Origin of the sequence: Kitasatospora sp. NPDC057904, assembly GCF_042887925.1 — a bacterium.
Taxonomy (GTDB): Bacteria; Actinomycetota; Actinomycetes; order Streptomycetales; family Streptomycetaceae; genus Kitasatospora.
This window is the reverse complement of record NZ_JBHVOL010000028.1, coordinates 1-56,618: the sequence shown is the minus strand read 5'-3', so window position 1 is coordinate 56,618 and position 56,618 is coordinate 1. Positions and strand designations below refer to the sequence as shown.

The window sequence follows — 56,618 nt, the reverse complement described above, 5'->3', positions numbered from 1 at the left end:
TAGGCCCCGTTGACCGACCTGGCCGCCGCCACCTCCTGGGTGAACCTGCGCCGGAACTCGGCGTCGGCCGCGTACTCCTGCTGCACGGTCTTCACCGCGACGGGGCGCCCGCTGCCGGTGGTGGCCAGGTAGACGGCGCCCATGCCCCCCACGCCGAGCTTTCGCAGGATGCGGTAGGGACCGATGCTCTGCGCGCTCATGCGGCGCCGGCCCGGAAGGCGCGCAGCGTGGTGGAGGAGGCGCAGTAGAGCGTTCCGCCGACGGCCGCGGTGGTCCACTGGCCCTCGTCGGAGGCCGGGCGTGACACCCAGCGGACCGCGCCTGCGGCGGCGTCCAGGACGGCGGCCCCGGACGGCCCGCCCAGCAGGGGGACGCCGAAGAAGCCGTCGCCTGCCGACGGCACCCGGAAGTCCATCCCCGTGCCCGGCGAGGTCGCCGTCGCCACGGTGGAGTGCCACAGCCCTTTGCCGGTCGTGACGTCCAGGCAGTAGGCGGTGCCCAGGTTCCCGGACAGCAGCAGCCTGCCGGCACCCAGTGCACAGCCGAAGACCGCCTGCGGGACGGGGGGAGCCAACCAGCGCTGCCGCCCGGTCGCCGGTTCCAGGGCCACCACCGTCAGTCCGTTGACGACCACCAGCAGTTCGCTGGTGCGGATCAGCCGTGAGGGCAGCGCGGTGCCCCCGGCCCCAAGCCCGGTGGCCTGCCACTGGGACGCTCCGGTCCGCAGGTCCACGGCGTGCAGGACGTCACCGTCCTGGTAGTAGCACCTGCCGTCGGCGACCAGACCCATCGAGCTGCCGGAACCGCTGAACAAGACCTCATTGTCGTGGGCCGTGGACACCGCCATGTTCTGGGCGACGTCGTGCTGCCACAGCACCTCCCCGGTACCCAGATCGGCCCCGACGACGACTCCGCCGCCGGCGAAGGCCGTCTGCCGGGCCATCACCACGGTCCGGTCGTCCGCACCGAAAACCCCGATGCTCATCTCGGCGTCCATCTTCTGCTCGGCGGGCACGGTGAGCGGGATCCGGTGGTCCTCGGCGGTGGCGTTCAGCCACACCAGGCTCTTGAAGTCCATGGACGTCCCGTAGAGCAGCCCGTTCTGCGCCTGGAAGAACTGGACGTCCTCCCGGGCCCACGCCTGACGCCCCGTCGAGCCGTCGAGGCCGGTCGCGCCCAGCCCCTGGGACCACCACACCGGGGTGGGCCCGAGGACGGACAGCTGGTGGCCGATCGCCACACCGCTGAACGGCCGGCTCCACAGCGGGGCCGGGGCTTCGGTCGCGGGGCTCGCGCCTCCCGCATCGGCTCCCCATGCGTCCACGGGATTGCCGACCGTCGCCGTCCCGGCGGCCGCCCGTGCCCGACGCGTGAGCAGCAGCGGCACGCCGACGGCCGCCGCCACACCCGCGCCGAGCCCGGCACCGAGGCCGAACAGGCCGCGGCGGCTGAGCGACTGCCACGTCCGCACCGGCAGCGCGGGCGGATCGGCGGGCGGCGCGGCCAGGTCGGTCGCGGCCTGCCGCTCCCGGGCGTCGAGGTCGGCCAGCAGGCCCGGACTCAGCAGTGCCGCCGGATCGACCGGAGCCAGTGCGGCCAGCACGGCCGCCGCCGCGGGCCGCCGGGCCGGCTCCTTGTCCAGGCACGCGGCCACCAGCGGGCGCAACACGGCCGGCACACCGGCGAGTTCGGGCTCCTCGTAGACCGCCCGCCGGTTGATCTGCGCGGGCTCACCGGTGCCGAACGGGGTGCGGCCGGTGAGCGCGTACACCAGCAGGCAGCCGAGCGAGAACACGTCCGACGAGGCGAAGGTGACGGATGCGGAGACGATGCGCTCGGGAGCGATGTATCCGGGCGTGCCGCACACCATGCCGGTCCGGGTCAGGTGAACGGCGTCGAAGGCACGGCTGATCCCGAAGTCGATGACACGCGGACCGTCCCGCGCGATGAGCACATTGCCCGGCTTGAGGTCACGGTGCACCACGCCCACGGCGTGGATCGCGGCCAGCGCCTCCGCGAGGGCCGCCCCCAAGGCCCGCGCACCCGCCTCGCCGAGCGGGCCGAACCGCCTGACCACCTCGCCGAGCGACGGCGCCGGCAGGTACGCCGTGGCCATCCACGGCCGGGAACCGCGCGGCTGCGCGTCCACCACGGGCGGCGTGTGGAACCCCGTCACCCGCCGGGCGGCCTCCACCTCCTGCTGGAACCGGCGCTGGAACTGCGGGTCCTCCGCGTACTCGGGCCGGATGACCTTCACCGCGAGCAGCCTCAGTCCGGGCGAGCGGGCCAGGTACACCACCCCCATCCCGCCCTCGCCCAACGGCCGCAGCAACTGATGGGGGCCCACGAACACGGCCGGCTGTTCCGCTATTCCTTCGGTGTCACCATTGGCAGCCACCAAGCCTCCCCCGGTATGTCGCCGCCGTCACGGACAGGGTGACACGTACTGCTCATCCAGCGGTTCCCTTCCCCGCATTGGGGGATCCCATCTGCCGGCCGGGCAGGCTGGAGGCGTCCGACGCGTTGCTCGACAGGCCGGAGACGAAGGAGAGGCCTTCAAGCCCTTCGGCGCAGATCCCGGAGCTCCGGCAGTCGCCGGAGTCCGGCCGATCGGTAGGCGGCGATGGCGGCGGCGTTGGAACTCGGCGTACACACGCCGACGTTGGAGGAACCCAGCTCCTGGAGTGTCCGCGCCGCTGCGAGCACGATGGCGCGGCCGTAGCCGAGGCCGCGGTGGTCCGCGTGGACGCCCATCGGTTCGATCAGGCCGGGTCTGTCTTCTCCCGCGGACCACACCGTCGCGGCGGCCACCGGTTCGCCCCGGTCGTTACGGGCGAGCAGGCAGCGCGCGGCGGCGTACGGGGCGGCTGCCGCCATCGAGTGCCAGCGTTCGTCGGTGAAGGTGGAGTTGGCGAACGCCGAGCGCTGGACGGCAGTCCGCTCGGGTGCCTGCTCGGGCCCCACCACCTCGACGTGCACGCCTGGCTCCGGTACGGGCTCGCCGAGTTCGCGGCGCAGCGGCGTCCAGGCGTCACCGTCCTCCCAGTCGTGCCGCACCAGCAGGTCGCGGACGAGCGCGCCCGGCGGGGTGGCCACGTACGCCTCGCCCTCCGGGAGCACGCCGTGCCGGGGGGACGCTGCGTCCTCGGCCACCTGCCGCGCCAACTCCTCGTCGTGGAGTGCCTTCGGCGCGATCTGCAGCCGCAGCACGTCCGGTCCGTCCAGCAGGCCGACGGCCAGTACCTCCCCCGCCCGGTTCCACGTCCGCACGGCTGCGGCCGTTCGCTCCGCACCGAACCGCCGGAACCAGCCGATGTCTCCCGGGTGCAGCTGCGCGGGTCGGTCGTCGTGCTGCCAGTCGGTCAACACGCCGACAGTGGAATGGAGTTCGTCGACCGTCGGCGTGCTCATCGTGATCGCCATCCCTCGATTGCACACCAGCCCGCCGACGCTCCGCACCCGAATTCCCGCGGGCCCACGCCTGCTACCGCCTCACAGGCCCAACCGCCCCGTCGTCAGCCCGGCGTGGACGCGCAGCAGCAGCCCCTGGAGCACCTCCCGTTCCTGTGCGTCCAGCGGTGCGAGTACCTCGTCCTGCACCGACCGCGCCTCGGCGTCGAGTTCGGCGAGCAGCGCCCGACCCGCGTCCGTCACGGACACCGAAACGCGCCGCCGGTCGGCGCTGTCGCGGGCCCGTTCGACGTAGCCGCCGGCGGCGAGTTGGTCGGCGATCTTGGCGAGGTCGCTCGGGTCCAGGGCGAGCCGCTCGCAGAGTTCGCGCTGGGCGTGCGGCCCGAAGTCGGCGAGGGATGCCAGCACGGCCATGTCCCACAGCCGCAGCCCGCGCCCGGCCAGCCGCTCGCCGAGGCGGGCCCGCGCGGTGCGGCCGATCCGGGAGAGGAGGTAGGTGCCGAGGTCGAGCAGGGTCGGCGGCATGTCGCCCGAGGACGGGGGCGGGGACGGGGACGGGGCGGCGGGAGGGGTCATGGCTGGATTCTAGGGTTCTTCCTATAGTGGGTCTGCACCTACTAATATTCGAGTCATGCCCAGGAGCCCTGGTCATGGACGCCCTGTACCCCCGCCTGCTCGTCACGCGCTTCGCCGAGTGCTTCGGCTTCTACCGCGCGGTCCTCCCGCCCCTCACCGGCGCCGTCCTGGTCAAGGGCGCCCCCGAGGGCCCGTACGCCAACTGGGACGTCGACGACCAGGCCGTCCTCGTGCTCTACGACCGCGCCGCCATGGCCGCCACCCTCGGCACCACGGACCTGCCCGTCCGGGCCGCCGCCCAGGACTCCGCGATGCTCGCCTTCCGCGTCGACGACGTCGACGCGGCGCTCGCCCTCTGCCTCGCCCACGGCGGCGCCCTCGCCGTGCCCGCCACCGACCGCCCGGAGTGGGGCCCGAACCTGCGCAGCGCCCACCTGCGGGACCCGGACGGGCACCTGATCGAGCTCCAGTCCTACTGACGCGCGCCGGCGGCCCCGCCCGGGCGGGCAGGGCCGCCGGGACGGGCACTCAGCGGTGGAAGACCTGGAGTTCGCGGACGGCGTCGTTGAAGTTCGCCCCCAGGTAGGAGGCCGGCAGGTCCATCGTCTTCTCCACGCCGAGGGTGGACCACAGATGGACGGCGTTGCAGTTGTTGTAGCCCTTCATCGACGAGACGCTGAGCGCGACGTCGATGTAGTTCACGAGGTGGTAGCCGGTGCCGTCGCAACCGCCGGCGTCGCCATAGAAGGCGTAGATGACGCCGCCACCGTAGTCGGCGTCCTTGAACTCCTCCAGCAGCAACGTGCGGTCCATCGGCCGCTCGGCGGAGCGGTCCACGCCGTCGGCCTTGGCGAGGGCGTCCTCGCGGGAGTCCGTCGAACAGGCCCGCCCGAGCATCGGGGACCGGCCGTCCGCGCCGGGCACGTGGCCGAGGACGGCGGCGCAGTACTGGACCGCCGGGATCGGCAGCGGCCGGGACGGGAGCGGCGAGGCCGGGGCGGCGGGTGCGACGGCGGCCGAGCCGGCGAGGGCCAGGCACGCCGCGAGGGCGGGTCCGACGATCCTGCGCGGGATACGCATGGGTACCTCCGGAACGAGGGGGACGGCGGCCGGGGACTCGGCCGCCGCGCCCATTCGACGGGCGGCCGAGCCATCTTGACGATCCGACACACCGCTTGCCGCACTAGTCGTACGTATGCCCTCGGATCAGCGGGCCGACTCGTCCTCCCACAACTCGCCGCTGTACGCCGCCACCAGCGCGCCGATCCGCGCCAGCGCCTCCTCGGCCGGCATCGGGTCGAGCCGGCGCCCGTCCCGCAGGCGCAGCGCGACGCGCCCGTCCGCCGCCTCCCGCGCTCCGATCACCGCCTGGTACGGCACCAGACGAGCCTCCCGGATCCGCGCCCCGAGGCTCCCGTGCTCGGGGCCGGCGATCTCGGCGCGCAGCCCGAGGTCCAGGCAGCGCTCGCGCAGCCGCTCGGCCTGCGGGACCTCGGCCTCCGAGATCGGCACCAGCACGATCTGGGCCGGCGCGAGCCACGCGGGGAACGCGCCGCCGTAGAGCTCGATCAGGTGGGCGACCACCCGCTCGACGCTGCCGATCACGCTGCGGTGGACCATCACCGGGCGGTGCTTGGCGCCGTCCGGCCCGATGTAGTGCAGGTCGAACCGCTCGGGCTGGTGGAAGTCGATCTGGACGGTGGAGAGGGTGAACTCGCGCCCGGCGCCGTCGGCGATCTGGACGTCGATCTTGGGCCCGTAGAACGCGGCCTCGCCCTCCGCCGCCTCGAACGGCACGCCGGAGCGCTCCAGCACCTCGGTGAGCAGCGCGACCGCCCGCTCCCAAAGGGCCGGGTCGGCCACGTACTTGCCGCCCGCGCCGGGCAGCGAGAGGCGGTAGCGGACGGGCACGATGCCGAGCGCGCGGTGCGCCTCGCGGATCAGCTCCAGCGCGGCGACGGCCTCGTCGGCGGCCTGCTCGGGGGTGCAGAAGACGTGGGCGTCGTTCAGCTGGATCGCCCGGACGCGGGTGAGGCCGCCCAGCACACCGGACAGCTCGGAGCGGTACATGCCGCCCAACTCTGCCATGCGCAGCGGAAGTTCGCGGTAGCTGTGCGGGCGGGAGCGGTACATCAGCGCATGGTGGGGACAGAGGCTGGGGCGCAGCACCATCTCCTCCGAGCCGACCTGCATGGGCGGGTACATGTCGTCGCGGTAGTGCGCCCAGTGGCCGGAGATCTCGTACAGCTCGCGCTTGCCGAGGACGGGCGAGTAGACGTGGCGGTAGCCGGCGCGGCGCTCACGGCCGCGGATGTACTCCTCCAGGGCGTGGCGGACGGCGGCGCCGTCGGGCAGCCAGTAGGGAAGGCCGGAGCCCATCAAGGGGTCGGTGTCGAAGAGGTCCAGCTCGCGGCCGAGCTTGCGGTGGTCGTGCGCGGCGGGCACGTGCTCGTGCGCGGCGGCGCAGTCGGCGTGGACGTCGGCGGGGGCGTGAACGTTCATGGGGTGGTCTCCACTCGGAGGGCGGGACGAGTGGATCCGGAAACGGCGAAGCCCCGGGGCACTCGCCCCGGGGCTTCGGACTAGGTCAGCAGTCAGCGCACCGGGACTCTCTCCGGCGTCGTCGTGGCGAGTGCAGCGCGCTTCATGTGATCCACCGTAGCAGGTGGATGAAGCCGGTGGTGATCTTTTCTCGGACCCGCCGCTCGGCCCGCGGTCAGTCGGCCTCCGGCCGCAACCCCCTGCGCACGACGTCCAGCAGGCGCTCGCGGGCGCCTTCTTCGGGCTGCGTGAATTCCCGCGTGAGGCAGGCCAGCATGAGCGCCTTGACGTCCGCCACGGTCACGTCCGCCCGCACCACGCCCGCCCGCTGCGCACCGACGAGCAGGTCACGCAGGGCCGCACCCACGTCGTAGCCGGCCTCGATCGCGGCGCCCTCCATGTCGAACCCCGCGCCGGCCAGGGCCTCTCCCAGCCCCCGGTTGATCGCGCCCTCCGCGACCATGTAGGCGAAGAACCCGAAGAAGGCCTCGCCCGGCTCCGCCTCCTCGGCGAGGGCCCGGGCCCGCTCGACAAGCCGCTCGACGCGGCTGAGCACGATCGCCCGGAACAGGTCGTCCTTGGTGGGGAAGTGCCTGCTCACCGTGCCCGTGCCCACGCCGGCCCGCCGGGCGATCCGTTGGACGCTCACCGCGAGGCCCTCCTCCGCGAAGGCCGCCGAGGCGGCTTCGAGCACCTTCACGCGGTTGCGCTGCGCATCGGCCCGCACGCCCCGTCTCCCTCCGCCCGTTCGGGCCCCGATCGCCGTTGACAACCGGGACGGGCGTCCCGGATAGTGAAAGCGGGACGCTCATCCCGATTATACTCTCCGTCACCAGGAGGATCGGATGGCACAGCACCGCTGGACCGCCGAGCGCATCGCCGACCAGACCGGCCGCACCGCACTGATCACCGGGGCCAACACCGGCGTCGGCTTCCACACCGCCGAGTCGCTGGCCCGGCGCGGCGCCACGGTGGTGCTCGCCTGCCGCGACGCCGAACGCGCCGAACAGGCCGCCGCACGGATCCGCGGCACCGCACCGCGATCCCGCGTCGTCACCCTGCCGCTGGACCTTGCCGCGCTGTCGTCCGTTCGGGCCGCGGCCGACCAACTCCACACGATGTGCAGTGAATTGGACCTCCTGATCAACAACGCGGGCGTCATGTGGGCCCCGCCCGGCCGCACCCGGGACGGCTTCGAGACACACCTCGGGATCAACCACCTCGGCCACTTCGCGTTCACCGGACTCGTGCTCGACCTGCTCCGCGACACCCCGGGCGCCCGGATCGTGACGGTCACCAGCCCCGCCCACCGGTCGGCGCAACTCGACTTCGACGACCTCCGGTTCACGCGCAGGTACCGCCCGGCCGCCGCCTACGCCCGGTCCAAACTGGCCAACCTGCTCCACGCCCACGAGCTGCAGCGCCGCCTCGTCGCCTCGGGCTCCGCCCTGCTCTCGGTGGCCGCTCACCCCGGCGCCGCCCGCACCGAGCTGAACCGTTCGATGCCCGCCCTCTTCCGGGGACCGTCCTGGGGACTGTGGCGCCCGTTCACCCACACCGCCCAGCACGGCGCCCTGCCGATCCTGCGCGCCGCCACCGACCCGGAGGCCAGGGGAGGCGAGTACTACGCCCCCAGCGGCCCGGGCGAGTTCAGCGGCCACCCGGTCGTGAGGAGTTCGAGTTCCGGCTCGCACGACACCGGCGCGCAGCGGACGTTGTGGGAGGCATCGGAGCAACTGACCGGCGTGCCCTACGACTTCGGCCCGTCCGATGAGTGAGCGCGGACGGGCGGCGTGGCTGGGGCTCGCGGCCGGCTTCGTACAGTCGCTCGCCTTCCTCCGTGAACGGACGGGAGCGTTCGACGCCGTCCCCGGCTCCGTTGCGGCACCGGTCGTCATCGCGGCCACCCTGTCGTTGTGGACGCTCGCGGGCCTCCGCGCCGCACACCCGATGTCCGGAGCCCGTGCCGGACTGCTCAGTGCCGCGGTGACGACGCTGGCGCTCTGGAGCACCATGCTGCTGAGCGGCAACGTCCGCATCGGGTATGCCTGTTGGCACGCGGCCGCCTTCCTTCCCTTCGGCGCCCTCTGTGCCGCCCTCCCGCCCCGGTGCCGCAAAGGGCCGCGGGCCGACGAACGCCCGGCCGCCGGGGCCGGATAGGTTGTCGGTATGACCTTGTCGACACGTACAGCAGTCGCCGCCGACCATGCCAAAGTGCTCGCCCTGATCGACGGCGCCCGGGGCGACGGGCTGTCCCCGGAGGAGCGCGCGGAGCGGGGTTTCGTGCAAGGCCGCTTCGACGAGGACAAGCTCGCCGCGATGGAAGCCACCACCGGCATCTACATCGTCGAGGAGGACGGGCGGATCGCGGGCGCCGCCCTCACCGCTCCCGCCTCCCCGGCACTCGACGCAGGGCCGCCGCGCCGGACCTGCGAGGCCGCCCTGCGTGCCGGGCTCGCGCCGGACCGCTTCTACCTGTACGGGCCGGTGGTCGTGGATCCGGAGTTCCGCGGGCGCGGGGTCGTGCGGCGCCTGTTGCGGGCCGTCGACGCGAACCTGCGCGACCGCTTCGACCACGGCGTCCTGTTCGTCGAGCAGTCCAACCGCAAGTCGCTCGCGGTCCACCGGCACCTGGGCATGCGCGAGGCGGCGGAGTTCACCGTGGCGGACCGCGCGTACACCGTGTTCAGCTTCGCGTCCGGCACCTTCTGCGACCAGCCGGCCACGACCCCGGCGGGCTGAGCGCGCTACCGCACCACGGCCGCACCGGCGGCGGCCACGTCGGCCGCCGCCCGGACGAACTCGCGGACCCGCTCCGTCGTGTTGCCCGGCAGCCAGACCGGGCCGCGCTCGATCGGCGGGGCGTCGTGGATCGGGACGTAGGCCAGGTCGGGGCGCGGGTAGTACTGGCGGCAGTGCTCGCCGACCGGCAGGACGCCCCGGCCCAGCGCGACCAGGCTGAGCATCTCGGAGAACGTCCCGCCGCACGGCCCCTTGGGCACCGGGCGGCCGGACGGGGTGCGGTCGGGGGTGCGGTCGCGCTTGAACCCGACCGACGTCACCGCCGGGTACTGCACCACCGGGTGGTCCGCGAGCACGTCGAGCGACACCGACTCCTCCGCCGCCAGCGGGTGCCCGGCCGGCACCGCCAGGACCCGGCGCTCGGTCAGCAGGACCGGCCCGGTGGCCATGCCGTCGAAGGGGAAGGAGGCCACCAGGACGTCGACCGAGCCGTCCGCCAGGCCGGACCGCGAATTCGAGAGCTGCGCCTCCCGGACGTCCACCCGGCAGTCGGGGTGCCGCTCGCCGAACAGCGCGACCGCCCTCAGCAGCACCGGCGCCGTCCACTCCCCCATGAACGCGACCCGCAGCTCGCCCGTCACTCCCCGGCCGGCGTCCACCGCGCGGCGCAGTGCCTCCTCCATCGCGGCCACCACCGGGACGAGGTCATCGGCCAGCTGCCGCCCGACCGGGGTGAGCCGGACGGACCGGCTGGTGCGCTCGAACAGCGGCGCGCCGATCCGGCGCTCCAGCTTCCTGACCACCTGGCTGACCCGCCCGGTGGTGAGGTTCAGCAGCTCGGCGGTCCGGCCGAAGTGCAGTTCCCCGGCGAGCGCGAGGAAGACCTCGGTCTCCAGCCGCTCCAGCATGCCGCCCCCTCGCCCGCCGCTCCCGGCATCGTTCGATCCGGCATCGCCCACTCCGGCATCGGCCGCTCCGGCACCGTTCGGCATCGTTTAATTCAGCTCAACGATCATACGACGATCCGGCATTGATGATCACTTCCGGGCGGAGGATCGTGGAACCCGTCACCAGCGAAACCCCACCCCCGGAGCCGGCCACCATGCGCGTCATCGCCTTCGACCACCTCGTCCTCAACGTCGCCGACATCGAGCGGTCCCTCGCCTTCTATTCCGGCCTCCTCGGCCTGGAGCCCGTCCGGGTCGACGAGTGGCGGGCCGGCAAGGTGTCCTTCCCGTCCGTCCGGGTCACCGCCGAGACCATCATCGACCTGGTGCACCGCCCCCGGCACGAGTCCAACGTCGACCACATCTGCCTCACCGTCGAGCCCCTCGACTGGCAGGAGGTCATCGACTCGGGCGTCTTCACCGTCCTGGAGGGTCCCGTCCCGCGCTACGGCGCCCGCGGCACCGCCACTTCCGTCTACGTCCAGGACCCGGACGGCAACACCGTCGAACTCCGGTGGTACCCGCAGGACACCACCGCCTGAAGCAGAGGGGGCCGTCCCGGACCCACGGGGGTGGACCGGGACGGCCTCCTCGGAACGCCGGACCGACTGCGGCCGGTGCGAGGATGTCGGCATGTACTGGTACCTGACCGTTCGGCCGGACCGCCGCCACGACGGGAGCGTGGCGACAGGAGTGCTGCTGGCGCACCTGGACGCGGTGCCCGGCCTCCGGAGGACCGACCTGGCCTCCTACCAGGCCGAAGACGGCCGCGAGTGGCTCGATGTGAGCATCGCCGCACGCGGCGAGGCCGCCGGCTACGCCGTCCACGAGGGCCGGGTGCCGGCGCGGGTCGACGTGGTGGAGCTGATCTGCTCCACGCCCGACGGCTACACCGCCGCGCTGGCAGTGGCCACCGGGATCGCCGACCTGCTCGGCTGGGAGGTCGTCGACTCCGAGAGCGACGAGGTCCTGCACGCCGGGGCGGCGCCGTCCACGTGAGGACCGATGGTCCCGGTTGCGCAGGCCGTCCCGGACTCAGTAGAGGACTTCGCAGCCCCGGGCCGTGAGCGCTTCGAGCAGGACGGGGGCGGGGGTCACCGGGTTCCAGCGGAGGTCGAGCTTTTCCAGGGCCGGGAGTTCGGCGAGCCACGGCGGGAAGGTGGCGATCCGGTTGCTCCGCACGTCGAGGCGGCGCAGCAGGGGCAGGCCGGCGAGGGGTGGCGGGAGCTCCGTGAGGTGGTTCTCGCGCAGGTCGAGCTCGCGCAGGTTGGCCAGGTCGCCGATCGACGCGGGCAGGGTGCTCAACCGGTTCTCGCGCAGCCAGAGTTCGCGCAGGGCGCCGAGGCGGCCGATCGAGTCGGGGAGCGCGGCGAGCCGGTTGTACTGGGCGCGGAGCTCCACCAGCGACGCCATGTCGCCGATCGTGGACGGGAGTTCGCGGAGCCGGTTCTCGCCGACGTTGAGGTAGCGCAGCGCGGTGAGGCGGCCGAGGGTTTCGGGCAGAGTGAACAGCCCGTTGTCGTGCAGGTAGAGGAAGTCGCGTAGGTCCGTCAGATCGCCCAGTTCGGCGGGGAGGGCCGCGAGTTTGTTGTGGCCGAGGTCGAGGGTGCGCAGGCGCTGCAACGCGCCCACGGCGGGCGGCACTTCGGTGAGGCCGGTCTCGGCGAGGATCAGGACCGTCACGTCGGTGCGGTCCCACACGTCGGCCGGCAGGTCGGCGAGGGGCCGACGCCAGAGGTTCAGGGTCGTCACGCCGTCTCCTCGGACAGACCGGACAGACCGGCCAGCTTGTCGGGATTGACCTGGAAGCGCAGGTTCTGCAGGCGGCCGTCGGCGATGTCGTAGGTGAGCGCGCCGACCGGGTGGCCGGCCATGGTGAACAGGACGCCCTGCTCGCCGTTGATGACCGCCGACCGCCAGGCCATGCCCCGGAGTTCGGGCTTGGCGAGGACGCCGAGGATCCAGCGGGCGACGCCGTCGGTACCGTGCAGCGGGCGGCGGGCCGCGGTGACCTTGCCGCCGCCGTCGGACCACGCGGTCACGTCCGGGGCGAGGAGCTCCATCACCGCGTTCAGGTCACCGCCGGTGCAGGCCGCGAGGAAGCGGTCGGTGATCTCGCGGCGCTGTTCCGGGTCGCTGTCGAAGCGCCGGCGGTGGGCGCGGACGTGTTCGCGGGCGCGGTGGGCGGTCTGGCGGACCGTCGCCTCGCTCCGGTCGAGGAACCCGGCGATCTCCGCGTGCGAGAACCCGAAGGCCTCGCGCAGCACGAACACCGCCCGCTCGACCGGGCCGAGGCTCTCCAGGACCACGAGCATCGCGGTGGAGACGGAGTCCGCGAGCTCGGCGCCGTCCGCGATGTCCGGGGCGGTGAGCAGGGGTTCGGGCAGCCAGGGGCCGACGTACGCCTCGCGCTTGGCCCGGGCCGAGGTGAGCCGGGTGAGCGAGAGGTTGGTGACCGTGCGCACCAGGTAGGCCCGCGGGTTGGCGACCGTCTCCCGGTCGACGCGGGACCACGCGAGCCAGGCGTCCTGCAGCACGTCCTCGGTGTCGGCGACGCTGCCGAGCAGGCGGTAGGCGGTGCCGAAGAGGAGTCGGCGGTGCTCGGTGAAGTCGTCCAGCGCGTCCGGCGCCGCAGGCGTGTTGATCACGCCGTCAGGCTGCCAGCGGTCGACCCGCCGCCGCAAGTGCCCAGCGGCCGCGTCACAGCCTCACGGCCGGGGCGGCCGCGCTGCGCTCCGCCGTCGGCGGCACGGCGAGCACCGGACAGCGCGCGTGCTTGCGGCAGTGGGCGGCCACTCGGCCACGGCCGCGGGCGGCGCGGAAGCGGCCGGTGCGGAAGCGGCCGGTGCGGGTGCCCGTGCCCAGGACCAGCAGGCCGCCCTCGCGGTCCGCGATCCGGACCAGGGCAGCGGCCGCTGCACCACGCACCAGTTCACCGTCGGCGACGACCCCGGCCGCGAAGGCCAGTTCCATCGCCGCGGCCAGCACGTCGGCGGCGGCCTCCCGGGCCTCGACCACCGGGGGCCAGTCCGGGTAGCGCAGGGCGCGCCGCTCGCCGACCGGCGACTTCCAGGCGTGCACGGCGAGCAGGCCGGCCCCGGTGCGCCGCGCCTCCGCGATCGCCCACCGCAGGGCCGCGCGGCTCCCCGGTGATCCGTTCACGCCGACCACGATCCGCCGTCTCGGCCCCTCGTCCCAGCCGTTCCCTGCCATTCCTGCCCTTCGACGGTGCCCTGCCGGATCGCGGATCGAGACTGCCGAGCCCGCCTCGGTCCCCCGGCCTTGACACCCACCATGCCCACCGGGCGCGGCCGATAACCGATTGACCGCACCGGCGGCCGCCGCCCATGATCCCCGCATGGACGCACGATTGCTCAACGTGGTGGACGTCGAGGCCACCTGCTGGGACGGCCGGGTGCCGCCCGGGGAGGTCAACGAGATCATCGAGATCGGGCTGACCGTCGTCGACCTCGAAGCCCGCGAACGCGTCGGGCGCCACCGGATCCTGGTGCGGCCGGGGCGCTCGACCGTCAGCGCGTTCTGCACCGAGCTGACCGGGCTGACGCAGTGGGAGGTCGACACCGGCCTGTCGTTCGCCGACGCCTGCGCGCTGCTGGCCGACGAGCACGGCGCGGGCGAGCGGGCCTGGGCCAGCTGGGGCGACTACGACCGCAAGCAGTTCACCCGCCAGTGCCGCGACAACGGGGTGACGTACCCCTTCGGCTTCGGCGAGCGGCACACCAACGCCAAGGCGGTCTTCGCCGACGCGTTCGGGCTGCGCAAGCGCCCCGGCATGGCGAAGGCCCTGGAGCTGGCCGGGCTGCCCCTTGAGGGGCGTCACCACCGGGGCGAGGACGACGCGTGGAACATCGCGGCCCTGGTCCTCGGCCTGGTCCGGGCGGGCGTCTGGCCGGGGGATCCAGAGGACACCGAGGCCTGAGCTGCCGGCGGCAGCCGGTCACCGCGGCACGATCAGGCCGCTCTCGTAGGCCACGATGACCAGTTGGGCCCGGTCACGGGCGTCGAGCTTGGTGAGCAGGCGTCCGACGTGCGTCTTGGCCGTCGCCAGGCTGACGACCAGGCGACTCGCGATCTCCTGGTTGGTCAGGCCGCGTCCGACGAGTTCGAGGACCTCGCGCTCCCGCTCGGTGATCGCGCCGAGCGAGGTCGTCGGGCGGCGGCCCGGGTCGGGCGTGCGGGCGAACTCCGCGATGAGGCGCTTGGTGATCCCCGGCGCGAGCAACGCGTCCCCGCCGGCGACGACGCGGATCGCCGCGACCAGGTCGGCGGGCGGGGTGTCCTTGAGGAGGAAGCCGCTCGCGCCGGCCCGCAGGGCGCCGTAGACGTACTCGTCGAGGTCGAAGGTGGTCAGGACGAGGACCTTGGTCTCCGGGTGTGCGGGCACGATCCGGCGGGTCGCCCCCAGGCCGTCGAGTCCGGGCATCCGGATGTCCATGAGGACGACGTCGGGCCGCTCGCGCGCGGCGAGTTCGACGGCCTCGTGCCCGTCGGCGGCCTCGCCGACCGCCGTCATGTCGGGCTGGGAGTCGAGCAGGAGGCTCAGGCTTCCGCGCAGCAGCGTCTGGTCGTCGGCGATGAGCACCCGGATCACGGCGCGGCCTCCACCGGGATGCGGGCGGCGACCCGGTAGCCGCGACCGGGCAGCGGGCCGGCCTCGAACTCCCCGCCGAACGCGGCCACGCGCTCGCGCATGCCGATCAGTCCGTGGCCGGGTGCGCCGGGTGCGCCGGTTGTCCCGGGTGTGCCGGCCGAGCCGCCCCGGCCGTCGTCGGCCACCTCGACGGTGACGGTGTCGGGGCCGTAGTCGAGGACGACGCGTCCCCGTCCGGCGTCGGCGTGCTTGAGCACGTTGGTCAGCGCCTCCTGCGCGATGCGGTACACGGCGAGTTCGACGGTGCCGGGCAGCGCGCGGCGCTCGCCGCGGATGACCAGTTCGACGCGCGGCCCGGATCCGGCGGTCCGCGCCACCAGGGCGTCGAGGTCGGCCACGCCGGGGGCGGGCAGCAGCTCCGGGTCCAGGGTGTTGCCGTCCGCATCGCGCAGGATGCCGAGCAGGCGGCGCATCTCCTGAAGGGCGCCGCGGCCGGTGGCCTCGATGGAGGTGAGCGCCTTGACGGCCTCCGCGGGACGGCTGTCGGCCACGAAGGCGGCGACGGAGGCCTGCATCGTGATCAGCGACATGCTGTGGGCGACGACGTCGTGGAGTTCGCGGGCGATCCGCAGCCGCTCCTCGACGACCTGCTCGCGGGCGTGCTGCTCCGCCTGGGCCCGGAGGCCCGCCGTGTAGGCGCGGTTGGCACGCACCGCGACGCCGATCATCCAGACCCCGCTCAGGGGCAGCGTCACCAGGACGAGGCCGAGCGCCTCCTGACGGAACACGTGGTGCGAGGCGGCCGTGTCCGCGATCCCCGGCCCGAGCAGGCCGGACCAGGCCGCGGCCAGTCCGAGCGCGGTGCAGCCGGGGATCAGCGCGAGGCCGAGCACCGCCTCCCGGCGCGGCGCGCACACGGCGAGCGTGTAGAGCACGAGCACCATCGCGGCCGGGAGCGCGAGCGGGAAGGCGAGGGACTGCAGCGCGACCGGCGGCGACGCCACCGCGACCGCCCACACCGACGGCCACGGCTGCACCCGCCGCACCGCGACGGCCGCGCCGAGCACCAGGGCCAGCACGACCGACACCGCTTCGGGTACGGCGACGACGGCCTCGTGGCCCCCGAGGCCGTCCCGCAGCGCGAGCGCGCACAGGGCCGCACCGGCCAGCGCGTCGACGGCGACGAGGTCACGCAGGCGCAGACGTCGGATGAGGGGCGGCCGGGCGAGGACGGTCATGGCGCCGACGGTAGCCCGTCCCGCCCCGCCGTTCATCATCCGCGAGGCCGTCATCCCCCGGGCCGACGTCTGCTAGTGGATCATGCCGTGGCCGTACGCCGCGAAACCGACCCGTGGTCCGACGCCCCCTGGCCCCGCCGGTCGGCACAGTGGTGGCCGAAGGGAGAGACACATGATCGAAGTCACCGGACTCACCAAGAGGTTCGGCCGCACACTCGCCGTCGACGACCTGACGTTCACCGTCCGGCCGGGCCGGGTCACCGGGTTCCTCGGGCCGAACGGCTCGGGCAAGTCCACCACCATGCGGGCGGTCCTCGGCCTGGAGGCGCCCGACTCCGGGACGGCCCTGGTCGACGGCCGTCCGTACCGGGAACTGCGGCACCCGCTGCACCACGTCGGCGCGCTGCTCGACGCCGGCGCCGTCCACCCCGGCCGCTCGGCGCGCGCCCACCTGACGGCGCTCGCGGTGGCGAGCCGCGTTCCGGCGCGGCGCGTGGCCGAGGTCCTCGACGAGGTGGGACTCACCCGGGTCGCGGACCGGCGGGCCGGGGCCTATTCGCTCGGCATGAAGCAGCGGCTCGGCATCGCCGCCGCGCTGCTCGGCGATCCGCCGGTGCTCATGTTCGACGAGCCGGTCAACGGGCTGGACCCGGAAGGAATCGTGTGGATCAGGACACTGATGCGCTCGTTCGCCGCCGAGGGACGGACCGTCCTGGTCTCCAGCCACCTCATGACGGAGATGGCGCTGACCGCCGACCACCTCGTCGTCATCGGCCGCGGCAGGCTGATCGCCGACGCGGGAACGGAGCGGCTCGGGCAGGGGCGGGTGCACGCCCGCTCCCCCCGGCGCGAGGCGCTCGCCGCCGTGCTGCGCGAACGCGGCGCCACCGTCGCGTACGAGGGCGACCGGGCACTGGTCATCACCGGGCTGACGGTCGACGAGGTCGGTGACCTGGCCGCGCGCCACGGCCTGCCGGTCCACGAACTGGTTGCCCGCCAGGCCTCGTTGGAGGACGTGTTCATGGACCTCACCCGGGATTCGGTCGACTACCAGGGGGCCCGCGATGCGCACTGAACTGCTCGCCGCCGAGTGGATCAAGCTGCGGTCGGTCCGCTCGACGCACCTGTCCATGGTCGCGGCGGCCGTCCTCGTCCTCACCGTCGCCTGCTCGGTGGCCGACGCGACGGCGGCCGGCTGGCCCACGATGACCGTGCGCGACCGCGCGGCCTTCGACCCCGTCTCGGCGCCGCTGTTCGGCGCGATCTTCGCGCAGCTGGTGGTGGGCGTGCTCGGCGTGCTGACGGTCAGTGCCGAGTACACGACCGGGCTCATCCGGACCACCTTCGCCACGACACCACAGCGCCTCCAGGTGCTCACCGCCAAGGTCGTGGTCGCCGCGGGACTCGCGCTGGTGTCCGGCGTGGTGATCCTCGGCGCCTCGTTCCTGCTGAGCCAGGGCATCATGGCGGGCCGCGGCGGCGTCTCGCTCACCGATCCCGGCGTCGTCCGGGCGCTGGCCTACGCGGTGCTGTACATCGTGATCGTCACCGTGCTCGGCACGGCGCTGGCCGCGATCCTGCGGGCCACGGCCGGGGCGATCGCCGTGCTGTTCACGCTCGTGTTCCTCGTGCCGCAGGCCCTGGACCGGCTACCGGACGGGCCGCGCCACGAGCTCATGCGCTACGGGCTCCAGCGGGCCGCGGCCGGTGCGGTGTCGATCCGGCCCCAGGTGGACACCTTCTCCCCGACGGTCTCGATCCTGGTGTGTGCCGCCTACGCGGCCGTCGCGCTCGGGATCGCGTTCGTCCTGGTCGGTCGACGGGACGTGTGAGGGCCACACTGGCCCCGGGAGTTCCCGGGGCCAGTGGACCGGCTACAGGTACATCGTGTTGGGTGCCAGCCCGCACAGCACGCGGCCGTAGAGCTCGGTGTTGGTCGACGAGTGCATCAGGGCGTGCAGGCTCAGCGCGTGGAGGTCCCGCACGGTGCGCTGGAGCGCGCCGGTGAGGTAGAGGGAGCCGCCGCCGCTCGCGTCGCCGAGGGTACGGGCGGTGCGGGTGGCGCGGTCGAAGACGCGGCCGAGGTAGGCGCGGGCGTGCACCCGCTCCTCGACCGTCCACGGCTCGCCGGCCGCGCCCTTGGCGTCGACCAGGGCGGCCAGCCGCGCGGCGTGGCCCTCGGCTTCCTCGATCTGCAGTGCCCCCTCGGCCACCTGGAGGTGGGTGACGGCGGCCTCGCGCCGGGACCCGTACTCGGTGTAGGTGATCTTCTTGTCGAGCTGCTCCAGATACGTCGCGAGCGCCGACTTGGCGAGGCCGATCGCGGTGCCGGTGAACGTCGTGCAGCCGGTGGCGATGAGCGGGGCGCGGTAGAGCGCCGACTCCGGGTTGAGCTTGGAGGCGGACTGCTCCTGGAGCACGAGGGCGAGCGGCAGCAGGCGGTCCTGCGGCACGAACACGTCCTCGGCGACGGTGGTGACGCTGCCGGTGCCGCGCAGGCCGGTGGTGTCCCAGTCGTCGACGATCGTCAGGTCGGAGAGCGGGATCAGCGCCATCAGCGGCCACTGCGACTGCCCGTCCGGCGTCGGTCCCATCGCGAGGGCGACCTGCCACCCGCTGTGGTGCGCGCCGCTGATGAACTGCCAGGCACCGTTCACGACGGCGCCGTCGGCGGCCGGGACGGCGGAGGCGCTCGGGCTGAGCACGCCGCACACCCGGACGTCCCCGGCGGACGAGCCGAACACCTCGTCCTGGACGTGGTCGGGGAACTGGCAGGCCATCCAGGCCGAGATCGACCACGCGGAGACGTTCCACGCCGCCGAGCCGTCGCCCTTGGCGAGTTCGGTCATCACCTCGACGAAGGTCGCGGCGTCGGTCTCGTAGCCGCCGTAGCGGGCCGGCACCCGCATCCTGAACAGGCCGGCGTCGGTGAGCGCCGCCAGGGACTCCTCGTGCAGCCGCCGGTGCTCGTCCCCCCACGGGGCGTTGGCGCGCAGGACGGGGGCGACTTCGGCCGCGCGGCGGACCAGCTCCGCGCGGGCCGGTGCGTTCGCGTTCACCGGTGCGTTCGCGTTCATGGGGCTCCTTCGAGGTGGTCAGGAAGCGGGCGTCAGGCGGATGGGCAGCGTGGCGGTGCCGTTGAGCAGGAAGGTGCCCTGCGGCTGGACCTCCTCGGCCGGGACGGCGAGGGCCAGGTCGGGGAAGCGCTCGAACAGCGCGGGCAGCCCGATCGCGGCCTCCATGCGGGCCAGCGGCGCGCCGAGGCAGTGGTGGACGCCGTAGCCGAAGGACAGGTGCTCCTTGTCGGGGCGGGTGATGTCGAAGCGGTCGGCGTCCTCGCCGTGCCGGCCGCGGTCGCGCCCGGAGGCGGCGAAGCCGATCAGCACCGGGTCGCCCTTGGGGATCCGCACGCCCGCGAGCTCCACCTCCTCGGTGGTGAAGCGGAACGGCAGCTGGGCGATCGGGGACTCGACCCGCAGGGTCTCCTCGATGACGTCCCGCCACGGCACCTTCCCCTCGCGGACCAGCGCGAACTGCTCGGGGTGGGTGAGCAGCGCGACGACGGCCTTGCTGAGCAGGTTGGTGGTCGTCTCGGAGCCGGCGCCGAGCATCAGGTGCAGGGTGCCGGCGAGTTCGGACTGGTTGAGCCGGGAGCCGTTGTCCCGGGCCTCGATGAGCATGCTCAGGAGGTCGTCGTCCGGCTCCTTGCGCTTCATCTCGATGAGCTCGTACATCGCGTTGTGCCAGGACTCGACGTTGGCGACGGCTTCCTCGTGGTTGATCGTCGTCTCGGTGTTGACCTCGCCGCCGCGCATCACGTCGCGGCGCATGTGCTCGGGGACGCCGAAGAGTTCGCAGATCACCTTGGTGGGCAGCGGGTAGGCGTAGCGGTCCTTGAGGTCGACGACCTCGCCGGGCGCGGCGGTGGCGAGGTCGTCGAGGAGCTCGCGGACGATGCGCTCGACGCGCGGGCGCATGGCCTCGGTGCGGCGCATGGTGAAGGCCTTGGCGGTGAGGTTGCGCAGCCGGGCGTGGGCGGCGCCGTCGCTGGTGGTCATGTTGTCCATGAGCACCCAGCCGATCAGCGGGAAGTCGTCGCTGATCTCGCCGTTGACGAAGGCGGGCCAGTGCTCGTGGGCGTTCTTGGCGAAGCGTTCGTCGTTGAGCACCTGGCGGACGGTGTCGTAGCCGACGACCGACCAGGCGCGGACGTCGCCGGGCAGGGTCACCTGCGCCACCGGGCCCTGCGCGCGCAGGCGTTCGGCCTCGGCGTGGACGTCCCGGCCGGTGGGGTCGAGCACGATGGGCTCGGGGTGGGCTGTCACGGGGAACCTCCGGTAGTTCCGTGTGCGGGTTGGTCGGGCGGGACACACCAGGCAGGACACACCTGGCAGGACACGCGTCAGGACCTGGGACGCGGCCGGAACACCCGGGTGACCACCGAGGGCCGCATGAGCGCCTGGGGCGGGTCGACCAGGCCGGCCGCGCGCAGGAACGCGGTGGAGAGGGTGGCGTCGTGGGCGGCGGCGGCCTGCAGGCGCGGCATGTAGAGGTTGGCCATCCGCACGGCGAGCGTGCGCCGGCCCCGGACCTCGGGGAAGCCGAGGTCGCCGCCGACGGCCATGTCCCAGGGTGCGTCGATGACGGCCGCGAGGTCGCGGAAGTAGTCGCGCGGGCGAGGCGGGACGCCGCGCTCCAGGTGGCCGCGGAGCACGGTGGCGCCGATCGCGGCGACGGTCATGCCCTGGGCGTAGATGGGGTTGAACACGCAGGCGGCGTCGCCGATCGCGAGCAGGCCGTCGGGCAGGCGCTCGACGCGCTCGTAGCGGTGGCGCACGTTCGCGGGGAAGTGCATGGAGACCGGCTCGGTGATCATCCGGGCGTGCTCGACGGCCGCGTGGATCTCGGGGACGGGCATCTTCTTCGCGAAGGCGAGGAAGCCCTCGGGGTCGGTGGGCGGGCGCTCGCCGAGCAGGCCGTAGAGGGCGAGGGCGTAGCGGTCGTGCAGGCGCACCAGCGTGGCGCCGCGCGGCCGGCCGGGGCCGGCGACGCAGACCAGGCCGGCGCCGTCGCCGATCGGGTCGACGGGCAGCGGGGCGGCGAACTCGGCGGTGGTGTAGGTGAGGTCGATCTTGACGCGCTCCTGCGGCACCTGAGGGTAGCCGAGTTCGCGGAGCCAGAGCGGGGTGCGCGAGCCGCGGCCGGTGGCGTCGACGACGAGGTCGGCGGCGAGGACCTCCTCGGCGCCTCCGAGGGGCTGGACGCGCACGCCGGTGACGCGGGCGCGGTCCGGCGAGGAGTCGAGGCCGTTGATGTCGCAGCGGTCGAGGAGGCGGACGTTGGAGAGGGCGAGGACGCGCTCGCGCACCCGGGCCTCCAGCAGCGGGCGCTCGGCGGAGACGCAGATCAGCCCGGTCTCGGCCTTGCGGATCGGGCGACCGGCGAAGTACCAGGTGAGTCCGGTGCCGAAGTCGCAGACGGGGACGCCGAGTTCGGCGAGCTCCTTGGTGAGGCCGGGGAACAGTTCCTCCAGCACCTGCTGGCCGCGGGCGAGCAGGCCGTGGACGTGCCGGCCCTGCGGCGCGCTGCGGCGCGGGGCGGCGGAGGACGTGAGCGCGTCCCGGTCCACCACCGTGACGCTGCGGTAGGCGTCGGCCAGCAGGCGGGCGGCGAGCAGCCCGGCCACGCTGGCGCCCAGCACCACGGCCCGGTCGCCGATTCGAGTAGCCACCGTGCTCCCCTCTTTGGAACGTCCGACGGCGGAAGGAACGGAAGGAGCGGAAGGAGCGGAAGGAGCGGAAGGAGCGGAAGGAGCGGAAGGAGCGGAAGGAGCGAAGGAACGGAAGGAGCGGAAGAAAGCGAACGGGAGCGCACATCCGGAGAAACGGGAATGGACGGCGCGCGCCGAAGCAGCGTGCCCGGCCGACGGCACCATCATTGACGTCCCGCGAATGCGCCTCTACTTCCAGATTGCTCTGTCGCCCGGCGGTGCCCCGGTGATCCCTGTTTAGCGCCGGAGCGCGCTGGTAGCGTCCCCGGGCGGCAGGGACGAAGGGGCGGCGTGCCGCCCGCCGAATTGAGGAGGCCCGGAAATGCAGCCGTTCCGAATCGCCGTTCCGCAGGAGGACCTGGACGACCTCCACCGCCGCCTGGCGGCGGTGCGCTGGCCGGCCGAGGTGCCCGGGGCGGGCTGGGCCCGCGGGGTGCCGCTGGAGTACCTGAAGGAGCTCACCGAGTACTGGCGCACGGAGTTCGACTGGCGGGCCGTGGAGGAGCGGCTGAACCGCTTCCCGCAGTTCCGCACCGAGATCGACGGCGCCACCGTGCACTTCCTGCACGTGCGCTCCCCCGAGCCGGACGCCACGCCGCTGATCCTCACCCACGGCTGGCCCGGGTCGGTCGCCGAGTACCTGGACGTCATCGAGCTGCTGACGGACCCGCGCAGCCACGGCGGCGACCCGGCGGACGCGTTCCACGTCGTCATACCGGCCCCGCCCGGCTTCGGCTTCTCCGGCCCCGCGCCCGAGGCCGGCTGGGACGTGCCGCGGATCGCGCGGGCCTGGACGGAGCTGATGCGCCGGCTCGGCTACGGCCGCTACCTCGCCCACGGCGGCGACCTCGGCGTGTGGATCTCGCTGACCGCCGCCGCGCTCGACCCCGAGCACCTCGCCGGCGCGCACGTGACGTTCCTGCTGACCCCGCCCACCGGCCCGGAGGACCTGGAGGGCCTCGACGAGGCGGACCAGGCGCGGCTCGCCTACCTGGCCGCCTTCGAGACCACCGGCCGGGCCGGCTACATGAAGATCCAGAGCACCCGCCCGCAGACCCTCGCCTACGGCCTCACCGACTCCCCGGTCGGCCAACTGGCCTGGATCGCCGAGAAGTTCCGGGACTGGACGAGCGGCGACTCGATCAGCCGGGACCAGCTCCTGACCACCGTCTCGCTCTACTGGCTGACGGCGACGGCCGGTTCGTCCGCACAGCTGTACTACGAGATGGCCGACATGCTCCCCGACGCCGCCCGCCAGCCCGTCGCCGGGCCGCCGCAGCCGGTGCCGCTCGCCGTCGCCGCCTTCGCCCACGACGGGAGCCTGCCGGTGCGGCGGATCGCCGAGCGGCGCTTCCCGAGCATCGTCCAGTGGAGCGAGTTCGCCGAGGGCGGGCACTTCCCCGCCCTGGAGGTGCCCGAGCTCCTCGCGGGCGACCTGCGCTCCTTCGCCCGCGCCGTCCGGGCCCACGAGGCCGCCGCCGAGCAGCCGAAGCAGGACCCCGCAGAAATCGACTGAAGATTTTTCGCCGCCGTCGTCCAAACCGCGGTCCTCCCGTTCGTCGAGGTGTCGAACCGCACTCCGACAGCCGAGCCGAGGAGACGACGTGCCGCACACCGAGGACGCAGCGCCGGTCCCGCCCGCCGGGTACTCCGGGGACGGGACCGGCCGCCACCCCCTCTCCAGCCAGCAGGAGCACTGGTGCGCCAACGCGGGCTCCGGCTCGTTCGGGCCCCGGTTCACGGTGTCCAAGGCGCTGCGCATCACCGGGCCCGTCGACGTGGCCGCGCTCCAGGGCGCGCTGGACGACGTGGTGGCGCGGCACGAGGTGCTGCGCACGGTGATCGTGCGCGACGCCGAGCCGCCGTACCAGCAGGTGCGCCCGGCCACCCGGGTGCCGCTGCACGTGCGGGACCTGCCGGTGGCCTGGGCGCGGCGCGACGCGGCGGCGCAGCAGTTGCTCGCCGAGGCGGAGTCGACGGCGCTGCCCGTCGAACGGCTGCCGCTGCTGCGGGCGTTCCTCACCCGCTTCGACGAGCGGGACGCGGTGCTCGGCCTGGTCAGCCACCACACGGCGTGCGACGGCTGGGCGCTCCAGCTGATCCACCGCGACCTCGCCGCGTGCTACGCCGCCCGGACGGCGGGCCGCGAGCCGGGCCTGCCGGCGCTGCGCCAGTACGGCGAGTACACGCGGTGGCAGGCGGAGAACCAGTCCGGCGACGCGGCGGCCGAGAACCTCGCGTACTGGCGCAAGCGGCTGGACGGCGCGCCGTTCTTCACCCTGCCGGCCGACCGCCCGATCCCGCCCGAGCACACCGAGCTGTACGTCGCGCACCCCTTCCGCTTCGACGCGGCGACGACGGACGCGGTGGCGGCGCTCGCCAAGGCCGCCCGCTGCTCGCGCTTCATGGTGATGCTGGGGGCGTTCGCCGTGCTGGCGAGCCGGATCTCCGGGACGGACGACCCGGTCGTCAACACGATCGTGCACGGGCGGGGCCGGCCCGAGTACCAGGACACCGTGGGCCCGTTCCTCAACTTCCTGGCGCTGCGCACCGACCTCGCGGACGCGGGCACCTTCCGCGAGCTCCTCCTGGCCGTGCGCACCACCTGCCTGGAGGCGTACCGGCACGAGGTGCCGATCCACTGGGTCGAGCAGGCCGTGCCGTCGCTGATGGCGCCGATGGCCGACCCGCGCAACTGCGACTTCATCTTCGGCTTCTCCGAGACGCTGGCCGCCCCGGCCGGGGGCGCGGACCCGTTCCTGTTCTCCGAGGGGACCGTGCCCGTCGCCAAGGGCGAGAGCGCGAGCGAGCAGATCCCGGGCGGCGCCGCCTGGAACATGGGCGTCGCGCCGTCGGGGGAGGTCAGCGGGATGGTCCAGTACAACCCCGAGGAGTTCGACGAGGAGACGGTGGCGGGCTGGGTGGCCGCGTACCGGCGGATCGTGCTCGCCGTCCTCGCCGATCCGGAGCGCGACTGGCGCACCCTCTGACCGGCGGCCGCAGACCGAGGTACCTCACACGAGAGGTGTTTCCCATGACGTCCTACACGCTCGAACCGCTGGGCCCCGTCTTCGGCGCCCGCATCACCGGCATCGACCTGCGCGAGGAGGTCGGCCGGGAGACCGCCGACCGGATCCTCGACGACCTCGTCCGCCACCGCGTCCTCGTCCTGCCGGACCAGGACCTGAGCCACGCCGACCACGTCCGCTTCAGCCGGCTGTTCGGCCCGCTGGACGTCTACCCCGTCGCCCGGTACGTCGTGCCGGACCACCCCGAGGTCCTGAAGATCAGCAACATCTTCGAGGACGGCGAGCCGATCGGCCTCTACGACGGGGACGACCAGGAGGAGTGGCACACCGACTACTCGTGGCGCGAGGTCATGAGCCGTGCCTCGCTGCTGTACTCGGCGATCGCCCCGGAGGAGGGCGGCGACACGATCTTCGCGGACAGCACGACGGCCTACGACGAGCTGCCCGCGGAGGTCCGGGAGCGGATCGGCGGTCTGCAGGCCGTCCACTCCATGGCGCACCTCGTCGACCAGGAGCTCCTCACTAACCCGCACAAGAAGCCGCTCTCCGCCGAGGAGCGCGAGCGCACCCCGGACGTGGCGCAGCCGATCGTGCGCCGCCACCCGGTGACCGGCCGCAGCTCGCTCCTGCTCGGGAGCATGATCATCAGCGGGGTCGTGGGGCTCGGCGAGAAGGAGGGCGCCGAGCTGCTGGACGACCTGCACGCGCACGCCACCAAGGACCGCTACCTGTACCGCCACCGCTGGAACGTCGGCGACCTGGTCATCTGGGACAACGACGCGACCATGCACACCCGCACCCCGTGCGACAGCCGCTACCACCACCGGCTGCTCTACCGCACCACCGTGATGTGACGGCCCGTCCGCCGTCGAAAAAGCCGTACGCCCGTTCCGCCCGATCCGTGCGGACACAACCCTGCGTGAACGAACCGCAACCGCATTCTGGAAGATGCGGTCAGGCCGACCTGCCCCGGGATAATTCCCGGGGAGGGAAAACCCAGGAGGAATGCATGTCCGGGGCCATTTCTGAGAGCATCGCGCCGCCGCGCACCGGGACCGGCACGAAAGGCCGGTCCGGCGCGGAAAGCCAGTCCGGCGCGGAGGAGCACACCGGCGCGGAAATCGCCGCCGCTTTTCCGGCGGCCGGCACCGAGCCGGACACCGCCGTCCGCCTCGCCCTGATGGAGCGGCTGCACCGTCACTACACCGGCTACCTCGGCGGCGCCGAAACGTTCCTGTCGGTGCCGCGCCTCAACGCCGACCCCGTCATCGCCGCCACCGAGGACGCCTGGCTGCGCTGGGAGGACGGGCGGGTGGACGAGGCGCTGCTGCCGCGCACCGCCGAGGGCCTCGCCGACTGGTTCGCCGACCTGCGCTCCCGGCACGTCCAGCCCGCCTTCTGCCGCTACCTCGCCGACGAGGCGACGATCGAGGAGATCGCGCTGTTCTTCCTCGCCGAGGAGCTGGTCGACAGCCGCTTCGACGACCTCGTCGCCCTCGCCCAGCTCGGCGCCACCGGCACCAGCAAGCTCACCATGGCCGAGAACTACTGGGACGAGATGGGCGAGGGCAAGCTGGAGCAGATGCACACCCGGCTGTTCGAGCACTCGGCCAGGTACATGCGCGCCCGGCTCGAACTCAGCGGTGTCGACGTCTCCGGCCTCGGCGGCATGGAGGTGTTCGAGAACGCCAACCTGGTGCTCATGTACGGCGTCCACCGGCACCTGACACCCCGCCTGCTGGCCGCGATGGGGCTCATGGAGTACACCGCGCCGGTGCGCTTCCAGGCGATGGTCGACGGCTGCGCGCGCCTCGGCGTGCCGGACGACGTCATCCTCTACCAGCGCATCCACGTCCACGTGGACGCCGACCACGGCGCCGAGTGGCTGGAGAACGTGCTCGCCCCGCTGGCCCACCACTCCCCCGAGGTGCTGCGCGAGATCGGCATGGGCGCGCTCACCCGCGAGCGCGTGGCCAACGCGTACTACACCCGGGTCTGGCAGCAGATGCGGGCGCTGCGGTGAGGGTCGCCCCGTGAAGCCCGAGGAGTTCTACCACGACGGCAGCCGCGACCTCCAACGCCGGTTCGGCAGCGAGCAGTTGGCCGACCACCTGGCACACAGGTACGTGCTGGACGAACTGGAGGAGGGGCACGCCGAGTGGATCCGCGGGGCCGACGCCGTGTACGTCGCGACGATCGACCCCGACGGCTTCCCCGAGTGCTCCTACAAGGGCGGCCTGCCGGGCTTCGTCCGCGTGCCGGACCTGCGGACGCTGGAGATCCCCAGCTACGACGGCAACGGCATGTACCGCACGCTCGGCAACGCCGCCGCCGTGCGGCGCGTGGGCCTGCTCTTCCTCTTCCCGGCCCTGCGCGCCAAGCTGCGGGTCAACGGCACCTGCGAGGTGCTGACCGACCGTGACGCGCTGCACCCGCACCACGGCGCCGAGGCCGTGCTGCGGGTCGGCGTGACCGCGGTGTTCGAGAACTGCCCGCGCTACCTGCACGACCCGGTGACCGGCGAGCACTCCACGCACTGCCCGCGCCCCGGCCACCGCCCGCCCGACCCCGACTGGAAGCTCAAGCCCGAGTACGACGGGCTGCTGCCGGCGCCCCGCTCAGAACAGATCGAAGACCGGATCCAGGAGTCGAACCGATGAACCGACCGAGCCGACGCACCGTCGTCGACCTCTCCCACCCGATCGAAGCCGGCATGACCACCTACCCCGGCCTGCCCGGGCCGGTCATCTCCGACCACATGTCCCGCGCCGACTCCCGGCCCCGCTACACCCCGGGCACCGAGTTCCAGATCGGGCGGATCGAGATGGTCGCCAACACCGGCACCTACCTCGACACCCCGTTCCACCGGTACCCGGACGGCGCCGACCTCTCCGGCCTGGACCTCGCCCTGCTCGCCGACGTCCCGGGCGTCCTGGTCGACGCGACCGGCACCGGCCGGGCCGTCGGGCCCGAGCTGCTGGAGCAGCACGAGGTCGCCGGGCGGGCCGTACTGGTGCGCACCGGCTGGGACCGGCACTGGGGGACGGAGAAGTACGGCGACCCCGAACACCCCTTCCTCACCGTCGACGCCGTGCACCGGCTGATCGCCGAGGGCGCCGCCCTGGTCGGCATCGACTCGGTCAACATCGACGACATGGCCGACCTCGACCGCCCCGCCCACACCGGCCTGCTCGGCGCCGGGATCCCGATCGTCGAGCACCTCGGCGGCCTGGACCGGCTCCCGGCGAGCGGCTTCCGCCTCCACGCCGCCCCGCCGCCGGTGATCGGCATGGGCAGCTTCCCGATCCGCGCCTACGCCGTCCTGGACTGACCCTCGCGGGTTGTCCATCCGCCGCCGGCCCGTTCGTCGGATTCCCAGAAGGAGCCGCCGGAAGGAGCCGCCGGAGGGATCCCCGCAGTGGATCCCGGACACCGGCGGCGGCGGACGACCCCGAGCGAGGAGACGGACCATGAAGTACCTGCTGCTGATCTGCGCCGACCAGGACGCCGAGGTCACCCCCGAGGACGACGCGGGCATGGCGGTCGGCACCGCCGACTGGGTGACCGAGATGGACGGGCGCGGCGTGCGGCTGGACGGCAACCGGCTGCGCCCGGCCGGGGACGCCACCTCGGTGCGCGTGCGCGGCGGCGAGGTCGTCGTCGACGACGGCCCGTTCGCCGACGCCGAGGGCCGGATCGCCGGCTACGACGTCATCGAGTGCGCCGACCTGGACGAGGCGATCGAGGTGGCCGGCAAGCACCCGGTGGCCCGCTTCGGCACCATCGACGTCCGCCCGGTCTGGTAGCGCGCCGCGCCGTCCGGCCCGGTCCGGTAGCACGCCGCACCGTCCGGACCGACCCGGCCCGGCCCGGCGGCACGGCCGCGGCACGCATCCGAACCGAACGAGAAAGGCCTGAGCAATGACGCACGACACGGCCGGCACGGCCGCCGCACCGCTCGCCCCCGAACTCGTCGCGCGGTACCACCGGGACGGCTACGTGCTCCTGCCGCCCGGCTCGCTGGCCGGGGACCTCCTCGACGTGGCGCTCGACGAGCTCCCGTCGATCCTCGCCGCGGACGACCCCGGGCGGGTCCTGGAGCGCGACGGGCGGACCGTCCGCTCGGTCTACGGCCTGCACCGCACGAACCCCGCGATCGCCGCGCTCACCCGCCGGCCGGCGCTGCTCGGCGCCGTCCGCGGCCTGCTCGACGACGACGTGTACGTGCACCAGTCGAAGGTGAACATCAAGGCGCCGTTCGCCGGCGACCAGTGGGAGTGGCACCAGGACTACGTCTACTGGCTCACCGGCGACGGCATCCGCCGGCCCGACCTGGTCAACGTCGCCGTGTTCCTGGACGAGGTGACGGAGTTCAACGGGCCGCTCACCTTCGTGCCCGGCTCGCACACCGCCGGGCTGCTCGCCAGCAGCGACGCGGACGGCATGCCGCTCGGCTACGAGGACGCGCCGGCCTGGGTGGCCACGCTCACCGCCGACGAGAAGTTCCGGGTGCGCCACTCCGTCATCGAGGAACTCGCCCGCGCCAACGGGCTGGTGAGCCCCAAGGGGCCCGCCGGGTCGGTGCTGGTGTTCCACCCGAACATCCTGCACTGCTCGGCGGCGAACATCTCGCCGTTCCGCCGCTCGATGCTGATGTTCGTCTACAACAGCGTCGCCAACCGTCCCGAGGTCACCGGTCTGCGGCCGGACTTCCTCGCCGACCCGGAGCCGGTCGCGCTCCAGCCGATCTGACGATCCACCGAAACAGGTCCTTCGAGTCACGGCGCAGTGGGGGGAACCATGCGGGACGCGCACGAGCAGGTGGCGGCATGACGGACGGGGCCCCGGTGCTCCGCGGACCACGGGTGCCCCACCGGGCGCCGTACGGGGTCCCGGGGCTGGTCCGCGACCAGCGGACGCGCACCCCGGACGCCGTCGCCTGCTCCGATCCCGGGCGGACCCTCACCTACGCCGAGCTGGACCTGCTCAGCGACGCGTGCGCGGCCGCCGTGCTGGGCGCCACCGGCGGGCGCCGGGGCCCGGTGGCCGTGCGGATGCCCCGGCAGGCCGACCTGCTGGTCGCGCTGCTCGGGGTGCTCAAGGCCGGCTGCCACTACGTGCCGATCGCGGCCGACGAGCCCGCCGGGCGGGTCGCGGCCATGGTCGGCGTCGTCCGGCCGCTGTGCACGGTGGTGGCGGCCGGGCACGAGGGCCTCGCCCCGGGCGGGGCGCCGGCCGTCACCGTGCCGCGCACGGCGCCCGCCGGGTACGCGCCGCTGCGCGAGGCCGGGCCCGAGGACCCGGTCTACGCGCTGTTCACCTCGGGCTCGACGGGCACCCCCAAGGCCGTCCTGGTCGGCGCCGCCGCCCTCGCCAACCGGATCCTGTGGATGGCCGGGCGGTTCGGCCTCGACGGGCGCGACCGCGTGCTCCAGAAGACGCCGAGCACCTTCGACGTCGCCGGGTGGGAGTTCTTCCTGCCCGTGGTCACGGGCGCCCGCTGCGTCTTCCCGCCCGCCGACGCCCACTACGACCCGCAGCTCCTCGCGCGCGCCCTGGCCGACGGGGGCATCACCGTCTGCCACTTCGTGCCGACGATGCTGGCGGCCCAGCTGCGCCTGGCGGCAGCCGAACTCCCGTCGCTGAGGCTGGTGTTCTGCAGCGGCGAGGCGCTCCCGCCGGCGCTCGCCGCACGGTTCGCGCAGTGGTCGGGCGCCGAACTGCACAATCTGTACGGGCCGACCGAGGCCGCGATCGACGTCACGCACTGGCCGGTGCCGCGCGGGCTCGCTCCGGACGGGGACGTGTTCATCGGGGCGCCGATCGACAACGTCGACCTGCGGATCGTCGGGACGGACGGCTCGCCCGCCCGCGACGGCGAGCCGGGCGAGCTGTGGATCGGCGGCGTCCAGGTGGCGCTCGGCTACGTGGGCCGGCCCGACCTCACGGCGGCGGCTTTCCCTGTCGTGGACGGCCAACGCTGGTACCGCACGGGCGACTTGGCGTCACTGGACGCCGGACGGGTGCGCTACCTCGGCCGGATCGACGCGCAGCTCAAGATCCGCGGCGTCCGGATCGAGCCGACCGAGGTCGAGGCCGCGCTCACCACGCACCCGGCGGTCGCCGCCACCACCGTCGTCGCCCTCCGGCCCCCGGACGGCCTCGCCGCCGAACTCGTCGCCGTCGCCGTGCGGGCCGAGGGCCACGCGGACGCCGACCACGCGATCCTCGCCCACGTCGCCGAGCGGCTGCCCAGGGCCTTCGTGCCGCACGCCCTGCGCTGGGTCGACCGTCTGCCCCTCACCACCTCCGGCAAGGCCGACCGCCGGCGCATCACCGAGGAGACGGAACACTGGTGGGCCTCCAAGGCGCACGTCAAGGCCGCGGAGAGCGACGAACTCGCCGCCGCCTGGTGGGAGTCGCTCGCCGTCCCGGCCGACCAGCGGCGCGAGGACCTCGGCTTCCTGAGCCTCGGCGGGCACTCCCTCACCGCCCTCGCGCTGATCGCCCGGCTCGCCGAACTGCGCGGCGTCGACCTGCCGCTGCCACTGCTCCTGCGGGACGGCCTCACCCTGGCCGGCCTACGCGACGCCGTGGCCACCCTGCCCCGCACCGAGCGCCCTGAGGCCGCCGAGGGCCCGGCCGACCACAGCCCGCTCACCCCTGTGCAGGAACCGCTCTGGCTCCTCAACCGCGCCCTCGCCGACGATTCCGGCAACAACGTCGTCGGCACCCTGCGGATCCCCACGAGCGTCGACGACGACGCCCTCCGCGCCGCCGCCCGGGACGTGCTCGGGCGCCACGACCTCCTGCGCGCGGCCGTCGACGTCATCGACGGCGTCCCGCGCTGGACGTACGCACCGCACGCCGAGCCGCGGTTCACCGTCCGGGAGACCGCCGGCCCGCTCGATGATCCGGCGGCGTGCGCGTTCGTCGCCGCGATCGCCCGGACGGCGATCCCGCTGGACCGGCCGCCGCTGCTCTCCGTCGGCCTGCTGCGCGGCACGGGCGCGGCGCTGCTCGTCGTCTCCCTGCACCACCTGGTGGCCGATCAGCACGCCCTCGAACTCGTCGCCCGGGACCTCGCCACCGCCTACACCGCCCGCGTCCGCGGCCTCGCGCCGCAGTGGCCGCCCGCACCCCGCTTCGCCGCCTTCGCCCACCGGCGGGCCGCCGCCGTCGGCTCGGACCGCTGGCACGAGGACCTCGCGTACTGGGCGGCGCTCCTGCCCGACGCCCCCGCGCGCACGCCGCTGCCGTTCCGCCTCACCGGCCCAGCCGGCCCGACGCTCGACGGCCGCCGGACGGTGGCGGCGCTCGGCCCGGAGCTCACCGCCTCCGTCGACGCCCTCCTCGCCCGCAGCGGGCACACCCGGGCCACGTACGTCGTGGCGTGCGTCGCGACCGTCCTCGCCGCGTGGGCGGGCGAGCGGTCCGTCGCCGTGGGCGTGCCGGTCAGCCGGCGGCTGGGCCCCGGGGAGCAGGAGCTCGTCGGGCCCGTGCTCAGCACCGTGCCGCTGTGGCTCGACGTCGAGGACCGAGCCGGGCGCGACGACCTGCTCGCCCACGTGCGCGAGCGGTCGCTGGAGGCGCTCGACCACCTCGCGCCCACGTTCCAGGCCATCGTTCACCGGCTCGGGCTGCCGCCCTCGCCCCGGGACAACCCGCTGTTCCAGGTGTGGGTCAACGACCTCAGCCGGACCGGACCCGCACCCGCCTTCGCCGACGCGCCCGCGCAGTGGGTGGACGCGGCGCCGCCGTACGCGCTGTTCGACCTCAACTTCTACCTCCGGTACGACCCGCGCGACGGGCTGCGGCTCGAACTCGTCGGGCGGGAGGGGCTGTTCGAGGACGCGGTGGTCGACGAGCTGCTGCGGCAGGTGGTCGGGGTCGCGGCGGCGTTCGCGGCGGACCGGGCGCCGTTCGACGACCCCTCCGCACCGAAGGTGCACCCGCCGCAGCCCGACGCACCCGACGTCCTCACGCGGATCCGGGACGTCGCCCTGCGCCAGCCCGACGCCATCGCGATCCACTCCCCCCAACTGGAACTGACGTACGCCGAGTTGCTGCGCCGCTGCGACGAGGTGGCCGCCACCGTCACCGCCGCCGGCGTGCTCCCCGGGGACGTCCTTGAGCTGCGCGCCAACCGCACACCCGACCTCGCCGCCGCCTTCCTCGGCGCCCGGCAGGCGGGTGCGGCCGTCGCCGTCACGGACGCGCGCCTGCCCGCCGCCGCGCTCGCCGAACGCCAGGACCTCCTGCGCCCCAAGGCCGTCCTGACCGCCGACGGCACCATCCGCCCCGGCGCCCGGGAACCGCGCCACCTGCCCGGCACCAGCCACGTCCTCTTCACCTCCGGCACCTCCGGCCGCCCGGCCGCCGTCGCCGTGCCCCCGGCCGCGCTCGCCGGGACGCTCGACTGGTACCGGCGCTCCTTCGGCCTCGGCCCGGCGGACCGGATCGCCCTGCTGGGCGCCGTCGGCCACGACCCGCTGCTGCGCGACCTCCTCGTCCCGCTGCTGGCGGGCGGCACCGTCGTCGTCCCGCCCGAGTCCGTGTTCACCGCCCCCGACCGGCTCTTCGCGCTGCTCGACGACGAGCGCGTCACCGTCCTGCACGCCACCCCGGCCCTCCTCGAACTGCTCCTCTCCGGACGCCCCCACGACACCGCCCGCCTGCCGCACCTGCGCCTGGTCGTCAGCGGCGGCGCGCCGCTCACCGCGGGCATGGTCCGCGCGCTGCGGGCCGTCACCGGCGCGGCCGTCGTGAACGCGTACGGCGCCACCGAGACGCCCCAACTCGCCTCCGTCTGGCGGCTGGCCGCCGGGCAGGGCCCGCTCGCCGGACTGCCGGACACGGCCGAACTGCCGGTCGGCACCGGCGCGGGAGCCGCCGAGCTCCTCGTGCGGCGCCCCGACGGCACGCCCGCCCCGGTCGGCCACGCGGGCGAGGTCGTCGTCCGCTCCCCGCACCTGGCCGCGGGCTACCTGGACGGCACCGGCCGGGGCGAGCGCTTCGACACCGCCGCCGGCACCTACCGCACGGGCGACCGCGGCCGCCGCCACCCCTCCGGCGCGGTCGTCCTGCACGGTCGGCTCGACCGCCAACTGTCCGTCGACGGCTACCGCCTGGACCCCGAACAGGTCGAGCGCGCGGCCCTCGACCACCCCGCCGTCCGGCACGCCGTCGCCGGCCTGACCACGACCGCCGCCGGGCCCGTGCTGTCGCTCACCGTCCGCACCGCGCCCGGCACCGCCGCCCCGGACCCGGCCGACCTCCGCTCGCACCTGCGCCGCCGCCTGCCGCGCTACGCCGTGCCCGCCGAGATCCTGTTCACCGACGGACCGCGCGAACGCGCCGCCAAGTCCGCCGGGGCGCCGGTCGCCGACGGCCCCGCCCGGGACGGCCGGGCCGCCGCCGAACTGGCCGCCCTCGTCCGGGAGGCCATCGGGATCGACCTCCCGCCCACCGACAACTTCTTCGACGCCGGGCTCAACTCGATGGCCGTCGTGCGCCTCCACGCCCTGCTGGGCGAACGGCTGGGCACCGCCTTCCCGGTGACGGCGATGTTCGAGCACCCGAACCTCCTCGCGCTGGCCCGCTTCCTCTCCGGCCGCGCTCCGGCCGCGCCGCTCCGGGACGGTCCCCCCGCGCCCCGGTCGGCCCCACCGGCCGAGCAGCGGCGGCAGTTGCGCCGACGCATCCGACACGACCTCCAGGGGAACGCATGAACGACCAGAGCAGGTACGAACCCGTCGCCGTCGTCGGAATGGCCGGCCGCTTCCCCGGGGCCGTCGACCTCGGCGCGTTCTGGGCCAACCTCCGCGACGGCGTCGGCTCCATCCGCCCCGCCTCCGACGAGGAACTCGCCGCGGCCGGCGTGCCGGCCCGCGCGCTCGCCGACCCGCAGTACGTCAAGGCCGTCGCGACGGTGCCCGAGATCGACGGCTTCGACGCCGGGTTCTTCGGGCTCACCCCGCGCGAGGCCCGCATCTGCGACCCGCAGATCCGGCTCTTCCTGGAGTGCGCCCACGCGGCCCTGGAAGACGCCGGCTACGACCCCGAACGGCTCGCCGACGTCGGCGTGTTCGGCTCCGCCGGGCGCGGCCGCTACCTCGACCTGGTGCGCCGCAGCGAGGGCCGCGCCGGCAACGGCGGCAGCGGGGGCGACGGCGTCGGCCTGTCGCTGAGCACCTGGAACTCTACGGACTCCCTCGCCCCGCTGGTCTCCTACAAGCTCGGCCTCAACGGCCCGAGCCTCGGCATCGCGACGGCCTGTGCGAGCCCGCTGGTGGCCCTGCACCTGGCCGCCGCGTCGCTGCGCGCGGGCGAGTGCGAGCTGGCCCTCGTCGGCGGGGCGGAGGTCGAACTGCCGCTGGAGCACGGCTACTGGTGGGAGCCCGGCGGCAAGATCAGCCGCGACGGGCACTGCCGGCCCTTCGACGCCCACGCGACCGGCACGGTGTTCGGCTCGGGCGCCGGGGTGGTCGCGCTCAAGCGGCTCTCCGACGCGATCGCCGACCGGGACCACATCCGCGCCGTGATCCGCGGCTCGGCCGTCAACAACGACGGTTCCGCCAAGGCCGGGTTCGCCGCACCGAGCGTCTCCGGCCAGTCGGCCGCGATCGCCGAGGCGATGCTGACGGCCGAGGTCGAGCCCGGCGACGTCGGCCTGGTGGAGGCGCACGCCTCGGGCACCGTCCTCGGCGACCCGATCGAAGTGGCCGCGCTCACCTCGGCCTACCGGTACCTCGGCGCCACGGGCAGCGGCGCCACGGTCCTCACCTCCGTCAAGGGCAACATCGGGCACCTCGGCCACGCGTCGGGGATCGCCTCGCTGATCAAGGTCGTGCTGACGCTGGAGCACGGGAGCGTCCCGCGCACCCTCGGCTTCCGCACCGCGAACCCCGAACTCGGCATCGACGACTCGCCGTTCGAGCTGCCGACCGCCGCGGTGCCGTGGGAGCGCCGGGCCGAGCGGCCCCGGGTGGCGGCTGTCAACACGTACGGCGTGGGCGGCACCAACGCGCACGTCGTGCTGGAGGAGGCGCCGGTGCGTCCGGCACCCGCGGCCACGACGGAACGCCCGCGGATCGTCGTCTGGTCCGCGCGCACGCCCGAGGCGGCGGAGCGCTACCGGACCCGGCTCGCCGGTCATTTCACCTCCGCCGCACCGGACTTCGCCGCGAGCGTCGCGACCCTCCAGCAGGGCCGCACGACGCACCCGTACCGCGGCGCGGTGGTCGCCACGGGCGCCCGCGAGGCGGCCGACCTGCTGGCGGCGGCGAGCGGCCCCGCCACCGGCCCCTCGGGCAGCCGCATCGCGCTGCTCTTCCCCGGCATGGGCAGCCAGCACCCGGGCATGGCCCTCGACCTCCACGACCGCTCCCCCGCCTACGCCCGCGCCTTCGACGCCTGCCTCGACCTCTTCGAGGCCGAGGGCGTGCCGCTGCGCGGCCTGTGGCGGGAGGCCGACGCCGGGCGGATCGCCGACCCTGACGTCGCCCAGCCGCTGCTGTTCGCCGTCGAGCACGCGCTGGCGCAGGCCTGGCACGCGTGGGGCGTGCGGCCGGGCGCCGTCCTGGGGCACAGCCTCGGCGAACTCGCGGCGGCCGCAGCCGCGGGGGTGCTGACCGCCGAGGACGCCGTGCGGGCCGTCGTCGCCCGCTCGCGGGCGCTCGCCGCCACACCGCCCGGCGCCATGCTCGCCGTCGCGGCGGCGGAGGCCGCCGTCGCTCCGCTGCTGCCGGACGACGTGCACGTGGCAGTCGTCAACGGCCCGCGCATGGTGGTGGTCGCCGGTCCGGTGGACGCCGTGGCGCGGGCGGGCGCCGAGCTGCAGGAGGCCGGGATGAACGTCCGCCCGGTCCCGTTCAGCCGCGCCTCGCACGTGCCGCTCGCGGCCCCGGCGGCGGAGGCCTTCGAGGAGTCCCTGCGGGGGCTGCGGTTCTCCACGCCCGCCCTCGACCTCTACTCCTCGGCGACCGGCGGGCTCGTGAGCGACGCCGAGGCCACCGATCCGGCCTTCTGGGCCGGGCAGTTGGTGCGGCCGGTGCGGTTCGCGGACGCGGTGGCGGCGCTCGCCGGCACCGACGGGCGGCAGCTGCTGATCGAGTGCGGCCCCGGCCGCACGCTCACCTCGGCCCTGCGCCAGCACCCCGCCGTGGACGCCGCACGCCACCGGGTGCTGCCGACCCTGGCCCAGCGCAGGACCGAGCCGCTCGCCGACGTGCAGTCGACGCTCACCGCGGTCGCCGCCGTGTGGACGGAAGGGCACGCGATCGACTGGACGGCCGTCGAGGACCTGTCGGACGCGGGCCGCGCGCCCGTGCCCGGCTACCCGTACGAACGGCAGCGGTACTGGGTCGACGTGGCGGCCGAGGAGGAAGCCCAGCAGACTCCGGCCGACTCCCCCTTCACGCTGCCCAGTTGGCGCGAACTCCCCCGCCCGGCACACCGCCCCGAACCGGTCGCCCGCACCGCCGTCGCCGCCCTCCCCGCCGACGAGCCGGCCGCCCGCCGGGTCACCGCCGCACTGCGCGAGGCCGGGCTACGGGTCGTCCCGCTCACGCCGGGTGCCGATTACGAGGACCGCGAGGTCGGCTTCGTCGTCCGCGAGGGCGAACCCCAGGACCTCGCCCGCGCCTTCCGCACCCTGCGCGAGCGCGGCGTGACGCCCGGTCTCCTGGTCCACGCCGGGAGCCTCGGCCGCCCCGAAGGCTCCGACCTGGCCGAGCAGTTGGCGGCCGGCCACACCGCCGCCACCGAACTGCTGCACCAGGCCGCCGAGAGCGGGGCACCTGAACTCGTCGTCCTCACCGAACACGCCGTGGACGTCAGTGGCCACGACCGGCTGCGCCCGGGCCACGCCGCGCTCACCGCGCTCGCCGGGGAGGCCGGGGTCCGCCTGATCGACCTCGGCGGGTCCGTGCCCGACCGAGAGCTCGCCGCCGAACTCCGCGCGGGCGGCGAGGACGTGGTAGCACTCCGCGGTACCCGTCGCTGGGTCCCCACCGAGCACCCGCTCGCCGTCACCCCGGCCGAGGGCCCCGCCCTCCGGCCCGCCGGCACCTATCTGATCACCGGCGGCACCGGCCGCCTCGGCGTCCGGGTGGCCCGCGGGCTGGCCGCGACCGGACTGCACCCCACGCTCGTCCTCGTCGGCCTGAAGGCTGCCGAACGGCCCGAACTCCTCGCCGAGTTGGCGTCCCTGGGCGCGACCGTCGAGCCGGCCGCGTGCGACGTCACCGACCACGCGGCGCTCACCGCCCTCCTCGACGACGTCACCGGCCGCCACGGCCCCGTCCACGGCGTCCTCCACCTGGCCGGCCCGGCCCCCGACGCGGCCGAGGCGGACGCCTTCGGGCCCCGGGCGTTCGGCCTCGCGGCCCTCGCCCGAGCCTTCGCCGGCCGCCCGGCGCTCGACCTGTTCGCGGCCGTCACGCGGAGCCGCCCCGACGCCGCCGACGCCGTCCTCACCGCCCTCGCGGCCACCAGCGCCCCGCCCGCGGCCCGCACGCTCGTCGTCTCCACGCCCCGGCCCACCGACGCGACGCTCCTCCTGGAGCTGTTGCAGGCGCACACGCCGACCTATGTGACGATCCGTCATATTCCCGACCAGGAAAGCCGGGAAGGCCAGAAAGCCGAGCCGGCCCCCGCTCCCCCCGTGGCCGTCCCGACCGAACGGGACGCCACCACCGCCCGCCTGCGCGAGCTGTGGACGGGCCTGCTGGGCTGGCCCGAGATCGCCGACGGCGCGGACTTCTTCGACATCGGCGGCAACTCCCTCACCGCGGTCGAGCTGGTCTCCCACATCCACGACGAGTTCGGCGTGGACCTCGGCATCGCCGCCCTCTTCGACTACCCCACCCTGGACGCCCTCGCGGCCCAGATCGAACGGAAGAAGGCAGTATGACCGGGTCCGACGGGCACCACCTCGTCCCGCTGAGAGCCACCGGCTGGTCCGTGTGGCGCGACGTCGTCCTGCGCAGCACCGGCTTCCCCGCCGACACCGTGCGGCCACTCACGGACCCGGCGCTCGCGGCCGCGGCGGACGCCGACGACGCGGACGCCTACCGCGCCGAGTACGCGCGGGCCTCCGAGCGCCTGTCCGCCGCCGTGCGCGGGGCGTCGACGACGCCGCGCTTCCGGGAGGCCGTCGCCTGGCAGAACCCGAAGCTGCTGAAGCTGTGCCTGGACAAGCTCGCGGCCGGCGAGCCGCGCAACGTCCGGGGGCGCAACCACGAGCTGGCGGTGGCGGGCTACCTCCAGCGGTACGCGCTGAAGAACGACACCATCGGCTTCGTCGGCCCGGTCGGCTGGGCCCGGTGGACGGACGGCGGCGCGCCGCTCGCTTCGCGCGTCGGCCCGGACTTCCTGTCCCGGCGCACGGTCTACTTCGAGATCTGGGCGGTGGACGCCGTCGCCCGGGCCCTCTCGGACGACCCGCGCGTCCGCCCGTGGCTGGCGCCGCGCCGGTTCGCCGCGCACCACCTCGCGGGCTCCACGCTCCTCGCGCCCGGCCGTCCGCCCGTGCACCTCACGGAGGCCGAGGCGGAGTTGCTCGCACTCGTCGACGGGGTCCGCTCGCTCCCCGAGCTCGCGGACGAGCTCGCGTGGTCCGAGTTCCCCGAACTGGGCGATCCGGCCGCCCTCCTGGCCACCGTCGAGGACCTCGTCGCCCGCCAGTTGCTCCGGCACGACGTCGTCGGCGCGATCGAGGCCCACCCCGAGCGCTCGCTCGTCGCCCGCCTGGAGCGGATCGCCGACCCGGAGGCCAGGACGTACGCGCTGGGCGTCACGGCCCGGTTCACCGCCGCCCGGGACGCGGTCTCGGCCGCCGCGGGCGACGACGCCGCACTGGAGGCCGCGATGGCCGCCCTCGGCGCGTGCTTCGAGGAGATCACGGGCGTCGCCGGCGAGCGCCGCGCGGGCCAGACGTACGCCGGGCGGACGCTCGTCTACGAGGACACCGTCCGCGACGTCCGGGTCGACCTCGGCCCGGTCCTGCGCGACGCCCTGGCCGGGCCGCTCGCGCTGCTGCTGGACAGCGGGCGGTGGCTGGTCGCGGAGGTGGGCCAGGAGTTCGACCGCTACCTGACCGACATCTACGAGCGCAGGGTCGCGCAGCACGGCGACCCTGAGGTGCCGCTGGCGGCGATCCTGAGCCTCGCGACGCCGCAGCTGTACTTCAACATCCGCGGCCTGTCGAAGCCGGCCCGCCGCGCGGTCGACGAGTTCCAGCGCCGCTGGGCGGACGTGCTGCGGCTGCCCCCGGACGCCAAGCGCGTCGAACTGCGCAGCGAGGACATCGCCGGGCGGGTGGCCGAGCTCTTCCCCGCTCGCCCGCTGCCGTGGCCGACGGCGGTGCACCACTCGCCGGACTTCATGCTGGCCGCGGCGGACGAGGAGGCGGTGGGGCGCGGGGAGTTCCTGCTCGTGCTCGGCGAACTGCACCTGTCGTTCAACACGATGGAGAGCCGGGTCTTCGTCGAGCAGCACGACGACCCGCCGTCGATGCTGGCGGCGGCCGAGGCGGACATGCGCGGGAGCCGGATCTACGGGATCATGAACCGGGACGTGCCGGGCGTGAGTTCGCGGGTGTCGCCGCCGTCGGCGCTGCTGTCGCCCGAGTACACGTACTGGACGATGCACCCCGAGGCCGTGACCCCGCCGGGCCCGATCATGCCGGCCGCCGCGCTGTTCGTGCGCCGGGAGGGCGAGCGGCTGGTCGTCCGCTCGCGCGCCGGGTCGTTCGCGGCGCCGCTGGCGCACGTGGTGGGCGAGCCGCTCGCGGCGGCGGCGATCAACGCGTTCAAGCCGGTCGCCAAGGCGCGCCACAACCCGCGCATCACCGTCGACCGCATGGTGGTGGCCCGGGAGTCGTGGAGCTTCCCGGCGGGCGAGCTCGCCTGGGCCGCGGTGAAGTCCGAGCCCGAGCGCTTCCGGGCCGCCCGCCGCTGGCGGCTCGAACAGGGCCTGCCCGAGCGGGCGTTCTACAAGGTCCCGGTGGAGGACAAGCCCGCGTTCGTCGACTTCACCAGCCTGGTGCTGGTCAACATCCTGGCCAAGGCGGTGCGCCGCTCGGTGGAGGAGGAGAACGGCTCCGTCACGCTCACCGAGATGCTGCCGGACGCGGACGGGCTGTGGCTCCGGGACGCGGAGGGGGCGCGGTACACCTCGGAGTTCCGCATCCTCGCCGTCGACGCAGCCGCGCGCGATCTGTAGCCGACGGGGGTGTCCATCCGGGCCGCCCCCGTTCGTCGAGGGGGTGGCCCGCCCGGTCGGGCACCCGTACCACGCACAAGAGACCCGAGGAGCACCACATGATCAAGGCCCTGAACGAGATCGAGGTCATCACCCTCTTCGTGGAGGACCTCGCCGCCACGAAGAAGTTCTACCTCGACGTCTTCGGCCTGGAGGTGGTCTACGAGGACGGCGAGTCCGCCGCCCTGAAGATGCGCAACCTGATGATCAACCTGTTGGAGGTCGGCGAGGCGCACGGCCTGGTCGCGCCGACCCCGGTCGGCGGCCCGGAGACCGGCGCCCGCGCGCTGCTCACGATCAACGTCGCCGACGCCGAGGCCGTCTGCGCCGAGCTGGCCGAGCACGGCGTGGACCTCCTCAACGGGCCGGTGGACCAGCCGTGGGGCCGGCGGACGGCCACCTTCGCCGACCCGGCCGGGAACGTCTGGGAGATCGCCCAGGAGCTGTCCCCGGAGGCGTAGCGCCTCAACGCCGCACCCCAACGCCGCAGTCCAGCAGCCGACTTCTCAGATTACGGGAGAGGACCCCGCAGATGTCGCAAGTCGTCGAGCTCATCGTCCCCAACAGTGCCGAGTACCACCTGCGCAACCCCGCCCTGAACCTCACCGGTGAGGAGCGCGAGCGGGTGGTGCGCTTCAGCGGCACGTACGAGTGCGAGCACTCGGTCTTCTGGAGCCCCAACCCCCGGGTCCTGGTGCTCCCGCTCGGCTGGAACCGGCAGTGGTTCGACGACATCCACCGGACGCTGGGCCTGGACCCGGCGCCGGTGGTGTCGCCGGCCAGGCGCACCGGGCTGCTGGTGGAGGACTTCCTCAAGGACGGCGACGCGCAGGCGCGGCTGCGCGGGCTGCTGGAGCCGTACGACGCGGTGAAGCTCCAGATCGTCGGCCCGACCGACGAGACGTACCTGCTGGCGGCGCTGGTGCGCGGCTGGGGCAAGTCCGTGGAGCTGGACCACGTCGACGAGGACGCCTACTGGGCGAGCCTCTACCTGGACTCCAAGATCAGCCCGCTGGACCTGGCCCGCGAGCTGCCGGGCATCAACGTCGCCCCGGGCATGGTCGCCGGCAACTGGGTCGAGCTGCGCGGCGGCCTGAAGGCGATGACGGCCCGGTACGGCAAGGTGATCGCCCGGACGCTCTTCGGCGTGGCCGGCGACGGCTCCGGCGTCGTCCGCGACGAGCCGGGCGCCGTCGAGGAGTTCCTGGACAACGCGGGCCGGGACTCCTTCTTCGCGTTCCCGATCCTGATCCAGCGCTTCCAGGAGCACGCCGAGGGCGTCGGCTGCCCGGCCGCGGACATCCTGATCGGCGAGGACGGCGTCGAGGACGTCGTGTGGTGCGCGCTGACCGTCGAGCACGGCTATTCCTTCCGCAGCGTCGACGTCGGCGTCGGCGCGCTGCCGCCGGAGTGGGGCGAGCGGCTCACCCAGGCCGCGCACGAGGTCGGCGCGGCCGCGCACAAGCTGGGCTACCGCGGCTGGATGTGCATCGACTGCGTGGCCGGGGACGACGACCGGCTGTACATCACCGAGATCAACGCCCGGCGCAGCGGCTCGCTGCACGCGGGCGGCCTGCTGCGGCTGTGGGGCGCGGAGAAGGAGCTGACGCTCTCCGCGCACTTCATGCTGCAGGTCGCCGAGGGCACGACGTACGAGGACCACATCCGGCCGGTGTTCGAGAAGCTCTGGGCGGACGGGGTGCGGGCGTACCCGACGAGCGTGCGGGCGCTGCCCTGGCCGGACCCGATCGTCGCGGTCATCGCGGCGGCGCCGACGGCCGCGGAGGCCCAGGCGATCGTCGCCGGGATCAAGGAGGGGATCGACGCGCGGACGGCCGCGGCCGGCCTGACCGCCGCCGCCGACTCCGCCTACGGGCCGGGCAGAGCGTGAGACCGCGGGCGGGTCGCCCGCCGTACAGGGGGAGGTTCTCGTGAGGCTCGGTCGTGAGGTGCACCTGGTGTCCCGGCCCGCGGGCCGCTTCCCGCGGGCCGGGGACACCAGGGTGGTCGAGGTCCCGGTCCCGGAACCGGGCCCCGGCCAGGTCGTCGTCCGCAACCTGTTCATGTCGATCGATCCCGGGCTGGTCCTGCGGATGAACGACCTGAGCACGCTCGACATCCCCGACTTCGCGGTCGGGGCGCCGATGTGGTGCGACGCGATCGGCGAGGTGGTCGACACCGCCGACGAACGGCTGAGCCCCGGGGACGTCGTCTGGCACCGGTTCGGCTTCCGCGACTACGCGGTCGCGGAAGCCGGCGAGTTCCGCCGGGTCGACCCGGACGCGTACCCCTCGCTCACCCACCACCTGTGCTTCGGGCTGACGGCCTACGTCGGCACCGAGGTGGCGCAGATCCGGCCGGGCGACACGTTCTTCGTGTCCAGCGCGGCCGGTGGGGTGGGCAGCATGGCGGGCCAGCTGGCCCGGCTGCGGGGGGCGACCCGGGTGATCGGCTCGGCGGGCACGCCGGAGAAGGTCCGCTACCTCAGGGAGAGCCTCGGCTTCGACGACGCCTTCGACTACCACGAGGGCGTGCGGCCGCGGCTGCCGGAGCTGGACGTGTACTACGACAACGTCGGCGGCGCCCACCTGGAGGCGGCGATCGACGCGATGCGCCCGCGCGGGCGGATCGTCATGGGCGGGCGCAACGAGGAGATCCGCACCGGATCCGCCGAGGGACCGCGCAACATGATGGCCGTGATCGGCAAGCGGCTCGAACTCCTCGGCTACTACACCTTCGACCACCCCGAGCTGTTCCCGGTCTTCGACGAGCGGTTCCCGAAGTGGGTGCGCTCGGGGGAGATCGTCGTCGCCGAGACGGTCGTCGACGGCCTGGAGAACGGCGTGAGCGCCGCCGTCAACCTGATGCACGGCGCGTACGTCGGGAAGGTCGTGCTCCGCATCTGACGGGAGGGCGGGCCCCTCCGGACGGACGCGGTCCGTCCATCCGGCGGGGCCCGGTTCGTCGCAGTGGCAGCAACGGCCAAGGGGGTGGCGGCCGAGACACCCCACCGGAGACACGGAGGAGCGATGGCGAAGGTTCTGGAACGCGGCGCCGGGGAGCGTGCGCGGTGAGCGCCCCGCAGACCGAGGGCGCGGAGAGCACGGCGGCCCGCCTGGTGCGCGAGCGGCTGGAGATCTCGGCGCTGACCCGCCGTGCGGGCGCCGGGCTGATCGCCCTCGACGTGCTCGTCAACGTGCTGCTGGGCGCGCTGCCGGTGGTGTTCGTGATCGCGACGGCGGTGCTGCTGGGCAAGGTGCCGGCGGCGATGGCAGGCGGCTTGGACTCCCCCGCGTGGGACTCGCTGCTCGGTGCGTTCTTCGTGGCCGCGGCGGCCTTCATCGGGCAGCAGGTCGTCGCACCCGTCCGCGAGTCGGTCGGCGAGCTGGTGGCCCGGCGGATCGACGGCGAGGTGATCGACGACGTGATCGCCGCCGCCACCGGCACGACGAGCGTGGGCCCGCTGGAGGACCCGCAGGTCGTGGAGGACCTGCGCACCGCGGCCCGCGAGCTGGAGACCTGGGTGCAGAGCCCGGGCCAGGCCTGCGCCGGCCAGCTCGCCCTGATCGGCCGCTACACCCAACTCGCCGGCTACGCCGGGGTGGTGGGCGCCGTCTTCTCCTGGCTCGCCGCGGCCGGGCTGGTGGTCGCCGTGCTGCTGTTCCGCTACGGGCTGCGCGGCGGGCTGCGCAAGTACGCCGACGTCCGCTTCGAACTCGACGGCGCCGAGCTGAAGAACGACTACCTGCGCGAGCTCGCGATCGCCTCGGGCGCCGCCAAGGAGATCCGCGTCTTCGGCCTGAACGGCTGGCTGCGCGGCTTCTGGGGCTCCTCCTACCGGGAGTGGCTGGTGCCGCTGTGGGCGGCCCGGCGCCGCATCTACCTGTGGCCGTTCGTGTGGTTCACCGCCTGGGGCATGGCGGTGACCGCGACCGTGATGGCCCTCGTGGGGCGCGGCGCGGCCGGTCCCGGCGCCGACCTCACCCTCACCGACTTCGCCCTGGTCGTCACGGCGGCACTCAGCGCGCTCACCCTCGGCGAGTTCTACCGCGAGTCCGACCTGCCGACGGCCGTCGGCATGCACGCCTACGGCGCCACCAAGAGCTTCCTGGGCCGCCTCGCGGCGGAGGAGCCCGCCCGGGCCGCGGCCGTCGAGGTGCCGGAGCCCGCGCACACCATCACCTTCGAGGACGTCTCCTTCCACTACCCCGGCGAGGACCGGGTGATCCTCGACGGCCTGGACCTCACGCTCACCGTCGGGCGGTGCACCGCGCTCGTCGGCCTCAACGGCGCCGGCAAGACGACGCTCGTCAAGCTCCTCGCCCGGCTCTACGAGCCCACGTCCGGCACCATCAAGCTGGACGGCGTCGAAATCCGCAGCTACCCCGTCGAGGCCTGGCGGGCCAAACTCGGCGTCATCTTCCAGGACTTCGCCCGCTACGAGGTCTCCGCCGCCGACAACGTCGCCTTCGGGTCCGTCGCGCACCGCGACGACCGCGCCGGTGTGGAGGCCGTCATCGACGCCGTCGGCCTGCGCGAGGCCCTCGACGGGCTGCCGCGCGGCCTCGACACCCCGCTCGCCCGCCACCTCGACGGCGGCGGCGACCTCTCCGGCGGGCAGTGGCAGCGCGTCGCCCTCGCCCGCGCCCTGTTCGCGCTGCGGCACGGCTCGCCGGTCCTGGTCCTCGACGAGCCCACCGCGAGCCTGGACGTCCGCGCCGAGGCCGGGTTCTTCCGGGAGTTCACCGAACTCTCCCGCGGGGCCACCACGCTGCTGATCTCGCACCGCTTCTCCACCGTCCGCCAGGCCGACCACATCGTCGTGCTGGAGGGCGGCCGGGTCGCCGAGCAGGGAAGCCACGACGAACTCCTCGCCGCCGAGGGCCGCTACGCCCGGCTCTTCCGCCTCCAGGCCGACCGCTTCACGGACGCGGACACCTCCGACGCGGACACCTCCGGGGAAGTCACCTCCGACGACGAGACCACCGAGAGCACCGAAGCAGCCGGGAGCGCACGATGAAGGAGACCCTGTCCGGCACCTGGCGGCTGCTCTCGATCGCCTGGAAGGTCGACTGGCGCAAGACCGTCACCGCGACCGTGCTGATGATGGCCGGCGCCGTCGCCGCCCCCCTGCTCGCCGCCTTCCTCGGCCTCATGACCGACGCCGTCGTCCAGGGCCGCGGCGGCACCGCGGGCGGGTACGGGATCGTCGTCGCGATCCTCGCCGTCGTCACGCTGTCCTTCGGCAACTTCGCCCACGTCGCCTACTTCGAACTCGCCGAACTCGCCGAACAGCACTTCGTCGAGGACCTGATCACCCTCTCCAACGGCTCCGAGGGCATCGAGCACCACGAACGCTCCGACTACGCCGACCTCGTGACCGTCCTCCAGCCCGAGAGCCGGCGCTTCCCGAACGCCTTCCAGGCCCTGTTCAGCCTGTTCGGGCTGATCCTCGCCGTGGTCTTCACCGCCGTCCTGCTCGCCCGGCTCAACCCGCTGCTCCTGCTGCTGCCGCTGGCCGCCGTCCCGCCGCTGATCGCCGGCCGCAAGGCCGAGGCCGTCACCGACCGCGCCAGGACCGCCACCGCCGAGCCCACCCGCATCGCGCTCAACCTCTTCCGGCTCTCCGCCAACGCCCGTTTCGCCGGCGAGCTGCGGGTCTTCCGGATGAGCGACGAACTGCGCCGCCGCCACGCCGAACTGTGGGACACCACCAGCCGCGGCCTGTGGCGCGCCAACACCCGCGCGGCCGCCGTCCGCGCCGGCGGGCAGACCGTCTTCGGCCTCGCCTACATGGGCGCCATGATCCTGGTGATCCGCGAGGCGATCTCCGGTCGCCACGGCGTCGGCGACGTCGTCCTCGTCATCTCGCTCGCCACCCAGGTCAACCGGCAGGTCGCTTCGGCCGTCAACCTCCTCGGCGACCTCCAGCGGATGACCGGCACCCTGCGCCGCATGGACACCATGCGCGACGTCGTCACCCGGGCCGACGCCCCCGCCGCACGGCAGGCACCCCCGGAGCGCTTCACCCGCGGCATCCGGCTGGACGACGTCGACTTCGCCTACCCCGGCACGGACGCCCCGGCCCTGTCCGGCGTCTCGCTCGCCCTGCCGGCCGGCTCCACCGTCGCCGTCATCGGCGAGAACGGCGCCGGCAAGAGCACCCTCGTCAAACTCCTGTGCGGCCTCTACCGCCCCACCCGCGGCCGCATCCTGCTCGACGGCACCGACCTGCGCGACCTGCCCACCGAGGAGTGGCGCGAGCGGATCGCCGCCGGCTTCCAGGACTTCGTCCGCTTCGAGCTGCCCGCCCGCCACACCGTCGGCGTCGGCGACCTGCCCCGGCTCGACGACGACGCGGCCGTCCGCGAGGCCCTCGAAAAGGCCCACGCCACCGACGTCGTCGGCCAGCTGTCCGACGGCCTCGACACCCAGCTCGGCACCAGCTGGACCGAGGGCGCCGAACTCTCCGGCGGCCAGTGGCAGAAGCTCGCCCTCGGCCGGGCCCTGATGCGCGAGGCCCCGCTGCTCCTCGTCCTGGACGAACCCACCTCCGCGCTCGACCCCGAGGCCGAGCACCACCTCTTCGAGCGCTACGCGACCCAGGCCCGCACCCTCGGCGCGTCCACCGGCGCGATCACGCTCCTCGTCTCGCACCGGTTCTCCACCGTGCGCATGGCGGACCTGATCGTCGTCGTCCGCGACGGCCGCGTCGTCGAGACCGGCGACCACGCCACCCTCATGAAGGCCGACGGCCTGTACGCGGAACTCTTCGAACTCCAGGCGCTCGCCTACAAGTAGCCGATCGCGAACGAGCCGGCGCGCCTGGCGACCTCTCCCACACACCCGTTCCCAGGAGGAACCCCTTGCGAAGATGGACCGCCCTGTTCACCACCCTCTTGACGGCGATAGCCCTCGCGGGCGCGGCCACGCCCGCGAGCGCCGACGACGGCGACTCTCCCGACCTCGCCCTCACCAGGGGCGTCACGACCAACGGCATCATGACCCACGTCCGCGCCCTCCAGCGCATCGCCGACCACAACGACGGCCTGCGCGCCTCGGGCACCGACGGGTACGACGCCGCCGCCGACTACGTGGAGCGCACCCTGCGCCACTCCGGCTACGACGTCCAGGAGCAGCAGTTCACCATCCCGTACTACCGGGAACTGAGCCCCGCCGCGCTGACCGAGGTCTCTCCCAACGCCGTCACCATCAAGGCCGACACGTTCGTCTACTCGGGCAGCGCGGACGTGACGGGCACCGTGGTGCCGACGACCAACGTGGTCGTCCCGCCGACGCCCCAGCCGAGTTCGGCCTCCGGCTGCGCCCCCGGGGACTTCCCCCCGGTGCCGGCCGGGGCCGTCCGGATCGCGCTGATCCAGCGCGGCGGCTGCGGCTTCGCGCCGAAGACGGCCAACGCGCAGGCGGCCGGCTACAAGGCCGTGATGATGTTCAACGAGGGCCAGCCGGGCCGTGACGGCGCGCTGACCGGCACGATCGGCGGGCCCACCGGCATCCCGGTGGTCGGCCTCGACTACGCCAGTGGCCTCGCCCTCTACCAGGCGGCCACGTCGAGCACCGGTGCGACCGTCCACCTCGTGACGAACACCGAGCAGAACCCCAACGCGGAGACCCGCAACATCATCGCGGAGACGCGCGGCGGCGACCCGAACCACGTCGTGCTCGTGCACGCCGAGCTCGACGCCCTGCCCAGCGGCCCCGGGATCAACGAGAACGGCACCGGCGTGGCGACGGCCCTGGAGATCGCGCGGCAGCTCGCGCGCCTGCACGTGCCGCCGCACTACAAGGTCCGCTTCGCGTTCTTCGGCGCCGAGGAGACCCGCGCCTTCCGCGACGCCACCGGCGCGGTCGGGCTCCAGGGCTCGCTCCACTACGTCGACACGATCGGCCCGGCCGAGGTGGCCAAGATCTTCGCCGCCGTCCACCTGGACTCGATCGGCTCGCCGAACTACACCCGCTACGTCTTCGACGGCAGCGGACCGGCCGGGTCGGACAAAATCACGAAGCTGTTCACCGACGCGTTCGCCGCGCGCGGCATGGCCACCGATCCGCACCCGCCCACCACGTTCGACGGCGACTCCGACTACGGGCCGCTGATGAACGCGGGCGTCCCGACCAGCGGCCTGTTCGGCGGCGCGGCCGAGGTCAAGACCCCGGACCAGGCCAAGAAGTACGGCGGCACCGCGGGCCAGGAGAACGACCCGTGCTTCCACCAGGCCTGCGACACGATCAAGAACGTCAACCGCACCGCGGTCGGCGACTTCGGCGCCGCGGCCTGGACGGTGGTGCGCGAGCTCGCCGCCAAGGGCCTGAGCTGAGAAGTGTCCCGCACTGTCCAGCCACGTGATTGTCCAGAACCGCTCCCCCTGTTCGTCGTGGGAGTGCGGTGACGGACGGTCCGTTCCGGCCGCCCGGTGCGATCACCGGGCGGCCGGTGCCGGTCCCGCCCTAGAATTCGGTTGCCGCGCGTCCGTCAACCGAGAGTTGGGGTCATGAAGTTCATGCTCTTCGTCTGCGTCGACAAGGCCGCCTACGAGGGCGAGCCGCAGAAGCCGGTCGAGCCCGACGAGCCGATGCCCTGGGCCGACGAGCTCGACGCGGCCGGCATCCGCCTGCACGGCGACGAGCTGAGCCCCTACCACGCCGCCACCACCGTCCGCCTGCGCGGCGGCGAGGTCGTGCTCGGCGACGGCCCGTTCGCGGAGACCAAGGAGGTCATCGCGGGCTACGACATCATCGACTGCGCCGACCTCGAAGAGGCCGTCAAGATCGCCGCCCGCCATCCCGTGGCCGAGTACGGCGTGATCGAGATCCGCCCCTTCCGCGGCTGAGCGTGAACGTCGAGTCCGCCGTCGCGACCACCTTCCGGGCCGAATGGGCCCGGGTGGTCGCGACGCTGATCCGCACCACCGGCGACTGGGACCTCGCCGAGGAGTGCGCCCAGGAGGCCTTCGCCCAGGCGCTCGCCCGCTGGCCGCAGGACGGCGTGCCCGCCCGCCCCGGCGCCTGGATCGTCACCACCGCGCGCAACCGCGCCATCGACCGGCTGCGCCGCCGCAAGGTCGAGGCCGTCAAGCTCCAGCAGGTCGCCGTCGACCTGCGCCACGACGAGGAACGGGCCCCCGCCGAGCCCAACGACATCACCGACGACCGCCTGCGGCTCATGTTCACCTGCTGCCACCCGGCGCTGCCGCTCGTCTCCCGCGTCGCCCTCACCCTGCGCACCCTCGCCGGCCTCACCACCGCCGAGATCGCCCGCGCCTGCCTCGTCTCCGAACAGACCATGGCCAAACGCCTCGTGCGCGGCAAGGAGAAGATCCGCCACTCCGGCATCCCCTACCAGGTGCCCGGCAAGGAACTCCTCCCGCAGCGGCTGCCCGGCGTCCTCGCGGTGCTCTACCTGCTCTTCAACGAGGGCTACGCCGCCTCCACCGGCGCCGACCTGCTGCGGCCCGACCTGTGCGGCGAGGCGATCCGGCTCGTCCGCCTCCTCGCCCGCCTGATGCCCGACCAGCCCGAGGTGCTCGGCCTGGGCGCGCTCATGCTGCTCCACCACGCCCGCCGGGACGCCCGGGTGAACCCCGACGGCGAGCTCGTGCCCCTCGCCGACCAGGACCGCTCGCGCTGGCACCGCGCGGAGATCGACGAGGGCGTCGCCCTGCTGGAGTCGGCCCTGGACCTCGGCGAGGTCGGCCACTACCAGCTCCAGGCCACCATCGCCGCCTGCCACGCGACCGCCCCCTCCGAGGCGGACACCGACTGGTCCGCGATCGCCCACCTCTACGCCCGCCTCGCGGGCCTCGCCGCGTCCCCCGTCGTCGAGCTCAACCGCGCGGTGGCCGTCGCGATGGCCGAGGGCCCGGCGGCCGGCCTGGCCCTGGTCGACGAGCTCGCCGCCGGCCGCGAACTCAGCGGCTACCACCTGCTGCCGGCCGTCCGCGCCGACCTCCTGCGCCGCCTCGAACGCTGGGACGAGGCCGCCCACGCCTACCGCCTCGCCCTCGACCTGGCCACCACCGACACCGAGCGCAAGTACCTGGCCCGCCGCATCGAGGAGGTCGCCGCCGGCACGGGCTGACGTCACGGTGCGGCGAGGCGGCTGTCCAACCTGGTCGGCGTGCCGAGGTCACGGTGTCGCAAGGCGGCCGTCCAGCCTGGTCAGCGCGTCCCGCAGCGCCGCCCTCGTCGTGATGCCCAGCTTGGGGAACGCACGGTAGAGGTGCGCGCCGACGGTGCGGGGTGACAGCCGCATCTGCTCGCCGATCTCCTTGTTCGTCAGGCCCCCGGCGGCCAGGTCCGCCACTCGGCGTTCCTGCCACGTGAGCGCCACCGTCGCGGCGGGCACGGCCGGCGTCCGGGGGACGGCCCCGGCCGCCCGCAGTTCGGCCTGCGCCCGCGCGGCCCAGCCGCCGGCGCCGAGCCGGTCGAGCGCTTCGGCCGCCGGGGCGAGGAACTCGCGGGCCGCAGCGCCGCCCTGGGTGCGGCGCACCGGATCCCGTGGGCCAGCCGGATCCGGGCCAGCTCGAACGGGAACCGGTCGGCGGCCGGGTGCGCGGCGGCGCGCGCGCACATCGCGGCCGCCTCCCCGTCGTCGTCGGCCGTCATCGCCAGGGCGCCGTAGGTGATCAGCGCCAGGCGCGGCGAGATCCCGGGCAGGCCGGCGTCCCGCGCGGCGAGGGCGTGGTCGCGGGCCTGCTCGGCGCGCCCGGTGTGCAGGGCCGCCTCGACGAGGTCGAGCAGGGTCCGCGACGCCTGGTAGGCGTAGGGCCGGAACGCCCCGGGGGCGGTGATGCCGATCGCGTAGAGGAACGCGGTCTCGTAGTCGCCGGCGCTCAGCGCGGTGGTCGCGCCGACGGAGTCGGCGATCTGGGTGAGGAACCCGACGCCGCGCGGTCGGGCCCACGCGTCGACGGCGGCCTGCAGGTCCCGCGCCTCGTCCGCCCGGCCGCGCACGGCGGCCAGTTGGGCCAGGTAGGCGCGCGTCTGGTGGGCGAACAGTCCGTGGCCGCGCTCGACCGCGAGGGCCAGCGCCCGGCGCCCGGTGCGCTCGGCCGCCTCCCAGTGACCGACCGCCAGCTGGTCGAGCATGATCAGGTGCAGCATGACGATGCCGCTGGACGTGGCGCCGGTCTCCAGTTCGCGGTCCACGACGCGCTCCAGGTGGGGGCGCAGCGGTGTCAGGAGGTCGAGGTGGTAGGCCGACACGGCCAGCCGCGTGACGTCCCAGGGGTCCTGGTCGGCCAGGCCGGCCGCGGCCCGTTCGATCGGTCCGGCCCAGCCCGCGCCGTGGCGGACGACGTCGCTCCAGGTGCTGCCGTACATCCGGGCGGGCTCGGTGGCGAGGTCGCCGAGGGAGGCGAGCACCTCGTGGGTGCGCTCCCAGGCGGCGTGGCCGCCGGCGTACTGGCTGACCGCGAGCAGGAGGCTGACCAGGCGGTGGAGCACCTCGTCGTCGGGCCGGCCCGGCGTCTCGTCGCGCAGCTTCTTCACCGCGGCCAGGACCTGACGGTGGGTGGAGCGCACGTCGCCGTCCTGGTAGAGCGCCAGGTAGGCGTTGGCGAGGACGGCGGCCGGGTTCTCGTCCGGCCCGCCGGCCGACGCGGCGAGGGCGAGGCTGCGGGCCTGGCCGAGCCGGTCGGCCTGCCCGGCGACGAACGCCGCGTCGCCGAGCCGCCGGGAGCGGTCGGCGCCGTGCTCGCTCAGCTCGGCGGCGCGGGTCAGCCAGGACACCGCCAAGAGCGCGCCGCCGCGCCGGGTCGCCGAGCGGGCCGCGGTCTCCAGGGCGGCGGCGACGTCCTCGTCGGGGTCGACGGTGGCCGCGGCCAGGTGCGTGGCACACCGCTCCACGTTCTCCCGGTGGACGTGCGCCAGCACCCGGTGGGCGGCGCGGCGCTGGTCGGGGGTGGACAGCTGCACGATGCTCGACCGGACGAGGGGGTGGCGGAAGGCGGGTTCTCCGGTGGCCGGTTCGGCGACCAGCAGGCCGCACGCGAGCGCCTCGTCGACGCCGCGCATGCGGTAGCGCGCGGCCGGGGCCGGGCCGTCGCCCACCCTGGCCGTCGCGCCGTCGAGGGCGCCCGTCAGCAGCTCCGCCCGGACGGAGTCGCCGAGGCGCGCGATGCGGGCGGCGTAGACGTCCTGGATCCGCCGCGGCAGCGGTAGGGCGTGCAGGCCGAGCAGGTCCTCCGGCACGCCGGCGGCGGGGGCCGCCGCGCGGGCGGCCAGGTGGGCGGGCAGCTCCAGCAGGGCCAGGGGGTTGCCGCGGGCCTGGTCCAGCACGAGGCCGCGCAGCCGCGCGTCCAGCTCCGGGTGGTGGCGGGCCAGCAGGCACGCGGCGTCGTCGTCGGCGAGCGCGGCGACGGGCGCCTCGGGCAGCGCGGCCGTGTCGAAGCGGGAGGCCGTGTCGCTGCGGACGGCCACCAGGAGCTTCACGCCGGGGCTGCCGCTCAGCCGGCGGCCGACGAACCCGCACACGTCGGCGCTGGCGTCGTCCAGCCACTGGCCGTCGTCGAGGACCAGCAGCACCGGTCTGCGCGAGGCCGTCGCCGACAGCAGGTTGAGCACGGCGATGCCGAGGGCCATGACGGAGGGCGGCGGGCCGTCCATCCCGCCGAACGCGGCGTCGAGCGCCGCCCGCGCGGCGGCGTCCGGCCGTGCGCCGGCCGGCCGCCCGGCGTCGGGGAGCAGCGGGTAGAGCAGCTGGTGCAGTCCGGCGTACGGCAGTTCGGCCTCCGCCTCGACCCCGGTGGCGCGGACCACCAGCTGACCGTCCGCGGCGGCGAGCCGCCCCGCCAGGTCGAGCAGCGCGCTCTTGCCGACGCCCGCCTCGCCCCTGAGCAGCAGCGCCCGCCCGTCGCCGGCCCGCACGAACGCGGCCAGCCGGGCCCGTTCGCCGTCCCGACCGACCATCACCATGCCCGGTTCCACGCCCGGTTCCCTCCCTGACCCCCCGTGGTCGTTGCCCGCAGCCGTATTCAACTGGACGGTTAGTTGATTACATTGGTGCCGAGGTGGACCTGTCAAGTAACCGGTTAGTTAGGAGCAGGGTGCATGGAGCGCGACGCGGAGGCGACCAAGCGCAGACTCATCGCGGCCGGCCGGGCCGAGTTCGCCGCGTACGGGCTGCACGGCGCCCGCGTCGACCGCATCGCCGCGGCCGCGCAGAGCAACAAGGCGCAGATCTACCACTACTTCGGGAACAAGTCCGGGCTGTTCGACGCCGTCTGGAGCGAGCTGGTCGAACTGATCGTGGTGGGCGTGCCCCTCGACGTGGACGACCTCCCCGGGTTCGCGGCCGGGCTGAGCGACCTCTACGAGGAGCACCCGGACATGCCCCGGATCATCACCTGGCAGCGCCTCGAACACGGGGACGCGCTCAACGACCTCGGGGTCGCCGAGGTCCGCGCCAGGAGCGCCGCCATCGCCGACGCCCAGGCCAGGGGCCTGGTCTCGACCCGCTTCGAGCCGCAGGTGCTGTTCGCCCTGCTCGTCCACCTCGCGATGCTGTGGGCGGCGGCCAACCCCGAGGTGCTCACGGTCATCGACCTGGCCGGCCGCGAGCAGCGCCGGGAGATGATCCGCCGCATCGCCACCGCGATGGTGGAGTAGCGGCTCCGGGCCGCGCGCACACCGAGACGGTCCGCCGACTTTCCGTCAGCGGACCGTCCTGTTCGGGTGTGGCTAGCCCGCGTGGATCGGGGTGTTCTGGTACCCGGCGACGCGCCACTCGCCACCGGACTGGCGGGACAGCATCCACGTCGCACGGATCGCGCGCTCGCGGGCGACCTCCGTCTCCCCCGGGGCGAGGACGCCGCCCTGGGTGACGACGAGGGCGAAGTCGGGCCCGTGGAACTTGGCGGCCAGCGGGTCGCCGGTCACCCGGGTGCCCTTGAACGGGCCCGCGTAGGCCTGGGCCATGAACGTGCGGATGGCCTCGCGGCCCTGCAGGAAGACGTCCCCCGCGAGGATCAGGTGGGCGTCCTCGGTGAAGAGGTCGGCGAAGGCGTCGTGGTCGTGTCCGGCCCACGCGGCGACGATGCGCTGCGGGACCTCGACGGCGGCGGCCTGGTCGGAGGTGAGCTCGGGCATATCGGTTCTCCTCGTCGTGGGTGTGGGGCTCTACCGCTTGGCGAACTGCCCGGGGGTGCGTCCGGACCCGGCCGGGCCGCGGTAGGCCTGGGCGATCTCCAGCCACGCCTGCGCGTCGGCGCCGGTGGCGGTCACCGCCAGGTCGTCGGGGTGGCGGCGGCGGGTGACCAGCAGGCAGAAGTCCTCCGCGGGCCCGCTCACCCGGTCCGTCGCGTCGACCGGGCCGTACGCCCAGAGCGCGCCGGAGGGCGCCGTGATCTCGAACCGGAACTCCTTCTCCGGCGTCGGCAGCTTCCGCGCCTGGTAGCCGAAGTCCCAGACCCTGACGGCGAATTCGACCAGCGGCCGGAGCCGGTCCGTGCGCGGGCGGTCCACGCCGAGCGCGTCCGCGATGTCCTGCCCGTGCCCGAACAGCTCCATCATCCCGGCCGCCGCCAGCACCGGGGCCGGGATCGGCCGCACCAGCCACGGCACCAGCTCGCCGGCCGGCACCTCCGCCAACGCCTTCTCCGCCGCCGCCCGTTCGGCCTGCCACAGCGCGTACAGCCGCTCCGGCGGCTCCGCCAGGTAGGGCAGCAGCGCGGTCTGCACCGCCCCGTCGAAGTCCCCGCCGATCCGCGACACGATCGCCCGGAACGCGTCCGGCGCCGCGGCCGCGGTCCCGGCCATCTTGAAGGTCGCCGCCAGGTGGGCCACCTGGTGGGCGATCGTCCACCCGGGCGCCGGCGTCGGCAGCCCCCACTGCTCCTCGTCCAGGTCCGCGACGAGTCGGTCGATCTCGCCGCCCTCGGCGCCCAGCGCCGCGATCACGTCCTGCGGGTCCGCCATCCTGTGTCCGTCCGTCCTGGTCTCGTCACCGGGGCGCCGGCCATCCGACGAACCGCCGGAGCCGCGCCGCACCGACCGTGCGATCAACGAACTTCAGTATGTCCCGGCCGAGTTGCCCCGCCTTCTCCGATCGTGCGGTGCCCACCGGCAGGCGCACGACCGCCATCGTGGAGCATGTGTGACGACTGATCAGAAGACGAAGTAGCTCGCGCCGAACGTCGTCGCCGACTGGCCCGGGTCCACCTCGGCCGTCACCGGGCCCTGACAGTTCGCCGCCGCGTGGACCAGGACGATGGACGTCGTGTGGTTCTGGATCGAGATCGGCGACCAGGTCGCGTAGCAACCCCGCTGCGGGTTCTGGTGGGGGACGCCGTTCACCACCAGGAGGCCGGTCGCGGCCTCAGCCGGTACGGCGAGGGCGAGGGCACCGGCGGCGGCCAGCACGACGGCTCCAACTAGTACTCCAGCAGGACTTCGACGTTTTGCCTGTTCAGAGGGCTGCGCGGTGGAGTGTAGCGGGCTGCTGCTCGATCAGGGGCGATCTTCATT

General features: G+C 74.1%; 50 protein-coding genes (1 of these 50 running past the window's edge). 29 read left to right on the top strand and 21 right to left on the bottom strand.

Annotated features, from left to right (window positions below; translation table 11 throughout):
* The 4 genes from ACFVSN_RS39400 to ACFVSN_RS39385 all read right to left on the bottom strand — a co-directional run.
* Window positions 1-200 carry the start of a PQQ-binding-like beta-propeller repeat protein gene (locus tag ACFVSN_RS39400; protein ID WP_387958201.1) on the bottom strand. 1,921 nt of this gene lie to the left of the window's left edge, so the window shows 200 of its 2,121 coding nt (coding positions 1-200); its start codon is at window positions 198-200; its stop codon lies off the left edge, out of view.
* A complete protein-coding gene (locus ACFVSN_RS39395; protein WP_387958200.1) occupies window positions 197-2,398 on the bottom strand; it encodes a protein kinase in 2,202 nt (733 codons plus the stop codon). Before ACFVSN_RS39395 ends, ACFVSN_RS39400 begins: the two co-directional genes overlap by 4 nt.
* Window positions 2,399-2,556: 158 nt before the next feature.
* On the bottom strand, window positions 2,557-3,423 hold the full coding sequence (locus ACFVSN_RS39390; RefSeq protein WP_387958198.1) for a GNAT family N-acetyltransferase: 867 nt from the start codon (window positions 3,421-3,423) through the stop codon (window positions 2,557-2,559).
* Window positions 3,424-3,492: 69 nt separating this feature from the next.
* On the bottom strand, window positions 3,493-3,987 hold the full coding sequence (locus ACFVSN_RS39385) for a MarR family winged helix-turn-helix transcriptional regulator (protein ID WP_387958196.1): 495 nt from the start codon (window positions 3,985-3,987) through the stop codon (window positions 3,493-3,495).
* A 74-nt stretch (window positions 3,988-4,061) separates the two neighbouring features.
* Between ACFVSN_RS39385 and ACFVSN_RS39380 the strand changes: the two genes are divergently transcribed.
* Window positions 4,062-4,466: a VOC family protein gene (locus ACFVSN_RS39380; RefSeq protein WP_387958194.1), complete on the top strand. Its 405-nt coding sequence runs from the start codon at window positions 4,062-4,064 to the stop codon at window positions 4,464-4,466.
* Between the two features lie 49 nt (window positions 4,467-4,515).
* Here ACFVSN_RS39380 and ACFVSN_RS39375 read toward each other — a convergent pair whose 3' ends face one another.
* From ACFVSN_RS39375 to ACFVSN_RS39365, 3 genes are all read right to left on the bottom strand, one after another.
* Window positions 4,516-5,067: a hypothetical protein gene (locus tag ACFVSN_RS39375; protein WP_387958192.1), complete on the bottom strand. Its 552-nt coding sequence runs from the start codon at window positions 5,065-5,067 to the stop codon at window positions 4,516-4,518.
* A 126-nt stretch (window positions 5,068-5,193) separates the two neighbouring features.
* The gene (thrS, locus tag ACFVSN_RS39370; RefSeq protein ID WP_387958190.1) at window positions 5,194-6,489 is read right to left on the bottom strand and encodes a threonine--tRNA ligase; all 1,296 of its coding nucleotides are present in this window, start codon (window positions 6,487-6,489) and stop codon (window positions 5,194-5,196) included.
* 214 nt (window positions 6,490-6,703) lie between these two features.
* Entirely contained in the window at window positions 6,704-7,255 is a 552-nt protein-coding gene (locus tag ACFVSN_RS39365; protein ID WP_387958188.1) for a TetR/AcrR family transcriptional regulator, read from the bottom strand.
* Window positions 7,256-7,373: 118 nt separating this feature from the next.
* Between ACFVSN_RS39365 and ACFVSN_RS39360 the strand changes: the two genes are divergently transcribed.
* The 3 genes from ACFVSN_RS39360 to ACFVSN_RS39350 are packed head-to-tail and all read left to right on the top strand — an operon-like array spanning window position 7,374 to window position 9,270.
* The gene (locus tag ACFVSN_RS39360; protein WP_387958185.1) at window positions 7,374-8,306 is read left to right on the top strand and encodes an oxidoreductase; all 933 of its coding nucleotides are present in this window, start codon (window positions 7,374-7,376) and stop codon (window positions 8,304-8,306) included.
* Complete coding sequence (locus ACFVSN_RS39355) at window positions 8,299-8,688, top strand: hypothetical protein (protein WP_387958183.1); 390 nt, start codon at window positions 8,299-8,301, stop codon at window positions 8,686-8,688. The genes ACFVSN_RS39360 and ACFVSN_RS39355 overlap by 8 nt, the downstream gene beginning before the upstream one ends.
* Before the next feature lie 9 nt (window positions 8,689-8,697).
* On the top strand, window positions 8,698-9,270 hold the full coding sequence (locus tag ACFVSN_RS39350) for a GNAT family N-acetyltransferase (RefSeq protein ID WP_387958181.1): 573 nt from the start codon (window positions 8,698-8,700) through the stop codon (window positions 9,268-9,270).
* A gap of 5 nt (window positions 9,271-9,275) precedes the next feature.
* On the opposite strand, the gene ACFVSN_RS39345 is transcribed toward ACFVSN_RS39350, so the two are convergent.
* On the bottom strand, window positions 9,276-10,178 hold the full coding sequence (locus ACFVSN_RS39345) for a LysR family transcriptional regulator (RefSeq protein WP_387958179.1): 903 nt from the start codon (window positions 10,176-10,178) through the stop codon (window positions 9,276-9,278).
* Between the two features lie 194 nt (window positions 10,179-10,372).
* Between ACFVSN_RS39345 and ACFVSN_RS39340 the strand changes: the two genes are divergently transcribed.
* On the top strand, window positions 10,373-10,759 hold the full coding sequence (locus tag ACFVSN_RS39340; protein WP_387595102.1) for a VOC family protein: 387 nt from the start codon (window positions 10,373-10,375) through the stop codon (window positions 10,757-10,759).
* A 91-nt stretch (window positions 10,760-10,850) separates the two neighbouring features.
* Complete coding sequence (locus ACFVSN_RS39335) at window positions 10,851-11,216, top strand: hypothetical protein (protein WP_387958178.1); 366 nt, start codon at window positions 10,851-10,853, stop codon at window positions 11,214-11,216.
* Between the two features lie 36 nt (window positions 11,217-11,252).
* Here ACFVSN_RS39335 and ACFVSN_RS39330 read toward each other — a convergent pair whose 3' ends face one another.
* The 3 genes from ACFVSN_RS39330 to ACFVSN_RS39320 are packed head-to-tail and all read right to left on the bottom strand — an operon-like array spanning window position 11,253 to window position 13,430.
* Window positions 11,253-11,969, bottom strand: a complete 717-nt coding sequence (locus ACFVSN_RS39330; RefSeq protein WP_387958176.1) for a leucine-rich repeat domain-containing protein — start codon at window positions 11,967-11,969, stop codon at window positions 11,253-11,255.
* Window positions 11,966-12,865 (bottom strand): RNA polymerase sigma-70 factor, encoded by a 900-nt coding sequence (locus ACFVSN_RS39325; protein WP_387958174.1) that lies wholly within the window; start codon window positions 12,863-12,865, stop codon window positions 11,966-11,968. Before ACFVSN_RS39325 ends, ACFVSN_RS39330 begins: the two co-directional genes overlap by 4 nt.
* A gap of 52 nt (window positions 12,866-12,917) precedes the next feature.
* Window positions 12,918-13,430, bottom strand: coding sequence for a universal stress protein (locus ACFVSN_RS39320; protein ID WP_387958172.1), 513 nt, complete (start codon window positions 13,428-13,430; stop codon window positions 12,918-12,920).
* Between the two features lie 145 nt (window positions 13,431-13,575).
* On the opposite strand from ACFVSN_RS39320, the gene ACFVSN_RS39315 reads away from it, so the two are divergent.
* Complete coding sequence (locus tag ACFVSN_RS39315; protein ID WP_387958170.1) at window positions 13,576-14,157, top strand: exonuclease domain-containing protein; 582 nt, start codon at window positions 13,576-13,578, stop codon at window positions 14,155-14,157.
* An 18-nt stretch (window positions 14,158-14,175) separates the two neighbouring features.
* Here the strand turns inward: ACFVSN_RS39315 and ACFVSN_RS39310 are convergent, their stop codons facing one another.
* Window positions 14,176-14,829: a response regulator gene (locus ACFVSN_RS39310; protein WP_387958168.1), complete on the bottom strand. Its 654-nt coding sequence runs from the start codon at window positions 14,827-14,829 to the stop codon at window positions 14,176-14,178.
* A complete protein-coding gene (locus tag ACFVSN_RS39305) occupies window positions 14,826-16,067 on the bottom strand; it encodes a sensor histidine kinase (protein ID WP_387958165.1) in 1,242 nt (413 codons plus the stop codon). Before ACFVSN_RS39305 ends, ACFVSN_RS39310 begins: the two co-directional genes overlap by 4 nt.
* Before the next feature lie 172 nt (window positions 16,068-16,239).
* On the opposite strand from ACFVSN_RS39305, the gene ACFVSN_RS39300 reads away from it, so the two are divergent.
* Together ACFVSN_RS39300 and ACFVSN_RS39295 are read left to right on the top strand one after the other, a co-directional pair.
* Window positions 16,240-17,142 carry an ATP-binding cassette domain-containing protein gene (locus tag ACFVSN_RS39300; protein WP_387958163.1) on the top strand — a complete coding sequence of 301 codons (903 nt, stop codon included), beginning with the start codon at window positions 16,240-16,242 and terminating at the stop codon, window positions 17,140-17,142.
* The gene (locus tag ACFVSN_RS39295; RefSeq protein WP_387958161.1) at window positions 17,132-17,899 is read left to right on the top strand and encodes an ABC transporter permease subunit; all 768 of its coding nucleotides are present in this window, start codon (window positions 17,132-17,134) and stop codon (window positions 17,897-17,899) included. Before ACFVSN_RS39300 ends, ACFVSN_RS39295 begins: the two co-directional genes overlap by 11 nt.
* 42 nt (window positions 17,900-17,941) lie before the next feature.
* Here ACFVSN_RS39295 and ACFVSN_RS39290 read toward each other — a convergent pair whose 3' ends face one another.
* The 3 genes from ACFVSN_RS39290 to ACFVSN_RS39280 all read right to left on the bottom strand — a co-directional run bounded on the left by ACFVSN_RS39290 (window position 17,942) and on the right by ACFVSN_RS39280 (window position 21,798).
* Window positions 17,942-19,144: an acyl-CoA dehydrogenase family protein gene (locus ACFVSN_RS39290; protein ID WP_387958159.1), complete on the bottom strand. Its 1,203-nt coding sequence runs from the start codon at window positions 19,142-19,144 to the stop codon at window positions 17,942-17,944.
* An 18-nt stretch (window positions 19,145-19,162) separates the two neighbouring features.
* On the bottom strand, window positions 19,163-20,392 hold the full coding sequence (locus ACFVSN_RS39285) for a cytochrome P450 (protein ID WP_387958157.1): 1,230 nt from the start codon (window positions 20,390-20,392) through the stop codon (window positions 19,163-19,165).
* Window positions 20,393-20,469: 77 nt separating this feature from the next.
* Entirely contained in the window at window positions 20,470-21,798 is a 1,329-nt protein-coding gene (locus ACFVSN_RS39280) for an FAD-dependent oxidoreductase (protein WP_387958155.1), read from the bottom strand.
* A gap of 361 nt (window positions 21,799-22,159) precedes the next feature.
* Between ACFVSN_RS39280 and ACFVSN_RS39275 the strand changes: the two genes are divergently transcribed.
* The 19 genes from ACFVSN_RS39275 (at window position 22,160) to ACFVSN_RS39185 (ending at window position 51,231) form a co-directional block, all read left to right on the top strand.
* A complete protein-coding gene (locus ACFVSN_RS39275; protein ID WP_387958153.1) occupies window positions 22,160-23,353 on the top strand; it encodes an epoxide hydrolase family protein in 1,194 nt (397 codons plus the stop codon).
* Between the two features lie 88 nt (window positions 23,354-23,441).
* On the top strand, window positions 23,442-24,827 hold the full coding sequence (locus ACFVSN_RS39270) for a condensation domain-containing protein (RefSeq protein WP_387958151.1): 1,386 nt from the start codon (window positions 23,442-23,444) through the stop codon (window positions 24,825-24,827).
* Window positions 24,828-24,871: 44 nt separating this feature from the next.
* A complete protein-coding gene (locus ACFVSN_RS39265; protein ID WP_380492595.1) occupies window positions 24,872-25,720 on the top strand; it encodes a TauD/TfdA dioxygenase family protein in 849 nt (282 codons plus the stop codon).
* 155 nt (window positions 25,721-25,875) lie between these two features.
* Window positions 25,876-26,889, top strand: coding sequence for an iron-containing redox enzyme family protein (locus tag ACFVSN_RS39260; protein WP_387958150.1), 1,014 nt, complete (start codon window positions 25,876-25,878; stop codon window positions 26,887-26,889).
* 10 nt (window positions 26,890-26,899) lie between these two features.
* Window positions 26,900-27,526, top strand: coding sequence for a pyridoxamine 5'-phosphate oxidase family protein (locus ACFVSN_RS39255; protein WP_387958148.1), 627 nt, complete (start codon window positions 26,900-26,902; stop codon window positions 27,524-27,526).
* Entirely contained in the window at window positions 27,523-28,197 is a 675-nt protein-coding gene (locus ACFVSN_RS39250) for a cyclase family protein (RefSeq protein WP_387958146.1), read from the top strand. Before ACFVSN_RS39255 ends, ACFVSN_RS39250 begins: the two co-directional genes overlap by 4 nt.
* Before the next feature lie 139 nt (window positions 28,198-28,336).
* Window positions 28,337-28,672 carry a YciI family protein gene (locus ACFVSN_RS39245; RefSeq protein WP_329927846.1) on the top strand — a complete coding sequence of 112 codons (336 nt, stop codon included), beginning with the start codon at window positions 28,337-28,339 and terminating at the stop codon, window positions 28,670-28,672.
* A gap of 115 nt (window positions 28,673-28,787) precedes the next feature.
* On the top strand, window positions 28,788-29,618 hold the full coding sequence (locus tag ACFVSN_RS39240; protein ID WP_380446643.1) for a phytanoyl-CoA dioxygenase family protein: 831 nt from the start codon (window positions 28,788-28,790) through the stop codon (window positions 29,616-29,618).
* Window positions 29,619-29,695: 77 nt separating this feature from the next.
* A complete protein-coding gene (locus ACFVSN_RS39235; RefSeq protein WP_387958143.1) occupies window positions 29,696-34,597 on the top strand; it encodes an amino acid adenylation domain-containing protein in 4,902 nt (1,633 codons plus the stop codon).
* A complete protein-coding gene (locus ACFVSN_RS39230) occupies window positions 34,594-38,781 on the top strand; it encodes a type I polyketide synthase (protein ID WP_387958141.1) in 4,188 nt (1,395 codons plus the stop codon). Before ACFVSN_RS39235 ends, ACFVSN_RS39230 begins: the two co-directional genes overlap by 4 nt.
* Window positions 38,778-41,093 carry a lantibiotic dehydratase gene (locus ACFVSN_RS39225; protein WP_387958139.1) on the top strand — a complete coding sequence of 772 codons (2,316 nt, stop codon included), beginning with the start codon at window positions 38,778-38,780 and terminating at the stop codon, window positions 41,091-41,093. Before ACFVSN_RS39230 ends, ACFVSN_RS39225 begins: the two co-directional genes overlap by 4 nt.
* A gap of 98 nt (window positions 41,094-41,191) precedes the next feature.
* Window positions 41,192-41,593: a VOC family protein gene (locus ACFVSN_RS39220; protein ID WP_387958137.1), complete on the top strand. Its 402-nt coding sequence runs from the start codon at window positions 41,192-41,194 to the stop codon at window positions 41,591-41,593.
* 71 nt (window positions 41,594-41,664) lie between these two features.
* Window positions 41,665-43,023 carry a hypothetical protein gene (locus tag ACFVSN_RS39215; protein WP_387958134.1) on the top strand — a complete coding sequence of 453 codons (1,359 nt, stop codon included), beginning with the start codon at window positions 41,665-41,667 and terminating at the stop codon, window positions 43,021-43,023.
* Window positions 43,024-43,063: 40 nt separating this feature from the next.
* Complete coding sequence (locus ACFVSN_RS39210; protein ID WP_387958132.1) at window positions 43,064-44,038, top strand: zinc-binding dehydrogenase; 975 nt, start codon at window positions 43,064-43,066, stop codon at window positions 44,036-44,038.
* A gap of 164 nt (window positions 44,039-44,202) precedes the next feature.
* Complete coding sequence (locus ACFVSN_RS39205) at window positions 44,203-46,152, top strand: ATP-binding cassette domain-containing protein (RefSeq protein WP_387958130.1); 1,950 nt, start codon at window positions 44,203-44,205, stop codon at window positions 46,150-46,152.
* Entirely contained in the window at window positions 46,149-47,933 is a 1,785-nt protein-coding gene (locus tag ACFVSN_RS39200) for an ABC transporter ATP-binding protein (protein ID WP_387958128.1), read from the top strand. The genes ACFVSN_RS39205 and ACFVSN_RS39200 overlap by 4 nt, the downstream gene beginning before the upstream one ends.
* 65 nt (window positions 47,934-47,998) lie before the next feature.
* Window positions 47,999-49,471 carry a M20/M25/M40 family metallo-hydrolase gene (locus tag ACFVSN_RS39195; RefSeq protein ID WP_387958126.1) on the top strand — a complete coding sequence of 491 codons (1,473 nt, stop codon included), beginning with the start codon at window positions 47,999-48,001 and terminating at the stop codon, window positions 49,469-49,471.
* A 174-nt stretch (window positions 49,472-49,645) separates the two neighbouring features.
* A complete protein-coding gene (locus ACFVSN_RS39190) occupies window positions 49,646-49,984 on the top strand; it encodes a YciI family protein (RefSeq protein ID WP_359959702.1) in 339 nt (112 codons plus the stop codon).
* Window positions 49,985-49,986: 2 nt separating this feature from the next.
* Entirely contained in the window at window positions 49,987-51,231 is a 1,245-nt protein-coding gene (locus ACFVSN_RS39185; protein WP_387958124.1) for an RNA polymerase sigma factor, read from the top strand.
* Between the two features lie 48 nt (window positions 51,232-51,279).
* Here the strand turns inward: ACFVSN_RS39185 and ACFVSN_RS39180 are convergent, their stop codons facing one another.
* Together ACFVSN_RS39180 and ACFVSN_RS39175 are read right to left on the bottom strand one after the other, a co-directional pair.
* A complete protein-coding gene (locus tag ACFVSN_RS39180; RefSeq protein ID WP_387958122.1) occupies window positions 51,280-51,456 on the bottom strand; it encodes a response regulator transcription factor in 177 nt (58 codons plus the stop codon).
* On the bottom strand, window positions 51,429-54,068 hold the full coding sequence (locus tag ACFVSN_RS39175; RefSeq protein WP_387958119.1) for an ATP-binding protein: 2,640 nt from the start codon (window positions 54,066-54,068) through the stop codon (window positions 51,429-51,431). The genes ACFVSN_RS39180 and ACFVSN_RS39175 overlap by 28 nt, the downstream gene beginning before the upstream one ends.
* Window positions 54,069-54,203: 135 nt before the next feature.
* Here ACFVSN_RS39175 and ACFVSN_RS39170 point away from each other — a divergent pair, with 135 nt between their 5' ends.
* Window positions 54,204-54,761, top strand: a complete 558-nt coding sequence (locus ACFVSN_RS39170) for a TetR family transcriptional regulator (protein WP_387958117.1) — start codon at window positions 54,204-54,206, stop codon at window positions 54,759-54,761.
* 72 nt (window positions 54,762-54,833) lie between these two features.
* Here the strand turns inward: ACFVSN_RS39170 and ACFVSN_RS39165 are convergent, their stop codons facing one another.
* The 3 genes from ACFVSN_RS39165 to ACFVSN_RS39155 all read right to left on the bottom strand — a co-directional run bounded on the left by ACFVSN_RS39165 (window position 54,834) and on the right by ACFVSN_RS39155 (window position 56,513).
* Window positions 54,834-55,241, bottom strand: a complete 408-nt coding sequence (locus tag ACFVSN_RS39165) for an SgcJ/EcaC family oxidoreductase (protein WP_380445429.1) — start codon at window positions 55,239-55,241, stop codon at window positions 54,834-54,836.
* 30 nt (window positions 55,242-55,271) lie between these two features.
* On the bottom strand, window positions 55,272-56,069 hold the full coding sequence (locus ACFVSN_RS39160) for a TIGR03084 family metal-binding protein (protein ID WP_387958114.1): 798 nt from the start codon (window positions 56,067-56,069) through the stop codon (window positions 55,272-55,274).
* A gap of 189 nt (window positions 56,070-56,258) precedes the next feature.
* Window positions 56,259-56,513: a hypothetical protein gene (locus ACFVSN_RS39155; RefSeq protein WP_387958112.1), complete on the bottom strand. Its 255-nt coding sequence runs from the start codon at window positions 56,511-56,513 to the stop codon at window positions 56,259-56,261.
* Between the last annotated feature and the right edge of the window lie 105 nt (window positions 56,514-56,618).

Coding starts and splice junctions, on each gene's coding strand:
- ACFVSN_RS39360 (WP_387958185.1), top strand. CDS start 7,374: ATGGCACAGCACCGCTGGACCGCCGAGCGCATCGCCGACCAGACCGGC.
- ACFVSN_RS39290 (WP_387958159.1), bottom strand. CDS start 19,144: ATGAACGCGAACGCACCGGTGAACGCGAACGCACCGGCCCGCGCGGAG.
- ACFVSN_RS39215 (WP_387958134.1), top strand. CDS start 41,665: ATGTCGCAAGTCGTCGAGCTCATCGTCCCCAACAGTGCCGAGTACCAC.
- ACFVSN_RS39320 (WP_387958172.1), bottom strand. CDS start 13,430: ATGGCAGGGAACGGCTGGGACGAGGGGCCGAGACGGCGGATCGTGGTC.
- ACFVSN_RS39265 (WP_380492595.1), top strand. CDS start 24,872: ATGACGTCCTACACGCTCGAACCGCTGGGCCCCGTCTTCGGCGCCCGC.
- ACFVSN_RS39170 (WP_387958117.1), top strand. CDS start 54,204: ATGGAGCGCGACGCGGAGGCGACCAAGCGCAGACTCATCGCGGCCGGC.
- ACFVSN_RS39260 (WP_387958150.1), top strand. CDS start 25,876: ATGTCCGGGGCCATTTCTGAGAGCATCGCGCCGCCGCGCACCGGGACC.
- ACFVSN_RS39245 (WP_329927846.1), top strand. CDS start 28,337: ATGAAGTACCTGCTGCTGATCTGCGCCGACCAGGACGCCGAGGTCACC.
- ACFVSN_RS39225 (WP_387958139.1), top strand. CDS start 38,778: ATGACCGGGTCCGACGGGCACCACCTCGTCCCGCTGAGAGCCACCGGC.
- ACFVSN_RS39300 (WP_387958163.1), top strand. CDS start 16,240: ATGATCGAAGTCACCGGACTCACCAAGAGGTTCGGCCGCACACTCGCC.
- ACFVSN_RS39340 (WP_387595102.1), top strand. CDS start 10,373: ATGCGCGTCATCGCCTTCGACCACCTCGTCCTCAACGTCGCCGACATC.
- ACFVSN_RS39190 (WP_359959702.1), top strand. CDS start 49,646: ATGAAGTTCATGCTCTTCGTCTGCGTCGACAAGGCCGCCTACGAGGGC.
- thrS (WP_387958190.1), bottom strand. CDS start 6,489: ATGAACGTTCACGCCCCCGCCGACGTCCACGCCGACTGCGCCGCCGCG.
- ACFVSN_RS39275 (WP_387958153.1), top strand. CDS start 22,160: ATGCAGCCGTTCCGAATCGCCGTTCCGCAGGAGGACCTGGACGACCTC.
- ACFVSN_RS39295 (WP_387958161.1), top strand. CDS start 17,132: ATGCGCACTGAACTGCTCGCCGCCGAGTGGATCAAGCTGCGGTCGGTC.
- ACFVSN_RS39345 (WP_387958179.1), bottom strand. CDS start 10,178: ATGCTGGAGCGGCTGGAGACCGAGGTCTTCCTCGCGCTCGCCGGGGAA.
- ACFVSN_RS39175 (WP_387958119.1), bottom strand. CDS start 54,068: ATGGTGATGGTCGGTCGGGACGGCGAACGGGCCCGGCTGGCCGCGTTC.
- ACFVSN_RS39375 (WP_387958192.1), bottom strand. CDS start 5,067: ATGCGTATCCCGCGCAGGATCGTCGGACCCGCCCTCGCGGCGTGCCTG.
- ACFVSN_RS39235 (WP_387958143.1), top strand. CDS start 29,696: ATGACGGACGGGGCCCCGGTGCTCCGCGGACCACGGGTGCCCCACCGG.
- ACFVSN_RS39305 (WP_387958165.1), bottom strand. CDS start 16,067: ATGACCGTCCTCGCCCGGCCGCCCCTCATCCGACGTCTGCGCCTGCGT.
- ACFVSN_RS39220 (WP_387958137.1), top strand. CDS start 41,192: ATGATCAAGGCCCTGAACGAGATCGAGGTCATCACCCTCTTCGTGGAG.
- ACFVSN_RS39160 (WP_387958114.1), bottom strand. CDS start 56,069: ATGGCGGACCCGCAGGACGTGATCGCGGCGCTGGGCGCCGAGGGCGGC.
- ACFVSN_RS39315 (WP_387958170.1), top strand. CDS start 13,576: ATGGACGCACGATTGCTCAACGTGGTGGACGTCGAGGCCACCTGCTGG.
- ACFVSN_RS39385 (WP_387958196.1), bottom strand. CDS start 3,987: ATGACCCCTCCCGCCGCCCCGTCCCCGTCCCCGCCCCCGTCCTCGGGC.
- ACFVSN_RS39335 (WP_387958178.1), top strand. CDS start 10,851: ATGTACTGGTACCTGACCGTTCGGCCGGACCGCCGCCACGACGGGAGC.
- ACFVSN_RS39390 (WP_387958198.1), bottom strand. CDS start 3,423: ATGGCGATCACGATGAGCACGCCGACGGTCGACGAACTCCATTCCACT.
- ACFVSN_RS39240 (WP_380446643.1), top strand. CDS start 28,788: ATGACGCACGACACGGCCGGCACGGCCGCCGCACCGCTCGCCCCCGAA.
- ACFVSN_RS39200 (WP_387958128.1), top strand. CDS start 46,149: ATGAAGGAGACCCTGTCCGGCACCTGGCGGCTGCTCTCGATCGCCTGG.
- ACFVSN_RS39350 (WP_387958181.1), top strand. CDS start 8,698: ATGACCTTGTCGACACGTACAGCAGTCGCCGCCGACCATGCCAAAGTG.
- ACFVSN_RS39250 (WP_387958146.1), top strand. CDS start 27,523: ATGAACCGACCGAGCCGACGCACCGTCGTCGACCTCTCCCACCCGATC.
- ACFVSN_RS39165 (WP_380445429.1), bottom strand. CDS start 55,241: ATGCCCGAGCTCACCTCCGACCAGGCCGCCGCCGTCGAGGTCCCGCAG.
- ACFVSN_RS39380 (WP_387958194.1), top strand. CDS start 4,062: ATGGACGCCCTGTACCCCCGCCTGCTCGTCACGCGCTTCGCCGAGTGC.
- ACFVSN_RS39230 (WP_387958141.1), top strand. CDS start 34,594: ATGAACGACCAGAGCAGGTACGAACCCGTCGCCGTCGTCGGAATGGCC.
- ACFVSN_RS39355 (WP_387958183.1), top strand. CDS start 8,299: ATGAGTGAGCGCGGACGGGCGGCGTGGCTGGGGCTCGCGGCCGGCTTC.